Source organism: Ekhidna sp. (assembly GCF_040223195.1).
Lineage (GTDB): Bacteria > Bacteroidota > Bacteroidia > Cytophagales > Cyclobacteriaceae > Ekhidna.
In genome coordinates, this window is record NZ_JAVKDX010000022.1 from 403,701 (window position 1) to 461,371 (window position 57,671).

The 57,671-nt window shown below is 43.9% G+C and carries 58 protein-coding genes and 2 tRNA genes (2 of these 60 cut by a window edge); 17 read left to right on the forward strand and 43 right to left on the reverse strand.

The features are described from left to right. On the reverse strand, positions 1–191 hold the start of the coding sequence (locus tag RLN88_RS15485) for a lamin tail domain-containing protein (protein ID WP_350222323.1). The gene continues 3,202 nt to the left of window position 1, outside the view; only the first 191 of its 3,393 coding nucleotides appear in the window; it begins with the start codon at positions 189–191; its stop codon lies off the left edge, out of view. 65 nt (positions 192–256) lie between these two features. On the opposite strand from RLN88_RS15485, the gene RLN88_RS15490 reads away from it, so the two are divergent. Both RLN88_RS15490 and RLN88_RS15495 read left to right on the forward strand, forming a co-directional pair. After that, on the forward strand, positions 257–1,249 hold the full coding sequence (locus tag RLN88_RS15490) for an aspartate-semialdehyde dehydrogenase (protein ID WP_350222324.1): 993 nt from the start codon (positions 257–259) through the stop codon (positions 1,247–1,249). Between the two features lie 8 nt (positions 1,250–1,257). After that, positions 1,258–2,457 (forward strand): class I SAM-dependent methyltransferase, encoded by a 1,200-nt coding sequence (locus RLN88_RS15495; protein ID WP_350222325.1) that lies wholly within the window; start codon positions 1,258–1,260, stop codon positions 2,455–2,457. Here the strand turns inward: RLN88_RS15495 and RLN88_RS15500 are convergent. The 18 genes from RLN88_RS15500 to RLN88_RS15585 all read right to left on the reverse strand — a co-directional run bounded on the left by RLN88_RS15500 (position 2,426) and on the right by RLN88_RS15585 (position 15,775). Further along, on the reverse strand, positions 2,426–4,249 hold the full coding sequence (locus RLN88_RS15500) for a tetratricopeptide repeat-containing sensor histidine kinase (protein WP_350222326.1): 1,824 nt from the start codon (positions 4,247–4,249) through the stop codon (positions 2,426–2,428). The two genes, RLN88_RS15495 and RLN88_RS15500, sit on opposite strands and share 32 nt — an antisense overlap. Before the next feature lie 46 nt (positions 4,250–4,295). Beyond that, a complete protein-coding gene (locus tag RLN88_RS15505) occupies positions 4,296–4,946 on the reverse strand; it encodes a hypothetical protein (protein WP_350222327.1) in 651 nt (216 codons plus the stop codon). A gap of 3 nt (positions 4,947–4,949) precedes the next feature. Further along, positions 4,950–5,459 (reverse strand): hypothetical protein, encoded by a 510-nt coding sequence (locus tag RLN88_RS15510; protein WP_350222328.1) that lies wholly within the window; start codon positions 5,457–5,459, stop codon positions 4,950–4,952. A 23-nt stretch (positions 5,460–5,482) separates the two neighbouring features. Beyond that, on the reverse strand, positions 5,483–6,586 hold the full coding sequence (locus RLN88_RS15515; protein ID WP_350222329.1) for a DUF4097 family beta strand repeat-containing protein: 1,104 nt from the start codon (positions 6,584–6,586) through the stop codon (positions 5,483–5,485). Then, positions 6,570–7,046, reverse strand: a complete 477-nt coding sequence (locus tag RLN88_RS15520) for a hypothetical protein (RefSeq protein ID WP_350222330.1) — start codon at positions 7,044–7,046, stop codon at positions 6,570–6,572. Before RLN88_RS15520 ends, RLN88_RS15515 begins: the two co-directional genes overlap by 17 nt. Further along, positions 7,036–7,623 carry an RNA polymerase sigma factor gene (locus RLN88_RS15525; protein WP_350222331.1) on the reverse strand — a complete coding sequence of 196 codons (588 nt, stop codon included), beginning with the start codon at positions 7,621–7,623 and terminating at the stop codon, positions 7,036–7,038. The genes RLN88_RS15520 and RLN88_RS15525 overlap by 11 nt, the downstream gene beginning before the upstream one ends. After that, positions 7,620–8,222, reverse strand: a complete 603-nt coding sequence (locus RLN88_RS15530; RefSeq protein ID WP_350222332.1) for a class I SAM-dependent methyltransferase — start codon at positions 8,220–8,222, stop codon at positions 7,620–7,622. Before RLN88_RS15530 ends, RLN88_RS15525 begins: the two co-directional genes overlap by 4 nt. Further along, positions 8,213–9,001, reverse strand: a complete 789-nt coding sequence (locus RLN88_RS15535; protein WP_350222333.1) for a UbiA prenyltransferase family protein — start codon at positions 8,999–9,001, stop codon at positions 8,213–8,215. Before RLN88_RS15535 ends, RLN88_RS15530 begins: the two co-directional genes overlap by 10 nt. Further along, positions 9,001–9,885 (reverse strand): ATP synthase F1 subunit gamma, encoded by an 885-nt coding sequence (atpG, locus tag RLN88_RS15540; protein ID WP_350222334.1) that lies wholly within the window; start codon positions 9,883–9,885, stop codon positions 9,001–9,003. The genes RLN88_RS15535 and atpG overlap by 1 nt, the downstream gene beginning before the upstream one ends. A gap of 8 nt (positions 9,886–9,893) precedes the next feature. After that, entirely contained in the window at positions 9,894–11,474 is a 1,581-nt protein-coding gene (gene atpA, locus RLN88_RS15545; protein ID WP_350222335.1) for a F0F1 ATP synthase subunit alpha, read from the reverse strand. Positions 11,475–11,512: 38 nt separating this feature from the next. Further along, positions 11,513–12,055 (reverse strand): ATP synthase F1 subunit delta, encoded by a 543-nt coding sequence (atpH, locus tag RLN88_RS15550; protein ID WP_350222336.1) that lies wholly within the window; start codon positions 12,053–12,055, stop codon positions 11,513–11,515. Between the two features lie 2 nt (positions 12,056–12,057). Further along, complete coding sequence (atpF, locus tag RLN88_RS15555; protein WP_350222337.1) at positions 12,058–12,552, reverse strand: F0F1 ATP synthase subunit B; 495 nt, start codon at positions 12,550–12,552, stop codon at positions 12,058–12,060. Positions 12,553–12,634: 82 nt separating this feature from the next. Continuing rightward, entirely contained in the window at positions 12,635–12,838 is a 204-nt protein-coding gene (atpE, locus tag RLN88_RS15560; protein WP_350222338.1) for an ATP synthase F0 subunit C, read from the reverse strand. Positions 12,839–12,874: 36 nt separating this feature from the next. Beyond that, positions 12,875–13,921 (reverse strand): F0F1 ATP synthase subunit A, encoded by a 1,047-nt coding sequence (gene atpB / locus RLN88_RS15565; RefSeq protein WP_350222339.1) that lies wholly within the window; start codon positions 13,919–13,921, stop codon positions 12,875–12,877. 18 nt (positions 13,922–13,939) lie between these two features. Further along, a complete protein-coding gene (locus RLN88_RS15570) occupies positions 13,940–14,287 on the reverse strand; it encodes a hypothetical protein (RefSeq protein WP_350222340.1) in 348 nt (115 codons plus the stop codon). Further along, positions 14,284–14,526: an AtpZ/AtpI family protein gene (locus RLN88_RS15575; RefSeq protein WP_350222517.1), complete on the reverse strand. Its 243-nt coding sequence runs from the start codon at positions 14,524–14,526 to the stop codon at positions 14,284–14,286. Before RLN88_RS15575 ends, RLN88_RS15570 begins: the two co-directional genes overlap by 4 nt. Next, entirely contained in the window at positions 14,486–14,896 is a 411-nt protein-coding gene (locus RLN88_RS15580) for a bactofilin family protein (RefSeq protein ID WP_350222341.1), read from the reverse strand. Before RLN88_RS15580 ends, RLN88_RS15575 begins: the two co-directional genes overlap by 41 nt. Positions 14,897–14,905: 9 nt before the next feature. Beyond that, positions 14,906–15,775 (reverse strand): M23 family metallopeptidase, encoded by an 870-nt coding sequence (locus tag RLN88_RS15585; RefSeq protein WP_350222342.1) that lies wholly within the window; start codon positions 15,773–15,775, stop codon positions 14,906–14,908. A gap of 103 nt (positions 15,776–15,878) precedes the next feature. Between RLN88_RS15585 and porW the strand changes: the two genes are divergently transcribed. From porW to uvrC, 3 genes are read left to right on the forward strand one after another with little or no spacing between them, the layout of a single operon-like run. Beyond that, a complete protein-coding gene (porW, locus tag RLN88_RS15590; RefSeq protein ID WP_350222343.1) occupies positions 15,879–18,428 on the forward strand; it encodes a type IX secretion system periplasmic lipoprotein PorW/SprE in 2,550 nt (849 codons plus the stop codon). Continuing rightward, a complete protein-coding gene (locus RLN88_RS15595; protein ID WP_350222344.1) occupies positions 18,425–20,692 on the forward strand; it encodes a penicillin-binding protein 1A in 2,268 nt (755 codons plus the stop codon). The genes porW and RLN88_RS15595 overlap by 4 nt, the downstream gene beginning before the upstream one ends. Continuing rightward, complete coding sequence (gene uvrC / locus RLN88_RS15600; protein WP_350222345.1) at positions 20,692–22,491, forward strand: excinuclease ABC subunit UvrC; 1,800 nt, start codon at positions 20,692–20,694, stop codon at positions 22,489–22,491. Before RLN88_RS15595 ends, uvrC begins: the two co-directional genes overlap by 1 nt. 17 nt (positions 22,492–22,508) lie before the next feature. On the opposite strand, the gene RLN88_RS15605 is transcribed toward uvrC, so the two are convergent. From RLN88_RS15605 to RLN88_RS15645, 9 genes are all read right to left on the reverse strand, one after another. After that, entirely contained in the window at positions 22,509–23,096 is a 588-nt protein-coding gene (locus RLN88_RS15605; protein ID WP_350222346.1) for an FISUMP domain-containing protein, read from the reverse strand. A gap of 34 nt (positions 23,097–23,130) precedes the next feature. Then, a complete protein-coding gene (gene porN / locus RLN88_RS15610; protein WP_350222347.1) occupies positions 23,131–23,994 on the reverse strand; it encodes a type IX secretion system ring subunit PorN/GldN in 864 nt (287 codons plus the stop codon). 21 nt (positions 23,995–24,015) lie between these two features. Then, a complete protein-coding gene (porM, locus tag RLN88_RS15615) occupies positions 24,016–25,647 on the reverse strand; it encodes a type IX secretion system motor protein PorM/GldM (protein ID WP_350222348.1) in 1,632 nt (543 codons plus the stop codon). Between the two features lie 21 nt (positions 25,648–25,668). Continuing rightward, positions 25,669–26,481 (reverse strand): type IX secretion system motor protein PorL/GldL, encoded by an 813-nt coding sequence (gene porL, locus RLN88_RS15620; protein WP_350222349.1) that lies wholly within the window; start codon positions 26,479–26,481, stop codon positions 25,669–25,671. A gap of 41 nt (positions 26,482–26,522) precedes the next feature. Beyond that, positions 26,523–27,557 carry a T9SS ring complex lipoprotein PorK/GldK gene (porK, locus tag RLN88_RS15625; RefSeq protein WP_350222350.1) on the reverse strand — a complete coding sequence of 345 codons (1,035 nt, stop codon included), beginning with the start codon at positions 27,555–27,557 and terminating at the stop codon, positions 26,523–26,525. Between the two features lie 144 nt (positions 27,558–27,701). Next, positions 27,702–28,655, reverse strand: coding sequence for a PorP/SprF family type IX secretion system membrane protein (locus RLN88_RS15630; RefSeq protein ID WP_350222351.1), 954 nt, complete (start codon positions 28,653–28,655; stop codon positions 27,702–27,704). Between the two features lie 43 nt (positions 28,656–28,698). Beyond that, entirely contained in the window at positions 28,699–29,490 is a 792-nt protein-coding gene (locus RLN88_RS15635) for a uroporphyrinogen-III synthase (protein WP_350222352.1), read from the reverse strand. Between the two features lie 21 nt (positions 29,491–29,511). Next, on the reverse strand, positions 29,512–30,594 hold the full coding sequence (locus tag RLN88_RS15640; protein ID WP_350222353.1) for a DUF4271 domain-containing protein: 1,083 nt from the start codon (positions 30,592–30,594) through the stop codon (positions 29,512–29,514). Continuing rightward, positions 30,595–32,208, reverse strand: coding sequence for a BamA/TamA family outer membrane protein (locus RLN88_RS15645; protein ID WP_350222354.1), 1,614 nt, complete (start codon positions 32,206–32,208; stop codon positions 30,595–30,597). A gap of 25 nt (positions 32,209–32,233) precedes the next feature. Here RLN88_RS15645 and hemW point away from each other — a divergent pair, with 25 nt between their 5' ends. Next, positions 32,234–33,361, forward strand: coding sequence for a radical SAM family heme chaperone HemW (gene hemW, locus RLN88_RS15650; protein WP_350222355.1), 1,128 nt, complete (start codon positions 32,234–32,236; stop codon positions 33,359–33,361). A gap of 112 nt (positions 33,362–33,473) precedes the next feature. Further along, entirely contained in the window at positions 33,474–33,839 is a 366-nt protein-coding gene (locus RLN88_RS15655) for a hypothetical protein (RefSeq protein ID WP_350222356.1), read from the forward strand. Here RLN88_RS15655 and RLN88_RS15660 read toward each other — a convergent pair. Together RLN88_RS15660 and RLN88_RS15665 are read right to left on the reverse strand one after the other, a co-directional pair. Then, on the reverse strand, positions 33,836–34,546 hold the full coding sequence (locus RLN88_RS15660) for a LytR/AlgR family response regulator transcription factor (protein ID WP_350222357.1): 711 nt from the start codon (positions 34,544–34,546) through the stop codon (positions 33,836–33,838). The genes RLN88_RS15655 and RLN88_RS15660 overlap by 4 nt on opposite strands. Before the next feature lie 50 nt (positions 34,547–34,596). Next, complete coding sequence (locus tag RLN88_RS15665; RefSeq protein ID WP_350222358.1) at positions 34,597–35,586, reverse strand: sensor histidine kinase; 990 nt, start codon at positions 35,584–35,586, stop codon at positions 34,597–34,599. Between the two features lie 229 nt (positions 35,587–35,815). Between RLN88_RS15665 and RLN88_RS15670 the strand changes: the two genes are divergently transcribed. After that, positions 35,816–36,121 carry a hypothetical protein gene (locus RLN88_RS15670; protein WP_350222359.1) on the forward strand — a complete coding sequence of 102 codons (306 nt, stop codon included), beginning with the start codon at positions 35,816–35,818 and terminating at the stop codon, positions 36,119–36,121. On the opposite strand, the gene uvrA is transcribed toward RLN88_RS15670, so the two are convergent. The 3 genes from uvrA to RLN88_RS15685 are packed head-to-tail and all read right to left on the reverse strand — an operon-like array spanning position 36,114 to position 40,598. Next, on the reverse strand, positions 36,114–38,945 hold the full coding sequence (gene uvrA, locus RLN88_RS15675) for an excinuclease ABC subunit UvrA (RefSeq protein ID WP_350222360.1): 2,832 nt from the start codon (positions 38,943–38,945) through the stop codon (positions 36,114–36,116). The genes RLN88_RS15670 and uvrA overlap by 8 nt on opposite strands. Then, positions 38,946–39,668, reverse strand: coding sequence for an LOG family protein (locus tag RLN88_RS15680; RefSeq protein WP_350222361.1), 723 nt, complete (start codon positions 39,666–39,668; stop codon positions 38,946–38,948). A gap of 3 nt (positions 39,669–39,671) precedes the next feature. Further along, positions 39,672–40,598: a TIGR01777 family oxidoreductase gene (locus RLN88_RS15685; RefSeq protein WP_350222362.1), complete on the reverse strand. Its 927-nt coding sequence runs from the start codon at positions 40,596–40,598 to the stop codon at positions 39,672–39,674. Here RLN88_RS15685 and RLN88_RS15690 point away from each other — a divergent pair. Next, the gene (locus tag RLN88_RS15690; protein ID WP_350222363.1) at positions 40,597–41,175 is read left to right on the forward strand and encodes a hypothetical protein; all 579 of its coding nucleotides are present in this window, start codon (positions 40,597–40,599) and stop codon (positions 41,173–41,175) included. The genes RLN88_RS15685 and RLN88_RS15690 overlap by 2 nt on opposite strands. 77 nt (positions 41,176–41,252) lie before the next feature. Beyond that, positions 41,253–41,645, forward strand: coding sequence for a lysozyme inhibitor LprI family protein (locus tag RLN88_RS15695; protein WP_350222364.1), 393 nt, complete (start codon positions 41,253–41,255; stop codon positions 41,643–41,645). A 50-nt stretch (positions 41,646–41,695) separates the two neighbouring features. On the opposite strand, the gene RLN88_RS15700 is transcribed toward RLN88_RS15695, so the two are convergent. The 9 genes from RLN88_RS15700 to arsB form a co-directional block, all read right to left on the reverse strand. After that, a complete protein-coding gene (locus RLN88_RS15700; protein ID WP_350222365.1) occupies positions 41,696–44,569 on the reverse strand; it encodes a TonB-dependent receptor in 2,874 nt (957 codons plus the stop codon). A gap of 87 nt (positions 44,570–44,656) precedes the next feature. Beyond that, entirely contained in the window at positions 44,657–45,886 is a 1,230-nt protein-coding gene (locus RLN88_RS15705) for a beta-helix domain-containing protein (protein ID WP_350222366.1), read from the reverse strand. A 187-nt stretch (positions 45,887–46,073) separates the two neighbouring features. Then, entirely contained in the window at positions 46,074–47,066 is a 993-nt protein-coding gene (locus tag RLN88_RS15710; protein ID WP_350222367.1) for an AAA family ATPase, read from the reverse strand. A gap of 94 nt (positions 47,067–47,160) precedes the next feature. Then, positions 47,161–48,486, reverse strand: coding sequence for an NAD(P)/FAD-dependent oxidoreductase (locus RLN88_RS15715; RefSeq protein ID WP_350222368.1), 1,326 nt, complete (start codon positions 48,484–48,486; stop codon positions 47,161–47,163). Positions 48,487–48,532: 46 nt separating this feature from the next. Beyond that, positions 48,533–49,126 carry an arsenate-mycothiol transferase ArsC gene (locus tag RLN88_RS15720; RefSeq protein WP_350222369.1) on the reverse strand — a complete coding sequence of 198 codons (594 nt, stop codon included), beginning with the start codon at positions 49,124–49,126 and terminating at the stop codon, positions 48,533–48,535. An 89-nt stretch (positions 49,127–49,215) separates the two neighbouring features. Beyond that, positions 49,216–49,647, reverse strand: a complete 432-nt coding sequence (locus RLN88_RS15725; protein ID WP_350222370.1) for an ArsI/CadI family heavy metal resistance metalloenzyme — start codon at positions 49,645–49,647, stop codon at positions 49,216–49,218. A gap of 10 nt (positions 49,648–49,657) precedes the next feature. Further along, positions 49,658–50,026: a VOC family protein gene (locus RLN88_RS15730; RefSeq protein WP_350222371.1), complete on the reverse strand. Its 369-nt coding sequence runs from the start codon at positions 50,024–50,026 to the stop codon at positions 49,658–49,660. Positions 50,027–50,066: 40 nt separating this feature from the next. Next, complete coding sequence (locus tag RLN88_RS15735) at positions 50,067–50,393, reverse strand: ArsR/SmtB family transcription factor (RefSeq protein WP_350222372.1); 327 nt, start codon at positions 50,391–50,393, stop codon at positions 50,067–50,069. Between the two features lie 23 nt (positions 50,394–50,416). Continuing rightward, positions 50,417–51,463, reverse strand: a complete 1,047-nt coding sequence (gene arsB, locus RLN88_RS15740) for an ACR3 family arsenite efflux transporter (protein ID WP_350222373.1) — start codon at positions 51,461–51,463, stop codon at positions 50,417–50,419. 58 nt (positions 51,464–51,521) lie between these two features. Between arsB and RLN88_RS15745 the strand changes: the two genes are divergently transcribed. The 7 genes from RLN88_RS15745 to RLN88_RS15775 all read left to right on the forward strand — a co-directional run bounded on the left by RLN88_RS15745 (position 51,522) and on the right by RLN88_RS15775 (position 55,089). Continuing rightward, the gene (locus RLN88_RS15745; protein ID WP_350222374.1) at positions 51,522–52,175 is read left to right on the forward strand and encodes a DUF4230 domain-containing protein; all 654 of its coding nucleotides are present in this window, start codon (positions 51,522–51,524) and stop codon (positions 52,173–52,175) included. Next, on the forward strand, positions 52,144–53,037 hold the full coding sequence (gene glsA / locus RLN88_RS15750; protein ID WP_350222375.1) for a 1-acyl-sn-glycerol-3-phosphate acyltransferase: 894 nt from the start codon (positions 52,144–52,146) through the stop codon (positions 53,035–53,037). Before RLN88_RS15745 ends, glsA begins: the two co-directional genes overlap by 32 nt. Next, positions 53,034–53,966 carry a glycine N(alpha)-acyltransferase GlsB gene (glsB, locus tag RLN88_RS15755; protein WP_350222376.1) on the forward strand — a complete coding sequence of 311 codons (933 nt, stop codon included), beginning with the start codon at positions 53,034–53,036 and terminating at the stop codon, positions 53,964–53,966. The genes glsA and glsB overlap by 4 nt, the downstream gene beginning before the upstream one ends. A 79-nt stretch (positions 53,967–54,045) precedes the next feature. Continuing rightward, positions 54,046–54,118, forward strand: a tRNA-Gly gene (locus tag RLN88_RS15760). Positions 54,119–54,299: 181 nt separating this feature from the next. Then, positions 54,300–54,533, forward strand: coding sequence for a GIY-YIG nuclease family protein (locus RLN88_RS15765; protein ID WP_350222377.1), 234 nt, complete (start codon positions 54,300–54,302; stop codon positions 54,531–54,533). Between the two features lie 3 nt (positions 54,534–54,536). Beyond that, positions 54,537–54,621 (forward strand) — tRNA-Leu (locus tag RLN88_RS15770). A gap of 255 nt (positions 54,622–54,876) precedes the next feature. Continuing rightward, entirely contained in the window at positions 54,877–55,089 is a 213-nt protein-coding gene (locus tag RLN88_RS15775; RefSeq protein ID WP_350222378.1) for a hypothetical protein, read from the forward strand. Here the strand turns inward: RLN88_RS15775 and mutS are convergent. Then, positions 55,086–57,671: the 3' portion of a DNA mismatch repair protein MutS gene (mutS, locus tag RLN88_RS15780; protein WP_350222379.1), read on the reverse strand. It continues 18 nt past the right edge of the window; only the last 2,586 of its 2,604 coding nucleotides appear in the window; its start codon lies beyond the right edge, outside the window — the gene reads right to left on this strand; the stop codon is at positions 55,086–55,088. The two genes, RLN88_RS15775 and mutS, sit on opposite strands and share 4 nt — an antisense overlap.

The window sequence follows — 57,671 nt, forward strand, 5'->3', positions numbered from 1 at the left end:
GCAGGGCCACTATTCTGTAGCTCGCCTGCTGATATGACAAAATCAGCACCACCTGAAAGCTGAGAAGGTATCCAGGTAAATGGCATACCATCGCTAAAATCCCCATCGCTAAAATCATCAGTGACCTGGCATATGGAAAGGGTATGTATTAAAATACCTACTGCAAAAAGTAGGCTTCTTAAGGTTAGCATTCGACTCACAGGTTAAATGTAGTAGTTTTGTTATAGAAAGTTTTAACTATTGATTTTAAGGTAATATGAAGGTTGCAGTAGTAGGAGCCAGTGGGCTTGTGGGCCAAAAGATGCTCCAGATCATGTCAGAAAGAAATTTTCCGGTAGAGGAGCTCCTACCGGTAGCATCAGAGCGCTCCATTGGTAAAACGATCACTTACAATGGAAAGGATTATGCCATCATTTCCATGGAAGATGCGATTGCCGCCAAACCTGACATTGCCCTTTTTTCTGCGGGCGGTTCTGTTTCATTGGAGTTTGCACCAAAATTTGCCGAAGTGGGCACAGTGGTCATAGACAACTCTTCAGCCTGGAGAATGGACCCCACAAAAAAACTGGTGGTACCGGAAGTTAACGGCCATGTCCTCAGAATCGACGATCGGATCATCGCTAACCCAAATTGCTCCACCATCCAGATGGTGATAGCGCTGAAGCCACTCCATGATGAATTCAAAATCCAGCGAATAGTCGTCTCAACCTATCAATCAGTGACCGGATCGGGCAAGGGTGCAGTAGATCAACTGGAGGGCGAGCGATCGGGCAAAGACATCCAAAAAGTATATCCTCACAAAATAGACATGAATGCGCTTCCTCACATTGATGTATTTCTGGAAAATGGATACACCAAAGAGGAGATGAAAATGGTGAACGAAACCAAAAAAATCATGGGAGATGATTCCATTAAAGTGACTTCTACCTGTGTAAGAATTCCCACAATGGGCGGTCACTCAGAAGCAATCAATGTCGAGTTTGAAAAGGAATATACCCTGGAGCAGATCTATTCTATCCTCGATAAAGCACATGGTGTGACTGTGGTAGACAATCCGGACAATAATGAATACCCAATGCCGCTGATAGCACATGATAAAGATGATGTATTTGTGGGCAGGATCAGAAGGGATGAGACCCAGCCGAAGACCCTGAATATGTGGGTGGTGTCTGACAACCTGCGCAAGGGTGCGGCGACCAACGCAATCCAGATTGCGGAGTACATGTTGCAGCACAGTTTGGTATACTAAATTCTAGTATGGATGATCGATTGGATTTTCTTTCTCAGGATGCGGTCAAGGCATTCATCAAAGAAAATCAGAACGCTGATCCCAGCCAACTAATCCTGAACCCACCCTCCGGATTTAAGGAACATATCAAAGAAATTTCCAGTCAGATCCTGGCCAGACAAAAAGCAAAAGGTAAGTTGGATAGCTGGTCGGGAAATTTTGACTTGATCATGCCTCCGCCATTATCCATTGAGCAGGCCTCATCAGAAGCTACCTGCGCCTACAAGCAGCAACTTGTCTCCGGCAAGACCCTGATTGATCTGACAGGCGGCATGGGGGTTGACTGTCTGGCTTTGAGCCAAAGTTTCAATCACACCATCTATGTGGAGCAGCAAAAGAATTTGTGTGACCTTTTTGCGCAAAATTCAAACGTACTAGGAAGGGAAATTGATATTGTCCATAACTCTGCGGAAGCCTTTCTAAATGACTACCATGGGGAGCTGGAGGAGACGTTTATCTATCTGGATCCGGCACGAAGGGATGATCATAAAAACAAGGTATTCCGAATCGAAGATTGCTCCCCTGATGTGGCGGAGCTACTTCCGAAATTGGCTGAAAAGGCCAGTAAAGTCCTCATCAAATTTTCCCCGATCCTTGACATAACTTCTATCGTGGAAGCAATTTCTCAGACCAGCGAGGTTCATATCGTTTCCGTGAAAAATGACTGCAAGGAAATTCTGGTTTATATCGATTTTTCGGTGGTGAAAAACCCATCCATCCGTTGTGTGAACCTGGAGTCCAACCAGCCAGATTATCGATTTGATTTTGAAAGCGAGAAGAAGCAGGTAAGCTCATACTCCAACCCAAAAACGTACATCTACGAGCCGAACAGCTCAGTCATGAAGGCTGGCGCATTTAAAAAAGTTGGTGTTGAATTTGGTCTTGAGAAGCTGGAAGAAAACACACACCTGTACACCTCAGACGATGCAATCAGCAGCTTCCCCGGTCGTACTTTCAGGGTGGTGAGCGCGGATGTCAAAAAGGAAATAAGTAAATACGCCCCTGGCGGTAAAATCAATGTCATCACCAGGAATTATCCATTGAGCGCACCTGAGCTTAAGAAAAAGTGGAAACTGAAGGATGGAGGTGATTATTTTCTAATTGCCTTTCGGAACCTCCATAGCAAGCCTCAAATGGTTATCGCTGAGCGGGTTGGTCATTCAAAATAATCCGAAAGGCGGATCCTTTCCCTTTTTCACTATCGGCTTCTATGCGTCCTCCCAGCCGTTTTACAAAATCACTGCATAAAGCCAGACCCAACCCATTCCCTTTCTCGCCGGATGTTCCATTGGTACTTACCAGACCTCCGGTAAAAAGGTTCTCCAAAATCTGCTGACTCATACCAACACCCTGATCCACCACTTCTATCATTTTTACCTTACTCCCTTTAATTGCTTTGATCTTTACCACAGATCCTTTGTGAGAAAATTTTATCGCATTAACGATCAGGTTACGGAGAAGAATCCGGACGATTCCAGGATTAGAGTGTAGCTCAAAATTGTCTCCGATGCTTACCTCCAGTGAAATGTCTTTCTCATCAAGCCGTTCTTTCAATTCATTTTCCAAATCACTTACCACATTCTTGAGTAAAAAATTCTCCTTCACCAGTTCATGCTCCTCCATTTGCCCCTCTGCCCAAAGGAAGATGTTGTTCAAAAGGCTCATCAAGTTGGTGGTCTTCTCTTTTACCTCAGGTAGCAAAGGCTCTATTTCTTCCTTACTGATGAGCTTTTCATTGAACATTTCAATGACCGATGAAACCGACTGAATTGGGGATTTTAAATCATGGGAAACAATCGCAAAAATCTTTGATTTGAATTTATTCAGGTTTTCCAGCTTCCGCTTGCGTATGCCCAACTCACGCACAACCATCACAATGATTGCAATTAAAATTGCAGCAATCACCAGTGCCACTACCAGCCCTTGAATGATCAACTGCCTCTGCTCAGCCAGCTGCTCATTCAACTCACTTTTTGACTCCAGAACCCGCATTTTGAACAGCCGCTGGTAGTAGGCCAGAAGCTCCAGTTCATTGATAGTGGTCACGCTCTGCACACTATCCAGGTACATCTCATGTATTTGTTGCTTTTTATAAGCTTCCCTGTAATTTCCGATCGCTCCGTAGCACTTCGACAGGGTTTTGCTGGTGATGTAAATGAGTTCTTTCACTCCACTCTCCGCGGACATTTCGAAGGCCTGATTGGCAGAGATTAACGCTTGGCCTTTGTCCCCTTTAAACAGTTGGATCTCCGCATTGAGCTGGTTTGCCCGGATAATACCTCGGCGACTATCGAATTTCCTTGCATTTTCAAAAGTCAATTCTAGCAGGGAATCTGCCTCTTCAATATCTCCCTCTTTGAAACTTAGCTCGGCCAGATTAAAGAAATAAATGGAGTGAAGATGCTCAAACCGGGGATCCAGGTATTCTGAAGCACTCTTTAAGTACCGATGTGCAGAATCGTAATAATTAAGATCTAAAAAGGCCTTCCCAATATTATTATTTATGGCAAAGAGTCGGAAAGTATCGCCCTTGGATTTCTTTTGAAGTTCAAGCTCAGACTTATAGTATCCAATAGCATCCAGGTCCAAACCAGAGGCCGCATACACATTCCCAATATTTCCAAGATTCTTGGCCATGATCGACTCAAAATTGTTGAGCTCGGAGAGTTGGAGTGAGGCCTGAATTTTCTGAAGCGCTTCCATCTGATTGCCCAAAGACCAATGGGCGCTCCCAATTCTGTTGAGCGAAAGTGCGATAAGTGAATCATTCTTGAGGTCGGAGGCAATCGTGTGGGCTTCAGTTGCATATTGCAAACTCTGCTGCGGCTGATCGTATAATAGCGAATCACACGAATGGATGAGATCGGTGAAAGCAGCTAATCTACTGCCCTGCTGTTGTGCAACAATGTACTGGACGATGCACAACGACGCTATCGTAAGGGTGAGCCGGGTGAGTTTCACGATGAGAAGTTAGGCCGTTTTTGCCTTTTACAAAAGTAAGCAGCAATTAGAATCGGCCAAAGCGGAAGCTGATCATGGCGGTAGCGCCAGAAACGTCATCATCGGAAACGTTTTCCAGCTCCGTCCCAGAGATATAGCGATAGGTGGCACCTGCACCTAACCTGAAGTATTTTGTAATGTTGAATTCCACCTCCAGCCCCGGTTCAGCAACAAAAAACACCGAATTTTCTACCGTGAATTCTGAGTCTGCAGGATTGTTTACAAAAAAGTCCTTATCCACCACCTCCATAGATCCGGCTCCCAGGATTATGGGAATACTGATATGGATCAACTCTCGGGGAGCGATAGTCCCGCCGATTATAATCCCTCCATATCCTCCGTGCAAATGAAGCTTTTTCGGTGTGGTTTGTCCGGGCACCAGCCCATCAAATTCCACCTGCGTTACCAGTCCATACCCTGCCAATCCAAACAGATATCTTCTGTTGATAATGAAGCCGCCATATGCTCCTACCAGCAGCCCTCTTTCACCTTTCAGGTCACCGATTTTCAAATCCGCTGCGCCGAAGGCATTCAGGTCATTCTTTTTACTCAAAAGGGACTTTACCTCCTCATCCTTGGGATCGTTGGTATCCATGTACCGCTGACTGTAGCTTGAAAGCATACACAAAATGAGCATGATATGAAGTGAAAATTTCATTGGCTAGAAAACATATTTGAATGAAATGGCTGCATCCCAGAACCGTGCTTTGGTATGCCTCATGCCAATAAAATTGAAATACGGTTTGATATCAAATCCCAGGGTAATCGGGACCTCCAGCCACCTATATTCTATCCCCAGGCTGGCATCTACTCCCATGATAAAGAAGCTCTTCTCCTGATAGATAAATGCATCACCGGCCGCATTGGAAAGGGTCTTTGCTATGTCGTCAAATTTTTCATATCCGATGTGCCCGCCAATACCATAGTGAAGATAGAACCGATCGTTGAAGGAAAACTCCATGGGTTCATGAAAAAGGTATTGAACGGTAACATGCATCCCTTCATTTCGGCCACTCAAAATGAGCTCAACTGCCTCATCTTCGGTAACAAACTTTTTAAAAGTGATGCCAGACGTGTGTCCCAGCCGGATACCGGAAGATTTTTCGTACAGTTGCTGACTAGTCGCAGTGATGGAAATCAGCAGAAAAAACAAGGATAAAATTCGTTTCATTCGGGTCCGGTGGTGACGGTACATTAGTCTCTGTCTACGAAAATAGGTGTTTCCTTTATGGCCACAATCAGCTCTCCACCATCAGCCTCTACCATAAGCTGACTGTGACGCGTGTTAGTATTTCCCACAAAACCAGAAAGTGAAATTTTACCTTCATTTTCAAACAACTCGCGCTGCATGGTCAGCATGCTGTTGGGCAAAATCATTCGATCTTCCGGTCCTTTGATGTAAGTTTTAATGTATGAGGCCTGATTCAAAATAAGGTTGATGTCAGTTGATTTTCCTGTGATATCAATGCTATTGAAATCTTTGGATATTCTGCTTAGGTAGATATCTCCATAGCTGAAATCCAGCCTGGCAGATCCTCTTAATAAGTCGGATGTCAGGTTGGTGAAAGACCCCTCACACATAATTTCATTGGCATCCAGAATATGGATTTTGTCGTTTCGTGAGTTTAGCTGGATACGCTCGATTTTATCTACTCGAATCTCAGAGCTTCCACTCTCTACATTCAAGTTTCTAGCCTGATCTACTCTCACTTCTGCTCCGCGAAGTGTGAAAGTTCCATCCTGCAATTTTCCAAATGATGATTTCCCAAATGAGTGTTTCAGGTTGAGTGATTTAGTAAAATCATTTGCTTTGATATCTCCGTGAGAAATATCCAAATCGACCTTCCCATCAAGGCTGGTCAGATACACATCACCAAATTTATTTTCTACGCTTAGCATCACATCCTGTGGCAACCAAACCTGATAATCTACCTGAAGCTTATTGCTACCCACCACTCCTTCCACCTCACTAAGTACATTTCCGAGAATACCACCACTGCTTCCGATTTCTGTAACCGCAGATATCACGCTTCCTACTTTTCGGAATCTCACATCCACACGAGACATTGATTTATTTACTGCTGCAGAGTTCTTCCCTTCGGCTCTTACGAGCACTTCAAAACGCACTGAATCCATCTCCCAGGTACGAATGATCACTTCACCATACTTGCTGATTACTTCCACTTTTGCATTTTCGGGCACGGCAAACGAGCGCTTAAAATCACGCTCCTGACGAACCTGGGCCAGCAGTGGCATGGTCAGCATAAAAGCCATCAATATGTTAAAGCACTTCTTCACTTTTCTCTTTTTCCAGCTCGCTTAATATCTCTTCAAGTATTTTTAATTTGAGGCGGTAGTTTTCCATCATGGCGGTCACTACCTCCTCATTATCTACATTGTCTTTCAGGTCTGTTCTTAACTCAGCAAATGCGGCATCCATTGCTTCCAAATCTTTCAAGATACTATCATCACCAAGTTGACTTTTGATCAAGGTGACTTTCTGATTTATCTCCGCATTGTAATACTGCTCCATCTCCGCCATTTCATTTTCCGGCCCTGTCGCATTCATAAAGAAAATGGTGCATCCAATAATGCAGGCAAAGCAGGCAGCTATTCCAAAAGTCCTCCACGGGTCTTTCTTCTCTGTCTGCGGCTTTATTTTTCCGGAGATTTTAACCCACTCCTGATCACTGTTAAACGGGTAGAGTTCGAAATCCTCCCGTGTATTTTCGATATGGTCCTTTAAATTATCCCGCATGTTGACTCCTTTCTTCTTCCAGCATTTTTCTAATTCGGGCCTTGGCCTTGCAATACTGCGCTTTTGATGCCGACTCTGTAACTCCCAATATCTCCCCGATCTCTTTGTGATCATAACCCTCGAACAGATACAGGTTCAATACCGTCTTGCAGCCCTCCGGCAATAAATCAATTACCTGCATGATTTGAGAAGCCTGAAACTGTGCGTACTCAAAATCATCTTCTTCCTCTTCTACAAAATCTGCGTTCTCCTCTAATTCTGTTGTGTCCAGCTTCCTTTTCCTGATCGCATTGATGCAATTATTTACCACAATGCGCTTGATCCAGGAGCTGAAGGTGTTCACCTCTCTCAGCGTTGGCAGTTTTTGAAATGCATCAATAAATGACTCCTGAAGCAAATCCTTGGCCTCCTCTTCGTCACCCATCATCCTGCGGCAGATGTTGTACATAGCCTTAGAGTAAAGACCATACAGCGACGACATGGCCGCCTGGTCTCCCTGCTGACTTTGCACAATCAGGTGCTTGTGGATGGTGTGTGTGGTGCTCACGTTCTTGATAATGACAGTACCCTTTTTCAAAGGTTTCTATAAAGACGAGAAAAAATCATGTTTTGATTAAAAAATTCTTCCTCAATCATCGAAAATCCACCAGCAATTACTTCTGAGTGTATCGCTCCCAATTGCTTTGATTGAAGATTTGAAATTACCCTGAAAAACAAATGCATGAAACAGGACAGGGTTTTCCCGGTTCCTTTTTGATCAAAATCAGAAACGATCAGTTTACCTTCTTCGGAAAGCAGGCTTTTTGTTTTGTGAAGGGCTTTGTACAGGCTCTCTGGGTTAAAACAATCCAAAAAAAAGGGACAGATGATCATATCATACTTCTGATTGGTCTCAAATTCGAAAAAGTCTTTATGAATAAAGTTTATAGCCTGATCTGACTTTCGGGACTTGGCCCTGGTAATCATTTTAGAAGATTTCTCTACAAAGTCCACCTCTTTGCACTTTGGTAAATGCTCCAGCAACTGGCCAGTGCCACCGCCTAAAATCAATACACGATCAGAGGACTTTACTTGATCAAGAAACCGAAGCTGACTTTTCAATACATCACCTCCAAACACCAACCTGGCTAGTCGGTCGTAAACCGGAGCTATATGATCAAAATCATTTACATCCATTCAAAAAGAATTGGCAATAAAAATACCCCATCGCCTATAGCTCTGTAGCGATGGCTGAGCCGAAACCAATCGGGGAAAATGATCATCAATGCATAAATGACAAACCCTGCTATAAAATAACTTGCGATAAGGTTGATGGAAAGAAGGGCAATTGCAAGGCCCAACGAGATCAGCAGTAAAATGATTTTTTCCAGTTTCTTACCATTAAGTTCGGTGGCTATAGATTGAAATTTGTCTCTAATATCCTCGTCCTTTTCATACCAGCTAAAAAGACTAAGGTTGATGAAGGTCAGCAAAACCAGCAACAAAAAAACATCCCATCGATACGTTTGACTAAGCAGAAAAGGTACCATCAAAATACCGGCTGAATAGACCAACGCAACATAGAGTTCCTTCGAAAGAAATCGTGATAATCGATGCTGCATTATCAAGTAGATAAAAGAGAATACTGCGAGTGCCAATCCCCCCAGGAAAATCACCAGCGGAATGAAAAAGACTAGTATGGACAGTACCAACAAAACAATACCAGCAACCACCACTAAGGGCTTTCGATGCTCCTTATGAAACAGATACCGTTCCCTGGATGATCTAATCTTGTGCTCTGCATCACGAAGGTGATCCGCTGTGTAGATAAGCCAGACAACCCCACCTAACAGGACAAAAACTTCCCATCTGGGAGCCACACCGAATTGGACACAAAAAAATCGGAGCAGAATGACTGCCCCGATTACAATGTCTAATGATAAAATTTGAGCGGTACGATATACCCGGCCGATCATTATCCCTTAGCTAGCGCCTCAGCACCACCTACGATCTCCAGAATCTCCTTAGTGATAGCTGCCTGACGAGTTCTGTTGTAGGTCAACCTCAGCTCCTTCAATAGGTCATCCGCATTTTCAGTTGCCTTATCCATGGCTGTCATCCTCGCTCCATGCTCGGAAGCATTGGACTCCAGCAACGTCTTGTAGAACTGTATTTTCAAAGATTTAGGGATAAGCTCCTCAAAAATGAAATCTTTGGATGGTTCATAGATATAGTCCACATTCGTGTCCGCGACCTCATCAAGCTCCAGTTCTTTTATAGGCAGGAATTGCTCCTTTCGAACGATCTGAGTAGCAACATTTTTAAACTCATTGTAAATGATATCCACCCGATCATACTCGCCACCTACAAACTCAGCCATTACCATCTCAGCTGCTTCTTTTGCATCCGCAAAGTTCAATTTCTCCATCAGTTGAGAATATTCAGAAATCACATTGTACTTCCTCTTTGCAAAATGCTCAAACGCCTTCTTTCCGATCGGCAGAATTACCAAATTCCCTGATGACTCGACGTGACTATATTGCTCAGCAATCAACGCTTTGGTAGCCTTGAAAATACTACTATTGAAAGCGCCGCATAAACCTCTGTCTGAAGAAACTACCACCAATAATACTCGCTCAATAGTTCTTTCTTCAGCGAATGGGTTATCCGCACCGTCTGTCTCTCCAGCAGAAACATTCTGAATAATCTCAGAAAGTTTCTGGGAATATGGCCTCATTTGAATGATACGATCCTGGGCTCTTCTCAATTTTGCAGCTGCCACCATTTTCATGGCTTTGGTGATCTGCTGTGTAGAAACAACCGACTGAATCCTACCTTTTACTTCTTTAAGATTGGCCATCTATCGTCTTATTTTTTGTATCTCGATGCAATGTCTTTGGCGATTTCCTCTGTTTTGGCAACAGCCGCATCGCTTAAATTTCCAGCTTTGAAGTCCGCCAAAGCAGCCTTACCTGTGGTTCTCATTGCATTCATAAATTCAGTTTGGAACTCTTTAGCCTTATTCACAGGAACCGGATCAAGGAAACCTTTGGTAGAAGCATATATGATCGCTACTTGCTCCTCTACCGGGATAGGGGAGAACTGCGGTTGCTTCAAAATTTCCTGATTTTTTCTACCTCTGTCAATGGTTCGCTGAGTAGCCGCATCCAAATCAGAGCCGAATTTTGCAAATGCCTCAAGTTCACGGAACTGCGCCTGATCCAGCTTCAATGTACCTGCAACTTTCTTCATGGATTTGATCTGAGCAGAACCTCCCACACGGGATACCGAGATACCTACGTTAATCGCTGGCCTGATACCAGAGTTAAACAAGTTTGTCTCAAGGAAGATCTGGCCATCCGTAATCGAAATTACGTTGGTAGGAATATAGGCAGATACGTCACCTGCTTGTGTTTCAATGATCGGAAGTGCAGTTAATGATCCACCCCCTTTTACTTTTCCTTTCAATGAAGGGGGAAGGTCATTCATTTGTCTGGCCACAGTATCGTCGTTAATGATTTTGGCCGCTCTTTCCAAAAGTCTTGAGTGAAGATAGAATACGTCACCAGGATAAGCTTCACGTCCAGGAGGTCTTCTTAGCAAAAGAGACACCTCACGGTAAGAAACTGCTTGCTTGGATAGGTCATCATAAACCACCAAGGCAGGACGTCCTGTATCTCTAAAGAACTCGCCGATAGCCGCACCAGTAAATGGCGCAAAGAACTGCATTGGAGCAGGGTCAGCCGCAGAGGCATTAACTATAACTGTGTAGTCCATAGCTCCGGCTTTCTCCAGCTGTGCTACGATTCCCGCCACCGTAGAGGCTTTCTGTCCGATTGCTACATATATACAGTATACCGGCTCTCCCTTGTCATAAAATTCTTTCTGATTGATGATCGTATCAATAACCACAGCAGTTTTACCTGTCTGGCGGTCACCAATCACTAGCTCTCGCTGACCTCTACCAATCGGAATCATAGAGTCAATTGACACAATACCTGTCTGAAGTGGCTCACTAACGGGCTGTCTGTAGATTACCCCTGGTGCTTTTCTTTCCAGTGGCATTTCGAAAGTTTCTCCCTGTATTGCCCCTTTTCCGTCAATAGGGTTGCCTAGGGTATCCACTACTCTTCCGCACATGCCATCACCTACCTGAATTGATCCGATCTTTCCAGTTCTCTTTACGGTATCGCCTTCGTTTACGTCTGCCGAGTCTCCAAGAAGTACAGCTCCTACATTATCTTCTTCAAGGTTAAGTACAAGGGCATTCAAGCCATTTTCAAACTCCAGAAGTTCTCCAGCTTGAGCATTGGACAAACCGTAGATTCTGGCTACCCCATCACCTACCTGGAGTACGGTACCTACTTCTTCGAGTTCAGCTACTGTTTTGTGTCCGGATAGCTGCTCCCTTAAAATTGCTGAAACCTCATCAGGTCTTACTTGTGCCATAGTTTTATCTGTTTAGCCCCGATCAATCGGGACTGATGTTATTTATTCTTTGAAAACTTCAGTTTTAATTCTTTCAATTGTCCGCTCACGCTATCGTCTATTTGACGATCTCCCACTTTTAGGATGTACCCCCCCACTAGCTCAGCGTCCACCTTTTCATTCAATATTGGCTCCTTGCCCGTAATGTCCCTTGCCAGCTTTTCAAATGCCTTCCTCATATCAGCATCCATCTTGATGCTCGTTGTGACGGATACTTCTGCCAATCCTTTCTTGGCATTATACAGGTGGATGAATTCCTGAGCCACACCTTCAAGCATACTCTCACGTTTCTTGCGAGTGAGTAGGTCAAATGCCTGGAGCGTGAGTTCATTTACTTTTCCGGTAAATATTTTCTTCAGAATCTCAGCCTTTTTGAGATGAGGAATGATGGGGCTCCTTAGCATCAATGCAAAATCCTTGCTCTCATCACATACCTTGATAAAGGATTCCATATCTGCTTTCACACTATCAAGCACTTTTTTTTCCTCTGCCAATTGCAAAATTGGTGTGGCATATCGAACCGCTATTCTGCCTGCAGACATGCTTAGTTAACTTTTACGTCTTTAATGAATTTCTCAACAAGTGCCTTTTGGGACTTGTCGTCAGAAAGTTTCTCACGAAGGATTTTTTCTGCTACTTCAAGCGATAATGAAGCGACCAAATCCTTCACTTCATTTAGCGCTGCTTTCTTCTCTACTTGGATAGCCTCACGAGCATCCTGTATCATTTTTGAAGTGATGTCGGACGTCTCTGCCTTTGCGTGCTCTATGATGTGAACTGCCTCGTTCTTAGCTTCCTTAAGAATGGCATCTCGCTCAATTCGTGCCTCCTGAAGCAAATATTCGTTATCAGCCTTGATCTGCTGCATCTCTTCTTTTGCATTTTCAGCTGCACGAAGGGAATCTTCAATTTGGTACTCGCGTGCTTTTAGCGCACTTAATATTGGCCTCCATACAAATGCACGTAGGATGAATAGTACTATCAGAAATACTATCAGCTGCCAAATAATCAGTCCAATGTCCGGGGTAACTAGTGCCACGATATATTTTATTTAGTGTAAATGTCTTAAGTAAAACCTGGCCATGCCACCTAATGTGGTCATAGCCAAGCTTGTTTAGGAATTAATTTCCTGATCCAGCCAATAGACCAACTACAACACCGAATAGCGCCGCACCCTCAATAAGGGCCGCTGCGATAATCATTGCCGTCTGGATTTTACCAGCTGCTTCTGGTTGTCTAGCAATACTTTCAGTAGCTCCTTTACCGATCAAACCGATACCAAGACCTGCTCCAATTACTGCCAAACCTGCTCCAATAGCTCCCATAATTATATATTTATTTGTTAAAAATTGGTTTAAAATTTAGTGATGCTCCTCTACTGCCTGTCCAAAATACAAGGCAGATAAAAGCGTAAAAACATAAGCCTGCAACACTGCTACAAACAGCTCCAACATGTTCATCACTGTAGCGAACAATGCCCCAACCACACCAATGGACAAGCTCTCAAAAATGAACGCCAAACTGATGATACTCAAAATCAAAATGTGCCCTGCTGTGATGTTGGCAAAAAGTCGAATCATCAATGAAAAAGGCTTAGTGAAAATTCCAATGATTTCCACCGGCCATAAGATCAGGTACAGCATAAGCTTACCGGCCCATGGCATGGACTTGCCCAATGGATCCACAATGTGGAGCCAGTAAGTTTTCCTACCTGAAAAAAGTGTCGTTACCAAAGTAAGTACCGCCAAGGTCAAAGTCACGGAGATATTCCCAGTCATATTTGCCGCACCGGGAAGAAGTCCCAGCATATTGCCAAACCAGATAAAAAAGAAAACCGTAAGCAGGTATGGCATGAATCGCTCATACTTGTGGCCAATGTTCTCCTTTGCAATATCATCCCTAATGAAAATAATGATCGGCTCGAAAAATGATTGAATTCCTCTTGGTGCTCTCCCCACATTCTTTTTGTAACCCCTAGCCACTGCTAAAAACACCAAGATCAAAAGAAATGCATCAATAAACAGGAATAATACATTCTTGGTGATAGAAAGGTCATAGACATGAGCCCCGCTTTCCAGCGTAATGTGATCGTGATCCATCACGTATCCATTATATGGTACCGTTTCGTGATGTTCGTTGTAGAAATTCGATGAAGAAAAAATATCCAATCCCTTCTCCTCCGAATATATGATCACGGGAAGGTGAACTGTCAATCCATGGTAGATTTCCCATACGTGAGAATCGGAGATGTGATGGTTGATCAATGGGGTAGGATCGAACCGCTCATCCTCTCCTTCTTTTGAACCACCGCCGGCAAACACTACCCCAGGAAAAGCCAGCAATAAAACTGCAAAAAACTTATTGATTTTCAGGAGGTTAAATTGCTTGAAGGTTGAGCCTGTTTTCATCGGATATTCGTTCGTTCCTCAATTTCGGCGCAAGTTAGTCAAAGCCATAACTATTTCAAAGATCATGAATATCAAATAGAGGATAATAAACTGGATTACTAGCGTGAAATGATCGGTTTGTGTGTAGATCAAAACCAGGATGAATATGAGCGATGAAAGTAGCCGGATCACGATTTTTACCAGGGCGATCTGAGCAGACCATTCTCTGGAAGTCCAATAGTCGATTCTAAAAAGCACAAAGGCTTGCGCTGTAAAAAAAAATACCATCGTCTGAAAAGTCTGGTGGAGCTTCAATTCTTGACTGAACGCAAAATTGATCACCAAAAGAATGGATGTGATCGCTATGAGGATGATCCACTTTTTCATTTAAGGGATTTTAAGAGCAGCCAAATGGTGCCGCCCATTGACAAAAAAGTAGCAATAAGTATGATCACCGGGCTGGATGATAGGAAGTCATCCAGGAAATAGCCCCCTACAATAAGAGCGAGGTTCATGACTACCAGCTCAAAAGCAAGGGCATAGTACCTCATGTATTGCTTTTCATCCTGGGAGGTGTCTTTACCCTCAGGCCTTGAGGGCTTGCTGTTCTTCTTCGGGCTTTCCAATTTTGATTTCCTTGCTCTTTACGCCCATTTTACATTTACCGTTGAATGTCGCCCCTGATTCCACCAATAACTTGTTAGTGATGATGTCCCCATCAATGGTAGCAGTAGCCTTCAATACGAGCTGTTCGGTTACCTCTATCGTGCCTGTGATGTGGCCAGCAACCTCGGCATTCTGAGCGAGCACACTTCCATCTACCTGGGAGGAATGGCCAAATGCAGCCTTTGATTTTGTTTTAATATCGCCCACAACCTTACCCTCTACACGAATGTTTCCGAAAGTTTCAATGCTGCCATTGACAATTGTACCTTTCCCAATGATATTACTTGAGTTGCTCAGTTCCTCTACTTCTTTGTGATTCTTATTCAACATAGCATGATTTTATAGTGCAATATACTCTTGCGGATTTACAGGGTTACCATTGTGCCACAATTCCAGATGCAAGTGAGGCCCGGATGTTAGTTCGCCCGTATTTCCAATGGTTGCCACCACTTCTCCAGCGGCCACAAAATTACCAACGTTTTTAAATAATTCCGAATTGTGCTTGTATACGGAAATTAAGTTTCCTGGATGCTGGATGGCCAAGATATACCCTCCATCCAGCGTCCAGGAAGACATTATTACTACTCCATCAGCGACCGATCGGACTGGCTCATTCTCCTGAGCTACGATATCAACCCCATAGTGATCTTCCTTAGGGTTAAATCCGTCGGTAATTATGCCATCGAACAAAGGGCTGAAAAGGTAAACATCCCTCAGTTCATACACATTTGATGAAACTGCGATCGGCAATGCGGTTATTTCGGCAAGCTCAGAACCCTCAAATTCGGCCCTAAACTGAGAATCGACAGGCTGGATGCTCTCGGTGAGCTCCGCCGGTTGCAGATTGGATTCCGGGCTGGCTTCTACATTTTGATCGATTTCCTCGCCGGCTATTATCCTTCTGATATTTTCAATATAAACATTCTTATTGTTCACCTGCTGCTCCAGTGAATCAATGGTCATAGTAAGCTCCAAAACCTGACGGTTGGCTTCCATCTGTGCATGCCTGGGGTCAAGCCACTGCTCCAAGGCCACAGTCACGAGGTACACTGCAAGGGAAAGCAAAAGAAAGCCCACGCCTGCCATCAGTAGAAATAATCTGGCATAATTGAAGCTGAATGTGGTCTTTTCCGCAAAATTCTCCTCATTGCGAATAATGAGAAGGTATTTATTCGTTAGCCAATTACTTAATGTTTTTCTTGCAGCCATAAATTGCAATTTAGGTGGACAAAGGTATGCAATCAGCCCTTGTTTTATCTTTACACCAATTTGAACTTGAGATCGTTATTTATTGCATCAGTTTAAGCTCATTTTGAAGAAACTCATCTCCGTAAGTTTTGTGGCGCTTGCCATCGGTTGTTCTCCATACAAGAATAATCCGTTGAGCAATTCCTTTCACGATCTCACCGCACATTACAATGCTTATTTTATTGCCAACGAACGAATCAATGAAATTGAGCAATCCATCTTTGAAGATCAGGAATGGAATTACAATAAAGTACTCCCAATCTATGCCCAGTTTGATTCTACCAAATCAGCATCCCTGAAAACGCAAATTGAGGATTGCATTCAAAAAGCTTCGATAGCTATCCAGCGACACCCTAACAGTAAGTGGGAGGACGACAGCTACATTTTAGTAGGGAAGGCCAGATATTATGCAGGTGAATTTCCTGATGCGATTGAAACTTTTAAATATGTAAACACGCACAGCGAGGATAACAATGCCAGGCATTATGCATTGACCGAACTGATCAGGAGCTTCACCGAATTTGAAGAATACAAGAATGCGGTGGCGGTTACCGATTACCTGGCTAAAGAGGAGTTGAGCAGAGAAAATCAGCGGAGACTTCACCTCAATACTGCCTATCTCTATCAGAAAAAAGGGGATCAGAATAAGATGGTGGGGAGTCTCGTGAAAGCTGAGGAGCTTCTGAATTCGGCTGATAAAGCCCGAATCAATTTTATCATTGGGCAAACCTATCATGAGCTCGATTTTGAAGGTGAAGCCTTCAGATATTACCGAAATGTACTTAGGAGCAATCCAAGCTATGAAATGGAGTTTTACACAAAACTCTATATGGCTCAGGTAACAGAGCTAGCGGATGAGAGCGATATAAAAAAAATAGACCGGTACTTTAAGAATCTACTCAAGGATCCGAAAAACAAGGAATATCGAGACAAAATCTATTATGAGCTAGCCGGTTTTGAATTAAAGAACGGAGACATCAAGCAGGCTATTGAGAGCTACAAGCTGTCAGTCAAATACAGTGAAACCAACAAACGACAGAAGGGTCTTTCCTATCTAAGTCTTGGGCAGATTTACTATGACTCCCTCAAAGATTATGTGGTGGCCAAAAGCTATTATGACAGTACAGTTAGCACCCTGCCGCAGGATGAGGAAAACTATGCGGCTATCAAGGAGCGGCAAGAAATACTGGTTGATTTTGTGAAGCAAATTGTGGTCATCCAGGAAAATGACAGTCTCCTGAACCTTGCGAAGCTGCCTGAAGATTCAGTTTTATCCATGTTTACTGCAAAAATTGAAAAAGAAAGAGCAGAAGAAGCAGAGCGAAAAAAGAAAGAAAAACAAGCAGCTATAAATCGGGCAAGAAATATCACTCAAAGCTCAGGTGAGAACCTGATAACCACGGCATCTGCTGGAGCAGTCTGGTATTTCAACAACACCGCGGCGTTGAGCAAAGGAAGAAGCGATTTTTTACGAAAGTGGGGAGACAGACCATTGGAGGATAATTGGCGAAGAAGAAATAAAGCAGCCAGCAATATCCCTGAAGAAGAAACCATCGTAACAAATAACATATCAGAGTCTACAGGGGAGGAAGAAGCCGAAACCCCGGTAGCGGATGAGGCACGAGAGATGATGGCAAACATCCCAAGAACACCGGAACAAAAGGCCGTACTTCTGGGGCAAATTGAGGTGGCGCTTTACAACCTCGGCAATATCTACAACCTACGATTAAATGAAGATGCCAATGCAGCTGAAACTTTTGAAAGTCTACTAGACAGATTTCCACAAACAGTATACGAAGCAGAGGTTTTGTATCAACTATATCTTATCTACAAAAATGAACACCCAGAAAAGTCTACAGAAAAGGCAAATATTCTAAAAAGAAAATACCCTGATACGGTCTATGCAAAACTTGTAGACAATCCAAACTATCGAGAGGAGAGTTTCGCAATCAGTGAGCAACTAAAAAGACTATACAAAAAACTCTATGAAAAATACAAAGAGGGATCCAATGAGGAGGTTTTGTACGCTGCAGACAGTGCTCTTGCCATGCATCCTGAGAATGAATTTAGCGACAATGTAGCCCTGCTACGAGTATTGGCAATCGGTAAAATGGATGAAGACCATAAATATCAGTTCGAATTAGGGGAATTCATTAAGCTATACCCAGAGAGCGAGCTGAACGACTATGCCAAATCGCTCCTCACCGCCTCAGAAAATTTTCAGCAAAAAAGGTACAATAGTGCCCGAGCCAGGTTCATTGAGGATTTCAACCAAAAGCATCTTTTTGTTATCGTTTATGACCTGAAATCTGACATGACTGATAAGCTACCTCCTGTTGTCGACGATTATCTGAAAAAGAAAAACCTATCGAATCTACGAACAGGCAACCTCATTCTGAGTGATCAAAAATCCATGCTGCTGATTAATGTTTTTCCCGGTAGAGGAACTGCCGTAAATTTTATGAAATCGTTCAATGAGGAGGTCAATTTGAGTGAGACATTTAAAGGTCAAAAGTTTGATGTATTTGTGATAACTGAAGATAACTTTGATATCTTCTACCAAACCAAAGACGTATCGGCCTATCTAACCTTTTTTGATAAGCATTATAAATGAAGCAAAAGCTGATAAAATACATCCTCCGGGCACTCTGGATTTTTTTCATTTTGGGACTTATTGGTATCCCAAGCATCTTCCTTATGGTCAAAAACGATGCGTTTGGGTGGTTTGGTGGACTACCCAGCCTGCAAGCCTTAGAGAGGCCAGATCCTGATCTCTCCTCCGAGCTAATCAGTGCAGATGGCGTCTCACTCGGCAAATACTTCCGAAAAAACAGAACACCGGTGACCTATGAGGAGCTTTCCCCGGAATTAGTGAATACCCTTCTTGTTACCGAAGATATTAGATTCAAAAACCATTCAGGGATTGACCTGAGAGCATTGGTTAGAGCCGTAGTGGGTAAGCTCACACTTTCCTTTCAGGGAGGTGGCAGTACGCTTACCATGCAGCTGGCAGAAAATCTTTACAGCACCAATAGCGACAAAAAAGGCTCACTTTACAAGTATCCCTCCATTGGCCAACTGGTTACTAAAGTCAAAGAATGGATCATTGCCGTGCAACTGGAAAAATCCTATACAAAAGAAGAAATCCTTGCGATGTATCTAAATACGATCGAGTATGGTAGTAATTCCTACGGGATCAAGGTAGCCGCACAGACTTTTTTCAACAAGCTTCCATCTCAACTTGACTATCAGGAGTCTGCGAGTTTAGTCGGCTCCATCAATAAACCTACAGCCTATAATCCGGTATTCAATCCGGAGCGGGCAAAGCGGAAAAGAACGGAAGTGCTATGGAATGTCCATAAATATGGATTGATTGACAGGGAATTGTACGACTCCCTCAATAATAGAGAACTGGAACTCAACTATCTTATCGAAAGCCAAAATGAAGGATTGGCCACATACTTCCGGACAGTGGCAAAAAACTACCTCGTAAGCTGGGCTATTGAAAATGGATACGACCTCTTTGAGGATGGCCTAAAAATCTATACCACGATAGATAGCCGTATGCAGCAATATGCAGAAGAAGCAGTGGCGGAGCACATGGACACCCTTCAACAGGTATTTGGTGAGCATTGGAAAGGCGAAAACCCTTGGATTGATGATGACAACAATGAAATCCCGGAGTTTCTGGATAATGCCATGAAACGAACGGATGCTTATAGAAACCTAAAGGCACAATTCGGTGAAAATTCAGATTCTATCGAATTCTATCTTAACCAGAAGAAAAGCATGACAGTATTCTCCTGGGAGGGGGAAATTGATACGGTTTTCAGTTCTTATGATTCGCTCAATTACTATAAACGATTTCTTCAGGCTGGCTTTATGTCTATGGATCCACGTACTGGCTACATCAAAGCATGGGTGGGTGGAATCAACCACAAATATTTCAAGTTTGATCATGTAAAGCAGGGTAGAAGACAGCCCGGATCTACCTTCAAACCGATCGTGTACACTGCAGCTATTGACAATGGATATTCTCCCTGTTTTCCGGTAGTAGATGCACCTGTTTCCTTTAGTCTTCCTGGCCAAGATCCTCCAACATGGGTTCCCCAAAATTCCAATGGCAAATTCACTGGTGAAGTCATGACCATTCGTGAGGCCATGGCACGATCAGTCAATAGCATCACTGCATTTATGATGAATCGAATAGGCCCTTCCACAGTGGTGGATTATGCGAAGAGATTGGGAGTAGAAAGCCCCTTAGATGCCGTTCCATCTCTATGCCTGGGTGCTGGCGGGGACGTCTCAATCTATGAAATGGTGGGGGCATATTCCACATTCGTGAATAAAGGCACCTTTATTAAACCATTTTTTATCGCTCGTATTGAAGACAAAAATGGTAATGTAATTCAGCAATTCGTGCCCGATGAACAGGAAGCGATCAATGAAGAAACAGCTTATCTCATGCTACACATGCTCAAAGGCGTGGTAGAGCTTGGTACCGGAAGATCTCTAGATTATTCACTTAAGGTTGACAATGAAATTGGTGCGAAAACCGGTACCACACAAAATGCATCAGATGGATGGTTCATTGGAGTAACAAAAGATTTAGTTTCAGGAGCGTGGGTAGGCGGAGATGATAGAAGTATTCGCTTTAGGGAGTGGTATCTGGGACAGGGCGGTAGAACAGCTTTGCCAATTTGGGAGAGATATATGGAAAAGATCTATGCAGATGAAACCTTGGGCTATGAAAAGGGATTCTTCGAAAAACCTACCAAACCAATAAGGACAGTGATAGATTGTGAGCTTTACGAAGAAAACTCAAATCCATCAGATACTGTTGATTATGATGTTGTTGATGAAGACGACTTCATGTAATGCAATTCCAACGATATTCGAGAGAAGAATACCTTCAGCTCCCTGGCAAGCCTGGGGTTTACAAATTTCTGGATGAAAGTGAAACCATTGTCTATGTTGGTAAGGCGAAGGATTTAAAGAAAAGGGTATCCAGCTACTTTACCAAAGCTAACCTCGACAACAGGAAGACCTACCGTCTCGTTTCGGAAATAAAACAGGTTGAATTTGTCATTGTCTCGTCAGAATTTGATGCGCTACTTCTGGAAAACAACCTCATCAAGGAGCATCAGCCGAGATACAATATCCTCCTAAAAGATGACAAGAGTTTTCCGAGTATTTGCATAACCAATGAGCGATTTCCACGCATCTATTCCACACGGAGAATAGATCATTCAAAAGGTGAATACTTTGGCCCATATACCAGTGTGAAAGCCATGAATGGGGTACTTGATCTCATTAGAAAAATCCATAAGATCAGGACTTGCAAATTCAATCTATCCGAAGAAAATATTCGCAAAAAGAAGTTTAGGGTTTGCCTGGAATACCATATTGGAAATTGCCTTGGGCCATGTGAGGGCTTTCAGTCGGAGAAAGATTATTTGCTAGATATTGAAGAAGCCAAGAGAATCCTGAAAGGCAAAGTAGGGGTGGTGAGCAGGTCATATAAGGAAAGAATGCAAAAAGCTTCTGAAGAACTCAAATTTGAACTTGCACACTCGTATAAGGTAAAGCTGGATCTGCTGGAAAAATTTCAGTCTAAATCGCTGATTGTAAATCAAAAAATCACAAACACAGACGTGTTTTCCATGACAGAGTCAGAAAAGGGCAATTCCCTTTTCATCAATTATATGAGAATCGAAAACGGGGCTATCGTCAATTCTGAAACCATTGAAGCTAGAAAGAAAATTGAAGAGGATAACATAGAAGTCTTCAGATTTTCCATTTTTGATTTGAGAAAGAAATATGGAAGTTCCAATCCTTACATTCTCTCAAATGCTCCCGTAGAACCATGGGAGGGAGTAGAAGTGGTCATTCCAAAAATAGGTGACAAAAAGAAGTTGGTTGATCTCTCTTTCAAAAACGCACTTTATTTCAAAAAAGAAAAATTTTCCAAACAAAGCATCCAGCCAAATGAGGCCATTCTGAGAAAACTACAGGAAGATTTGAAATTATCGGATTTACCGGTTCATATCGAATGCTTTGACAACTCCAACATTCAAGGTTCCAATCCAGTGGCGTCCATGGTGTGTTTCAAAGATGGAAAACCATCCAAATCCAACTATCGAAAATTCAACATTAAAACAGTGGTGGGTCCGGACGATTTTGCCTCCATGAGAGAAGTGGTAGGTCGCCGATATTCCCACTTAAAAAAAGAAGGTCTCCCATTTCCTAATCTCATTGTGATTGACGGAGGAAAAGGACAACTAAGTGCAGCTTGTGATTCCCTGAAGGAACTTAACATTTACGGTCAGATCCCGATCGTTGGCATAGCTAAGAAACTTGAGGAAATTTTCTATCCCGAAGATAACATTCCGGTTCACATCAGCAAAAAATCACCGTCCCTCAAGTTGATTCAGCATCTAAGGGACGAAGCTCACAGATTTGCAATCACCTTCCACAGGCAAAAAAGAAGCAAAGCTTCGATCGAATCAGGATTAGATAAAATAAAAGGATTGGGCCCAAAAACACGAGACAAACTGATGCGTGAATTTGGGAGCATCACTCGTCTAAAACAAAGTTCTGAAAAAGACCTTATCGACCTGATAGGTCAAGCAAAAACCGATATAATACGGGAAGCCATAAAAAAAGGGGATCTTTGATCCCCTTCCTATTTTTCCTACTCATAGTCCTTGACGCATCGGCAACTGTTTCTATGCCAATCGCCAATTACACTATGGTATATTTCTTTGGAGCCCTTCTGAACAGAAATCAGTCCTGAAGTATTATCAGATTTCTTTTCTGCATCCCAGTAGTTTCCACTGATTCCGACATTTTTAAACACCCTTCCCGGATCACCAAATCCTCCTAAGGTTAAATCAAGACCACTCTCACCACCTTTTTGCAAAGCAACGCCAGCATCATGAATACCTCCAAAAGTCTGAAATAGTAAATTCCACTCTGCTATTGTAGGCACATGCCATCCATCAGGACATGCCTCTCTAGCAGCTTTAAATGTATAAAGCCTTCCAAAAGCCTCACAATAGGCAGACTCGTTCTTGTAACAAAATGACTCAGGAACCTCATACGCCAAATTTTCAGCCATCCAGGTTCTCTTCACGGTCACACCCCCCTCTAGCACAATGTCAATTGTCACAGTTTTGTAACTTTTTCCATCACGTGAGTCGGTCAACTCACCAAACTCTTGGGCTGAAGCAATTAAACAAACGGTTATCAAAAGTGCGGAGAGTAAATATTTAGCGTTCATCTTCGGTGAATTAGGGTTAGGTTAGATTTTAAAATTAGTATTCCCAAAGTTCCGACTCATACTCCATTAAGTCGTACTCATATTTTTGTTGAATAACTATTACACTCAAAGGATCTATAGCCATTTTATCCGCATATAGCTGACGAATGTCCAAATCCTGAGCGTTAGAAACTTTAATAATTGGCGCATTAAACAATCTTAACTCAAAAGCATCACTCATATTGATGTGCTGCCCCGGATTATTATTGTTATAATAAACTGCCTTATCAGCATAAGGTCCTCTAAATAAAGCAACCACATCATCATATCTGAAATGGGCTACCTTCTTCTCAAATCCCGCTGGATTCCATAATGATCCCGCACTCCTTGGCAAAGCAATACTTAGTGATCTGATGTAATTGTACATTCTTGATCTATTCCGATCAAAAATGACGTCTTCTTTAATGTACAAAACAGAGAACTCATTTTCAGGAATTGCTTCCTGACGAGCCTCTTCCCCTTCTGGCTCTGCAGCAGCATCTCCTGCACTGGCGTCATCGCCAAAAGAGTCGAATCCCCCAGAATTGAAGCCCCCACCTACAAATGGATTCTGCTCTCTCTCTACCGAGATATTCGATACAAATATGATATCAGGCATAAAGTTTAAACAAGAGTCTGATCGATAAGGAGTCAATAATCCCTCATCCACTGCGTCTATCAAGAGTCTGGATACCTCTCCATTTAAAGAAAAGAAGGGCCGGTTTTGCTTCTCCTTCATATCCATCCTTCTCCAGACGGTCTTTTTAAACATGACCTGAGTCTCATCTACTTCTGGTTTCACCAAAGGTGCAAGCTCCTCCTGTGCATACCCAAAGGAGAGCGAGAGACCAAACACAATTACATAACCTAATTTTTTCATAACACTTTTTATCTGACAAGTTTATTTCAACGATATATTGATATAGCGCTGGAATTTCTTAAAATCTTCAACTTGTTTTCTGAAGTTCTGTCTTTGAACCTTCTTAATTTCAATCACAATCTGATCTCCCTTTCTTCCGGACATTCCTCTTAAATTAATTTGCTCGCCAGCTCGAACTGAACCTCTGCCAAGTCCGCCACTAACTAAAGTTACCTCTGCTTCGGCAACTCGAAATTTAGCATCATCAGGAAGGAACTGTGCGAAACTCTCATCAGGAATAGCTCTCAAAAAAAGCTCTGGTGTTCCAGCGGGAATACCGTCCTTAAGGTTCACTTCTCCAGCACTTGTAAAAACTTTAATATCTGGAGCTGGTATCCCTCTAACACCAAATTCTCTCGATCCAATGACATTTCCGTTTGAAGAAACAGTTAAGGTCACCTTCTGGGCTCTGGGAACTACCGTTACCTGACCAGTTTGTGATCCTTTGATTGCATCACCGCCAGAAGCAGTGAACGATGGATTATATGAAGTACCTAAAGCCGGCACTTGCACATCCAAAGCATTCCCACAGTTATAGTAAAGTGCATTAACAGATTGAGACTGAATCTGAATTACAGGCTTTACGACATAATACTCTATAGTATCTGTAAATGTAGTATCAGAACCACCACCTTGAGGAACAGTAATAGATGCTACAATAGTCTTTCTGGCGTTTCCATTTTTGTCATAATTTCCAGGTGTTGCTGTAAATTCAACTTTACCCACACCATCAATTACAGGAGCTTCCTCACCATTATATGTCATCACCAACTTGTCATTTAAGCCAGATGCTGATGCAGCAATGAACATGTCTGCCTTATACTTAGTGCCAGCCGCAACATATTGCGACTCTGGCATTACCACTGGCTTGATTTGATCGAAAGTAATATCTTTTAGACCTACACGATCTACGAGAAAGTCGAGAGCTGCAGTCTCAAATCCTAAGATATTAGCTTGAAACTCACTCACTGTTGCTAAAGCAGCGTGAGTTGGAGAACCTTCAAATGCCAACTGAGACCATTTCTTACCTTTTTGGTTCTCATCTTTACTGTAGTATTCATCCTCATCAGCATCCTTTGCAATCTTGTGGTATTGCTTTAGGGTATTCTCATCTGCACCATTCTTGGCCAAAACGTCTTTGATATAATCAGCATAGCCATTAAGAAGATCTTTCATTGCTGCCCCGTGTCCTTCGCCCCCTTCTTCTTTTGGCATCATATAGTGCCCTACTTTATCGTAATCAGTTTTACCATTGATGAATCGAGCATCTTTCTTTTGAGGATCTTCATATCCACCGGTTATATCGATGAATTTTTTCTTGTACTCCTCCATCTCAGCAAGAACTTTCTGAGTTTCCGCTCGTAGAGCTTCCGCATCTTTTACCACTTTTACATCATCCGGACGGTTTCCTTTGTCCTCAACCGCTTGTTCCATGCCATCAATGGTTCTTCCGTTCCTCTCGGATGTCTCGGCATTCGCTCGCTCCAAACTTTCATTTATAAAGGCGAATTTATCTAAGACTGTGGAGCTAACGTTTAGTGCCAACAATGCAGTCAGCACCAAATACATCATGCCGATCATTTTCTGCCGTGGTGTTTCTTTTCCTCCTGCCATAATTCGTGTGTTTTTAAGGGTTTATTGTTGACTACCTCTCATTGCGGTAAGCATGTTACCGTATACTTTATTCAGAGCAGAAATATTAGAAGTAAGCTTATTGAGCTCAGCCTGGAATGCAGATGTTTCTTTACCTGCTTCAGCCATGCTTTCAAGCGCACCACTAATGTTGGAATAGAATTTATTTAGGGCCTTTGTGTGACTTTGAGCATCCTTCAATTCCATTTCGTACACAGCATTAAGAGCCCCAAGACTCTTAGTGACATTTTGTACCTGGCTATGATACTCTTTCGTGTCTTTCGTAGCATCAGCCATACCAGACATTGCTTCCATGGCACTGGCATATGACTTGTTCATTTCCGAAAGAGACTTAGATGCTGATTTCACATTAGTGGCATATTCATTTGTAGCCACAGCAGCATCACTAAGATTTGACATTTTCTTTGCAGACTCTGCCATGTTTCGCATACCATCACCCAGACTCTTGATGAGTTCAGGCCCTACCTTCGCTTCAGCTAACATTTTGTCCATTTGTGCAGATGCACCAGTTGCCTGAGGTACAGCTTTTCTTGGAGCTGCTGCAGGTCCATCGTAATCATCCGCTAGCTCAGGATAAACTTTTGCCCAATCCGGCTCAGCGTGTTTCGGTTCGAATGCACTTAAGAAAAAGATAACTGCCTCAGTGGTTAGACCAACCCCTAGCATTACTGCTGCACCCGGCATGTGTAGAATTTTAAACATTGCCCCTACAATAACTACTGCCGCTCCAATCCCATAGATTTTTGGCATTATAGTAGAATAGAGCAATTCAGAAAATCCGCCTTTTTTACTCATTGTAATAATATTTAGGTTAGTAATTTATTCGTTTGGTTTAATTAAAATTCGTATCCGGATGATCTTCCAAGATAAGTCATTGCACATCTAAATCCTATAGAAGCACGAGTGGTATCCTGATGTTCGAATGATCGAGTACCGGTTTCAAGGTAATATGCAATGTCCTTCCAAGACCCTCCTCTAATCACCTTGAATGGAATATTTTCATCAAAATAAGTAGGGTTCAAATCCCAGGTAAGTGGCATTGCAGAAGCATTATACGCATCTTCACACCATTCTGCCACGTTTCCAGCCATGTCATACAAGCCGTACTCATTTGCAAAGTAAGTTCCTATGGGAGACGTATAAGCATAGCCATCATCAAAGTAATTACCTCTTCCTGGCTTAAAGTTTGCCAGAAGGCAACCCTTGGCATTTCTAATGTATGGGTTACCCCAAGGATATTTTGCCATATCCCTTCCTCCTCTTGAGGCATACTCCCATTCTGCTTCAGAAGGCAACCTAAAGTTTGGCATCAATGGAAGGCCAACGCTTCTTCTGTACTCATTCATGTAGTTAGTTCTCCACTCACAGAAGTATTTGGCAGCATTCCAATCTACACCCACGACAGGATAATCATCAAATGCCGGGTGAGACCAGTAATATACCACCAAAGGATCTCCCATGTGGTGAGTGTAATCCCTCGTCCATACGGTTGTATCTGGCATCAGGTCTGCAATTGAGTATCCTGTAGGCAGATCAATCTCTGAACTCTCCTGAAGATTTTGAGTAAACTGTCGGTATTCATTATTGGTGATTTCTGTATCATCCATAAAGAATGCCCCGATGGTAACCTGTTTGTTAAAATTTATCTGAGTAGCGGCTACATCTTCATCCGCCTGCCCCATGTGAAAAGTACCGGATGGAACAGACACCATTCCGAATGGCCTGGTCATCTCCCACCCTAGTCTGTCTGGAGCTCCAATCAGCTCTCCTCTGTCACCTTGATCTCCGCCAAAAAGACCACAACCTGAAAGAATTATGGCGCAGCAAAGGACAATACAATTTGAGATTGTAAAAACACGCATTTTATTCATAACACCTTTATTGAACATGCAAGTATGTAAAATAAACAAACTTTAGCAAGAATTATTGCACGATATTGAGCCTAAATATATAATCATAAATCTATTTAGGGCAAGTTTTACTTTAAAATTGGATAAAGGGTTTTATCTGTAAGATTAAAAAGTGAAGCGTGGGGTTTTCACTGCCTTTCTTCCACCAAACACCAAATCAGGCAAATCGTAACGAATAAAAACCTCATGGGAGGTTGGCTGCTTTGCATCTTTATCCTTCACCACATAGTCAAAAGAGTAGCCTGCTTTTAATTTATTATTCTCTAGAAAGGAGTATCCAAGAAGAAGGCTAATAGACTCGGCTCTCCTAAAAGCCAGCCCTCCCCACATGCGTTCCTGATATACCGCCACTGCGCTGATGTCATAGGTATATGAGTTTAAATCGGAGCGAACCATGATGGTAGGATTGAGTACCAACTCGCGCATAAGGCCAAATGATGTACCCCCCATCAATATATAATTGATTGGAATTTCATTGACAGCATCCGTACCGAAGTTAAATCCTGGCTTTAAGATATTTTCGATGGAAACACCTGCGAAGTAATCTTTCCGTGACTGAAAGAAGACTCCTGCATGAAGGTTTGGCCGAATCTGTGATTCTTTTCCGCTTGGAATGAAGGGGTCGGGATTATCCACCGCCCGATAATTAGGATTTATGGATTGGGTATTTAATGCCGGCATTATTCCCAAGGAAAGATCTCCAAAGCGGAAGGACTTCTTTACAGAGACTGACAGTCTTGCCTGAATGGAGTTGATCGGACCAACTTTATCATTGGATATAGACATTCCTACGCCAGAAAAAATAGACTTCACCGGAACAACCAACGATAACAACTGAGTAGTGGGCGCACCTTCAGGATCGAATGTAGCATCATAGCCTGCCCATTGGCTTCTGTGGTGGGCGGCTACAAAGGCCTGATCTTCTGTGCCAACCCAACCCGGATTATAGTAGGATGGATTGAACATATAGTGATTGAAGAAAAAATCATTCTGGGCCTGGCTCGTTTGAGCCAGGCCCAGTGTGATAATCAGTAAAGAAACCTTGAGGCTACTCTTCATATTGTAAGTATAACTCTTACAATTTATATACCCTTATTTCTGACTAAATGTTATTTGCTTCCTTTATATACACTTCGATGGCTCCAGTCATTGACGGAGCATTTGGAAGTGGCGCCTGAATATCCAAAATCAACCCTGCATCCTTCACTGCTTTGGAAGTAGTGGGCCCAAAGGCTGCAATCCTGGTATTGTTCTGCTTGAAATCAGGGAAGTTTTGGAATAGTGATTCTATCCCTGAAGGACTAAAGAAAGCGATGATATCGTAAGTGACATCATCCAAATCTGATAAATCTGAAGCTACTGTTCTATATATGGTTGCTTCAGACCACTCGTACCCATTTTCACTGAGAAAATCAGGGATATGCTCGGTGCGAATATTGGAGCATGGGAAAATAAATTTTTCGCCCTTGTGCTTCTTGATGACATTCAGCAGGTCTTCCGCAGTTCGTTCACCAGTAAAGATTTTTCGCTTTCTGATCACGATGTATTTCTGCAGGTAGTTTGCTGTTGTTTCAGAAATACAGAAGTATTTCATATCCGTAGGAATCTCAATCTTGCTTTCGGCAGCAAGTCTGAAAAAGTGGTCAACAGCATTTCTGCTGGTGAAGATCACGGCGGTGTGATCCAGAATGTTCACCTTTTGCTTTCTAAACTCTTTTATATCGACCGGGTCAATTTCAATGAACTGACGGAAGTCGATTTTCAAATTGTACTTTTCGGCTAATTTGTGATACGGTGAGTTTGGATCAGAAGGCTCTGGCTGTGATACTAAAATACTCTTTACACTCTTCAAACGCTCTTTATCCGTTACTAAAAGATCATCAGTCGCACTCATGTAGGTTTCTACGTTTTATGATTATTTGTAGAAAAATCCCAGTATAATTATAACAGGGATGATTTCTGTGGCACAAAGGTAGGAAATTATAATAAGTTTTTTATGCGGTGAATTATTAACAAATTTAAAAGTGAACCACACAATGAAGAGAATGAGCATGACGGGAAAAAGGACTAAAAATCCGTGTGATACCCACGACTGAGCCGGTAGGTTGATGATGAAATCTACTACCAAAAAAATGATTATGGGCGCAAGAAGGACAAGGTTGAAATTAAGGAAATCAAATAATTGGAAATTCCTTAGTCCCCTGAAGTGAAAGAGTTTAGCAATGACAGAAATCAGGGTCCACTTGGCGATAAATAAGGAAAATACAAGCACAGAAAGTCTGACCCATAACCAGAGATACTCTAATGTGCTATTCAGTTCACCAAAGAACTCGGTGCTGAGCATCTCATCCATATACAACCCTACAAATGAAAGCGAGAGCGCATAGAATGAAACCAGATACATGCTGGCAGTACTAAAAAAACTCGTATTGACAAATTCATAAGCACTGATCTTGAATGTAAAGGCTCGTTCCAGGATATAGGAAACCCGGGTGTTGTACCTGGAGAGTATAACACCCAGTGTAAAAGCCAAAATCACAAGACAAATAATGGTAAACTCTGAAAATGAATCCCGAATCTCTCTGGAAACCGGAACTTCATCTTTTACAACAACAAGCTCTTCATAAATCAACAGGTCGCAGGTCAGGTCTGCAAGCGTACCCTCGGTGCTTAGGGACAGATAAATGGTGTCTGATTTTACGTAATCAAACAGCTCAGATGGCTTGTAGAATTTACATCCCTCCACGTGATCAAACAGCTGGCCATCGATCCAGATGAACAACTTCTCTGGATTACAAATTCGAATTTCTCCGTTCGGAAGTGAGTTTAAAAACAAACCCGCCTGACTAGTTCCCTCCAAGGAAGTGATTGGATAAATTGCCCCATCACTATCCGTGCCAACCATTACTTTGGTGTAATCGGCAATCACAATCGTGTCCTGCTGTGCTGAAACGCTCGTGAGAACAAAAAAAAGAAAAATGGTTAGTAGCTGCCTCATTTAAAATCTGGAAATGTAACCGAAGTGGGCTTTCATGGTAGAAAAGGAAATCTCCTGATCCTTTGATTTGCCCATTGCCAAAGCAAAACTAAATTGACCAGCCGAAGTAGCAAGCGCAAACCCCAAACCCAGTCCAAAAGGCTGATCCGAAAAATTTTCCCGATCATAAATTAACTGGTCATAAAAAACGTAGGCATAGCTCCTGCTTTCAAAGAATGACCGAAACTCCATCCGGCTCATCAGGAAGTTTCTGGCAAAAAAAGATTTTTCATTAAACCCTCTAAGACTACTCAGTCCACCGATTCGATAGAGTTCATTGCGAAGGAGCTCATCATTCTCAAGGATGCCTCCACTAACCTGGTGAAAAAAAGCCTGGCGTTTTAGTGCTTTTAATTGATAGGTGATGTCCGCCTCAAAGCGGTAAAAATTGGACTGTGCCTGAATGGTGTCGTAATAAGCATCAGGGATACTCAGGTTTCTATCCACCTCCTTTCTCCCCGCAGAAATGGACGTGCTCCAGACTAATCCCTGCCTCAGTTGATTTAGCGAATTCCTTACTCCCCGGGTGACCCTTGCCTGATAGACGTTTCGGGAAAAGTCTGCTATGCCTGACTCTGAAATCGTTTCCAGATCGGTGGTGAGCAGGGTGCCAACTGTCCGTTCATACTCCAGAAACAATTCCGAGCGTGGGGCAATGTACGTGTGAACCCCCATTCCGACACGCCTTGTCAGAAAAGTAGTGTCCTGTTTTAAGAGGTCAAACCGGAAGGATGGGGCCAGCCTGGAATCCAGAAAGAAGGGATGCTTGTAAAACAGGTCCAGCCGCTGTGACTCTTCTGAAAACCGCTCCCAGGAAAATGTCAATTGCTTGCCTGACCGGAATAGATTCTGGATGTCCAACTCGATACTGCCCACGGCAGTAGTCTTTCCAGCCTGCGCCTGCTGCAAGCCCAGCACCCCTTGAAAAGTACTCGAAGCATCCTCTGCCAAATCCAGATAAACGGTGGCCTCCCGGTCGCTAAAGGATAGATCAGTCGGTCTTTGGATGCTTAGAAAAGAGGATCGTTGTACTTTCTCAGGGATGAGACGGTAATCTTTCTCACTAAAAGCTGTCCCCGGCACAATATCCAGTAGCTGGAAAATATATGATGAATTGGTTTTGGGCTTCTGAAAAAAGGAAGCAGAATCGTACCTGATTTCAGGCCCTGGATTGATCATTAGCGCCCCTGCCAAATCCTGATTTTCAAGGCTCAGCGAGTCTAGCTGAAGGGAAGCAAACGGATAGCCATGGTTGGCATACTCACTGAGTTTTTTCTCAAGCCTTTGCCTCAGTCTTTTGCCTTCCAGCCCCTCAATGTCTGAGCTGAATTTCTCTCCCTTATGAAAATAAATGTTTGTTTGTACCGAATCCTTTTCAACCGAATCAATCCCGGAAAAAAAGTACCCGTCATTCAGCCAATCGAGCTGGGTCTTTCTCAGGTGATTGGATAACCTGACAGAATCAGCAAAGACGCGATCACTAACTAGTTCACCATCCACGAAAAACCGGGAGCTGATCTGCGCCCCGGCAGAATGAGCGAATAGAAAAACCAGCAGAATCAGTGTTCTTTGCATCGGTCTTTGCAATTTAGCCCAAATCATGGCTGGCATCTACATTCACATCCCTTTTTGCCGACAGGCGTGTCACTATTGTGATTTTCACTTCAGCACCAACCTGAAAACCAAGGATGAAATGGTGCAGGCGATTGCCGCGGAGTTATCCCACAGAAAGGACTACCTGAAGGAGCCGGCTAGTACGGTCTATTTTGGTGGGGGTACGCCTTCCTTGCTTTCTCCAGATCAGCTTCACTTTTTACTCGATACAGTAAAGGAACATTTTAAACTGGAGCAAAATGTAGAGCTAACCATGGAGGCCAACCCAGAGGATCTGACTCCTTCGTATTCCAAAGAGCTTTTCAATTTGGGTGTGAATCGGCTGAGCCTGGGAATCCAGACATTTCATGAAGAAAAGTTGATCTGGATGAATCGGGCACATAATGCCAATCAAGCAAGGGAGGCTTTTGAAAATGCGCGGGCAGCCGGCTTTCAAAACATCTCACTCGACCTGATCTACGCAATACCGGATCACGATGAAAAAGCCTGGGAAAAGGACCTGCGAGCGCTGACTGAACTGAACCCGGAGCACATCTCCCTCTACGGATTGACCATCGAGGAAAAGACGGTATTTGGGAAATGGGAGCGGGAAAGCAAACTGATCCAGGTGCCGGAAGATGAGGCTGCCGCTCAGTACCTCTTTGCCATCGGCTTTCTGAACGACAAAGGGTACATCCAGTATGAGGTATCCAACTTTGGCAGGGAAGGCTTTCACTCCAGGCACAACAATGCCTATTGGTCTGGGGTGCCCTACCTGGGCGTGGGGCCTGGGGCGCATTCATTCGATGGAGCATCCCGCAGCTTCAACATACGGAATAATCCAAAATATATTCAAGCCATTCAGCAGAATGAGTCCTTTTCAGAAACGGAAACTTTGTCCAAAATCCAGCTGATCAATGAGCAAATCCTGACACAGCTCAGGACGAGAAACGGCTTGAACCTGGCAAAGATCAGTGAAACGAGTGGAGCGGATTTCCCAGAGGTCCATCGGGCACTTATCAACGAAATGAGTGGTCTCGACCTGATTGAGTTGGAAGATGGTTTTATGCGATTGAGACCCAAAGGATTTTTGGTAGCAGATGAAATTGCCCTAAGACTATTTTTTCCAGAATAACCCAAAAATTAGGACTTCTTATTTAAGTGCATTCAGCTCCTTTATCTCCAATCATCCCAACCGAATAATTGCTTAGGGATAATCCTAAATAACCAATACTTTTGAGGCCGGTATGGACGCAACAACGAAAAAGGCTCTTTTACTCCTAAAATCCCTGATCTTTCACTACCACGGCCTAGACGATGAGGAACGTGAAATGCTGGAGGATACCGCCAGCAAAATGCAGGCGCAGGAGGAGATGGAGTGGGCCAATAAGTTTATAGCCGAAGACTACCTGTCTGCCTTTGAGCGCTCGCGGGAGTTCCTTTCCAAAATCTTTTCCAAGATGAGCGAGTCTGACCGCATCAGGTACCTGATGGAGGTGTGGGAAGAAACGCACAAAAAAGGCTATGTGACGGAGATGGAAACCACTGCGATCCTGACCTTATCCAAAGACTGGCATGTGGAGAAGCAGTTTTTGGAGATTGTGAAGGGTTAAAGACTCATCATCTCCCTAAACCGTGCCGATTGCCTTCTGCTCACTTCGATTTTTTCGCCCCCTTTTAGCTGTACCAGGAGGCCACCGTTAAACCAAGTGTCGATGGACTCTACCCAACCCAGGTTGATGATGTGCTTTCGGCTGGCACGGAAGAAATGGCGGTCGTCCAGTCGCTCGTCCAGAGCATTTAGTGACTTATGGATCATCGGTTTGAACTTGTCAAAATACACTTTGATGTAGTTGCCATCTGACTCGAACAGACGCACATCCTCCAGCTTCACAAACCAGCACTTGTCCCCATCCTTGACAAAGACCTGATCATGACTGCTCAGCTTTTTGTCCTTCGCCGGCTTCTGGGCTGCTTTGATGGATACTTTATTCAGGCTCTCCGTCAGGCGTTCGGGCTGTATCGGTTTCAGCAGATAATCCAGCGCATTATAGTCGAAAGCTTTCAGGGCAAACTCATCGTAAGCCGTAGTGAAGATGACCTGTGGCACGCGCTCCATCTCTTCCAGCATTTCAAAGCCGGTCTTGCCCGGCATCTGGATGTCGAGAAATACCACATCCGGATCATGCTTTTCAATCTTCTCCATTGCCTCGTCCGGGTTGGCTGCCTCATCCACCACCTCTATTTCCGGATGATTGCTCAAAAGGGAAATGAGTTCCTTTCGTGCTAATCGTTCATCGTCTACTATAATCGCTTTCATGTGGTGTAAGTTAATTTTTCAATGGCACATGGAGTTTAGGTTTCTTACCATTATTGATTCATCAGTGGAATCCAGATGGAGGTCAATACCGTATTCTTATTTTCATTCTTGATTTCAAACCTGGCTGCTTCACCGTAGATCAGCTCCAACCGTTTGCTCGTGTTAGCCAGCCCAAAACCCTTTTCTAAATTTACTTCTTTTGGAAGTTGTCCCGTATTACGGATTTGAAGATGCAGTAGTTTTCTCTTTACACTAGTGGTAATATTTATCTCCCCACCGTGCTTCAGGTTAGATATACCGTGCTTGATGCCGTTTTCCACGAGTGTTTGCAGCATCAATGGAGGGATGGAATACCGCCCTGAATTTCGATCAATGTTGAACTTGGTGGTGAGGCGCTCTTCGTACCTGATGGACTCTAAGGCCAGGTAATCCATCACTGTTTTCAGCTCCTCCATGAAAGGAATGAGCATCTTCCGGTCGCTAATCAGGGAATTTCTCAAAATATGAGAAAGCTGCGTGATCGATTCCTTCGATTTCCGAGGATTTTCATCCACCAGTGCGCGGATGCTGTTCAGTGCGTTAAAAATGAAGTGTGGATTGAGTTGGGCTTTCAAATTGTTTAGCTCTACCTCTCGTGCTGCCGTCTCTGCTTTCAGGGATTTGTTGTATCGCTCCACATAGTGAAAAGCGAAATAGAAGATGGTCCAAATGAAATAGATGACCCAGTAAAACACGGTATTTACCAACGCTGTGATGACCATGAGTTCCGTGCGTGAGATGGTATGTGTCAGCAGTTCGATGATGTACAGATAAACGTAGTTTAATCCACTGAGCGCAAGGGTGACGATCAGCAGTCGTGGGATCAGCAATCTCAATCGAAGGTTGAGCCAGCCGCGATTGATAATCAGCCCCCTTAGTATGTGTGTAGTAGTGATGAAATAGACCACCTGATACAGGACCCCCAGAGCCTGGATGGTGTCAAACCTTTCGGCTACCGTATAAAGGAACACCTGGATGAACCCGTAGAGGCCCCAGCCCAAAATTTGACAAAGCCAATATATCCGCGTTTTGTTCATGAACGGCTAAAAGTACGCAAGGCGCTGATTTTAAACGAACTGAATTCGATGGAAGCGTGCATCCGCTGATGAGTGGTTTTTAACAAATCATTACCGTTTTTAACCGCACAATTAATGATAATTAACAAACTCACCGTCTCATTCGTCGTATGGAAGGACAGGACTAAAACTCAAACTCAAAACAAGGACAAAAATGAAATCACTACTTTTTCTAATGACACTTTCGGCTTCACTCTTCATTGGAATTGCTGAAGCTCCCATTCAAACTCACCAAGATTTGAATATGCAACTGGAAAGCGATATGGTATTCCAGAAGATGGTAAAAATCTATGACTATCAGGGATCGCTGGTGCGGGAAATTCCTTTGGATGATGTGGCCAACAACAAGATCAGTGTGATGGATCACATGATTCTGGAAGAAAGCGATTTTGCCTTCGACTATCACGGGGATTATTACTATTTCGGGGATTCCGAGAATATTCAGGCGGTGGTTAATTGAGCTCTGCCTGGAGAAATTTGCCAGTGTAGCTTTCTTTTACCTTAGCGATCTCCTCCGGGGTTCCCTGGGCGATAATTTCGCCTCCGGCAAAACCTCCCTCCGGACCAAGATCAATGATATAATCCGCCACCTTGATCACATCCATGTTGTGCTCAATGATGAGGACGGTGTTTCCCTTATTGACCAGCCGCTGTAGCACATCGAGCAGGTGCTCAATGTCCTGAAAATGCAGGCCGGTGGTAGGCTCATCCAGAATGTAAAAAGTCTTTCCGGTATCCTTTTTCGATAGCTCGGTCGCCAGCTTCACACGCTGGGCTTCTCCTCCGGAAAGTGTAGTGGCGTGCTGCCCAAGGGAGATGTATCCAAGGCCTACCTCGTCCAGTGTTTGCAGCTTTCGGACAATCCGTGGCTGATTCTCAAAGAAATCCACCGACTGGGATACGGTCATGTCCAGCACATCTGAGATTGATTTTCCTTTGAACCGAACTTCCAATGTTTCACGGTTGTACCTTTTTCCCTTGCAGGTTTCGCATGGCACATGTACATCCGGCAGGAAATCCATTTCAATGAGGCGCATCCCTCCACCACCACAGGTTTCACACCTTCCTCCCTTCACATTGAAGGAAAAGCGACCCGGCTTGTATCCACGGATCTTTGCCTCAGGCAGCTGCGAAAACAAGCTCCTGATATCGGAAAAAACCCCGGTGTAGGTGGCCGGGTTGGATCGAGGTGTTCGCCCGATTGGAGACTGATCCACCTCAATGATCTTATCCAACTCATCTACGCCTTTGATCACTTTATACGGCAATGGCTCCTGCCTGCTTCGATATAGCTGCTTCCTAAGTAGCGGATAAAGGGTCTCGTGGATCAGGGTGGACTTGCCGCTACCGGAAACCCCTGTGACCAGAATGAGATTGCCTAACGGCAACTTGAGATCAACGCCTTTTAGATTGTGCCCGGAGGCTCCATGCAGTTCCAGCCACTTTCCATTTGGTTTCCTGCGCTCCTTAGGAATTTCAATTTTTCGTTTCCCATTGAGGTAGTCGGCCGTAGAACTCCCCAGCTTTAAAAATTCCTGCGGATTGCCCTGTGCCACGATCTGCCCACCATGCCTGCCGGCCCCAGGACCGATATCCACCACCTCATCAGACTCCATCATCATGTCTTTGTCGTGCTCCACCACAATGACCGTATTTCCCAAATCCCTAAGGTCTTTCAGTGCCTGAATCAGCTTCACATTATCCCGCTGGTGCAATCCAATACTAGGCTCGTCCAGAATATAAAGCACATTGACCAGCTGAGTACCAATCTGCGTTGCGAGTCGAATTCGCTGTGCTTCACCTCCCGAAAGTGTCTTTAGCGGCCGGTTCAGGCTCAAATAATCGAGCCCCACATCCAACAAAAACCCAATTCGTTTCCTCAATTCTTTGAGTATCTCAGTAGCGATCACCAGCTGTCTTTCGGTGAGTCGCTCTTCCAGATTTTCCATCCACTTGCCCAGCGCATTTACATCCATTTCTGCAAGCTCTCCAATGTGCTTGTCGTCAATTTTGTAATGAAGGGCTTCCTTTTTCAGTCGATAGCCATCACAGCTGGGGCACACCCGAGTATCTGTAAACTCCTTGACCCAAGCCTGGATTTTTTCCGAGCCTCCATCTTTCTGTTTTTCCAGGAAGTTGATGATCCCCTCAAATTTTGTGTGCCAGTCTGTGCCCGGGTACTTGACTGAACTCACCGCCACCGGCACGCTATCCCCATAGAGCAACACGTTAATGATCTCTTCCGGTATTTTCTTAATCGGTGTGGAGAGGTTGACTTTGTTCCTCTTCAGAATCGCATCAATTTTTTTGAAAATCCAGATGTCGCGAAACTCCCCCAGTGGGGCTATCCCGCCACGGCTGATACTCAGGGAAGGGTCAGGGATTACGGACTCTTTCGAAATTTCTTCAATAACCCCAAGCCCGTTGCACTCCTGACAAGCCCCATATGGAGAATTGAAAGAGAAGGTGTTGGGGGCAGGGTCATCATAAGCGAGCCCGGTTTCCGGATCCATCAGGCTTTTTGAAAAGTGGGAAATGGTGCCGTCTTCTTTTTGGATCATCATCACTCCATCGCCATGGCGAAGGGAAGTATTGACAGATTCCCTGATTCGCTTCTTATCCTTTTCCGATACCTTAATCCGGTCAGTTACGATCTCGATATCGTGGGTCTTGTATCGGTCTACCTGCATCTTGGGGGCAAGATCCTGCACCTCACCATCTACCCGCACCTTGGTAAACCCAAGTTTCCTGATCTGAACAAATAGCTCACGGTAATGTCCCTTTCTTCCTTTGACCACTGGAGCCAGCAATACCAGCTTCTGCCCGTCATAGGTTTTCAGGATCATGTCGATAATCTGATCTTCGGACTGACGGGTCATTTTCTTGCCAGTCAGATAGGAGTAAGCTTCTCCTGCACGGGCATACAACAGTCGGAAAAAGTCGTAGATTTCTGTGACCGTGCCCACCGTGGAGCGGGGGTTTCTGGAGGTTGTTTTTTGTTCGATGGAAATCACCGGACTGAGCCCATCGATCTTGTCCACATCCGGCCGCTCCATATCCCCAATGAAAGAACGGGCGTAGGCGCTGAAGCTCTCCATGTATCTGCGCTGACCCTCCGCATAGATCGTATCAAAGGCAAGGGAAGACTTACCACTACCGCTGATTCCAGTGATGGTTATCAGTTTGTTGCGTGGCAGGGTCACATCAATGTTCTTGAGGTTGTGCTCCCGCGCACCAATGATTTCGATGACTTCCTCTCGCTTCTTCAACTTTCGGAAAGCCAATTAGAAGTTTGGACTGAGGTTGTACTTGTTGTAGAAATCATCTATCACATCCACGGCCTCAGTGGCGGTATCTACGATGTGAAAGAGATCCAGGTCCGGATTGCTGATATTTCCTACTTTTAGCATAGTTCCTTTCAGCCAGTCTACCAATCCCGACCAAAACTCCCGGCCCACTAAAACAATTGGAAACTGACCGATTTTTTTTGTCTGGATCAGGGTGAGTGCCTCGAACAATTCATCCATGGTGCCAAACCCTCCGGGCAATACAATGAATCCCTGGGAGTATTTTACAAACATCACTTTGCGCACAAAGAAGTAGTCAAAGTCAATGCTCTTGTCCCGATCGATATAAATGTTATTGTTTTGCTCGAAAGGAAGGTCAATGTTCAACCCCACGGATTTACCCCCTTGGGCATTTGCTCCTTTGTTACCAGCCTCCATGATGCCTGGTCCACCACCTGTAATAACCCCATAGCCGTGCCTTACCACCTTGGCGGCAATCTCCTCTGCGATCTTGTAGTATTTATCGTCTGGTTTGGTTCGGGCGGAACCGAAGATGGAAACACATGGCCCGATTTTGGCCATTTTTTCAAGGCCCTGTACAAACTCGCCCATTACCTTAAAGATCATCCAGGAGTCGGCACTTTTTATTTCATTCCAATCCCTTTCCTTGAAGGCCTGCAATATGCGTGCTTCCTCCTCTTTGCTAATGTTTTTTGCCATTTTCTATTTAAGTAAATCCTGCAGCGCATGGTCTAACGCCACAAACTGAAAATTAAATCCCGTGCCTTCTATTTTCTTGCTGGACACGCGATTGCCCCCGACTAATATATCGGACATTTCCCCCACAATCAATCGGAGCGCAAATTTAGGAACATTCGGCAGCCAGAGGGGTCTTCGGAGCTGAGATGCTAAAGATTTTGTGAAATCCTTGTTAGTGGCAGGCGATGAAGCCACTCCATTGTAAGTGCCTTCCAACCCCATTTTCAAAAGGTGAGCAAAAATCCCACAAAGGTCAGTAATGTGTATCCAGCTCATATACTGCCTCCCAGAACCGAGCGGAGCACCTATCCCATATTTAACAGGTCTGGCCATTTCCACCAGTGCACCACCTTTTTCACTCAGGACAATGCCGATGCGAACTTTGGAAACTTTTATTTTCAGGGATTTGAATTGATCGGTTTCGCTTTCCCAGTCGTCTACTACATCTGCAAGAAATCCATCTCCCTTCACGGATTCCTCACCCACAAGCTCTCCCCCGGAATCCCAACCGTAGTATCCAATGGCAGACGCTGAGATGAAATGCTTGAGTTTGGGATTTAATGCTTGGACTTTTTCCTTTAGCAATCTGGTGGAGTTGATGCGGCTATTGTAGATTTCTTCTTTCCAGCTTTCTGACCATCGCTTGTCCGACACCCCGGCTCCAGCCAGATGAATGATTGCGTCCGCAGAGGTGATGGCTTCCTCATCTATTTCTCCTTTTTTCACATCCCAGTAGAATGTCTGGTAGCGTTTTTGCGTTGGGTTTCGTGACAGGTGGGTGACCTTATAGCCTTTGGTGGTGAGAAGTTGGCTAAGTTCGCTCCCCACCAGGCCGGTTCCTCCTGTGATAAGTACCGTTTTGATTTGGTCGTTTAGATTTGTTGAAGACATGGAAAAAATCGTTTATAAACATACTCTCGGATACCTGCTTTTGTTCACTGCCTTGGTGACTTTCTCTCAAAACAACTATGGCACCAAAACAGAGTCTACTCAATTGTCCCTGGAAGGTAAGACACTTAGGGGGTACCGTACAAATTTTGACTATGGATGGGAAGAGGTGAGAAGAGGCTGGTGGGAGTATGCCCGCAAATTTGGCAGCCCGCTCAACATGAAAACCTACTATAAGGTGACCATCCCATCGGAAACCACAGACGGAAATGTGGACCTGGAGATTTTTACCCAGACCACCGAATGCAAGGGAGGGACTGATTTTTTTCTGGGGCTGGAGAATGAGACCTACAAGGAGCAGGCACTGGCCCTGCTGATTGACTTCAAGAAAAGCTTTTACATCAATGACCTGGTGGAAGAAATTGAAGAAAAACAGAAACTGGCAGATGACCTGGGAGACGAGTATCGTGAGATGGTGCTTGAGAGCAGGAAGCAGAAATTGCTTCAGAAAATCAATCAACTGGAAAAAGAGGTGGAAGCCTTAAAGGAGAGGATAAAGGAGGTTGAGCGGGCAGGTTAATTCATAATTTTTTAATCCAGAATTACCAAAAATCCTATTTGGGTAGTCTACTTTCACCATTTCTTACCTATTTGAATATGAAAAAAATATGGCTTGTGTTCCTCATTGGCATTTCCCTCTCATGCTCGGAATCGGGATCTGATCCGTGTGTTGAATTTGATAAAGTGGATCGGGAAATGCTAGACCTGATTGAGCAGGTCCGGGCGAAGTATCAGACAAATCAGAGGTTCCTCCGAAATTTCAACATGGAGCAGGTCTATTGGATTCAGTATCGCGATACTCACCTAAAGGCCATTTATCCGGAAGATTGGTCGAGACACTACAGAAAAGAATTTGGAAAGGAGGTCTTCAATCCTTGCAAATGCAAAGAAATGACACGGTATACTAAGGAACGAATCAAAGAACTGAAACTGTGGATGAGTGGTGGGCCGGCAGAGCAAGATAACTGCCCCAGCTTATGGAACGAATAAAAAAAGGGAGACTCAAAAATGAGTCTCCCTTTTCCTCTTTGAATGGCAACTTAAAATTCATACCTAAAGCCTAAACTTACCCTTGTTCCAGGAGACCTGGCTTCAAAGGTTTCATTAGGCAGTCCAAGGCTTTCGTACTCCCATTCTCTTTTATCATTAAGAACGTTATCGACTTTTAGAGTCAATCTCATATTATCGTCTTGTCCAAAACTCTTGATAGCACTAAAGTTTAGACTATTGAATGGAACACTGTAGACATCAGCAAAGCCGTTGACTCCTCCAGTATAGGTAAGTGTTTTGCCTTGAACATTGTAATATAACCCAACTTCAAGGCCCTTTTCGAAGTTGTCATAAGACAGTCCTGCGTTTATAATGTATGGGGATTGTCCTTGAAGTTCTCGTCTATTATCAATTTCTTGCCCTGGTCGCGCAACCGCTTGTCTCGCCTCAAATTCTTGTCTGGTCATAGTTATCTCTGACACAGACAATGTTGTATTTCCATTGATAAAGAAATTCTCTAATGATTGAGATATGAAGTTTAAACTCTTCTTAAACTCTATCTCGGTACCATATACTGTGGCATCACCCACATTTTGAGGCTGGAAAGTTTTGCTTGAAGCAGCTGATCGCAATTGAACAATTTCTATTGGATCACTCATGGTCTTGTAAAATGCAGAAACGGATAGTGTCTCTCCACGTTTTCCAAACACCTCCCATCTCAAATCAAAATTATCAATAAGGGTGGATCTAATATTACCATCCCAAAGTGTATCACCCTGATTAATTATTGGACTTAAGGCACCTAAAAATGTTCTATCAGTAAGTGGATCGAAGTATTCAATAAATGAGGCTTCCTTGAATGAGTATCTAGCAATTGTGCGAGTATAGGCAAGTCTCAAATTTTGATTCTCCTTTAAACTGTAAATGAAATTCCCGGTTGGGAACAAGTTGAATTCATCAACCACCTTTTCATTATTGAGTTCAATATTTCTTTGATTTATCCCCGTGTATCTTTGGGTATAATCCTCACCCCTGATGCCCAAAATTGCCTTCAATTTATTAACAGGACTCAATTCAGTGGAAACGTAGAAAGAATATATTGATGATGTGGCATCATATTGATTCACATTTCCACCAATAAACTGAGCGATATAGAAGTTCCCCTCCTCGTTTGGAAAAAGATTCTCCTCATCAGTGATCTCATTATAGTTTCCAGTAAAGTCTTGTTGCTGAATATTCCAATCAAAACCTCGAATAATAAAATTCCTTTCTTTATAAGTTGAGCCGACACCAAAACTGATTTTTGCATCATTTTCAAATGCTACAAAATTTTTGATTGCGTCAAGTTTTCCTGCATAATTAACCTCATCTAATTCCCTCCAAATCCTGATTGGGAAATTGGTGTTACCGGCAGATATTTCAACTTCTCCAGTGAATTGCTGATTTCCATCTCTTAACCTTTCATACAGCGTGTTTCTAACATCCGGATCGGTTATTTTGGAAATCGTCGGAGACAAACCCCACTCAAATTTCCATGTATCTAGAAAGTGTTCACCTGAAAGATAAAAATTGGTTAAGGATTTCTGTGAATACTCCAGGTTATTGGAAACACCTATCAAATCCGTCCCAACTTCAATAGTCCGTTCCAGATCAAACGAACCTGCTTTAGTTTCTCCACTTTGAAGTCTAAGGATGTTCAGCTTATATTTCGCATTATCTCTTTTCAATGCTACACCAGCTAATCCACCAATTAAGACGTTATTTACTCCAAACTCACCAACTCGCTGGTCAGCTAACGATAACTCATCTCTATCAGATCTAACCAAATAAGTATTGTAAACAGCATCATCATAGTATTCAGTACTGTTTTTATAGGAAATGGCAAAGCTGTAACCTAAAGTTCCCAATGAGATGGGCTTCTGATTGCCATAAGAAAAACCAAAATTATAATCCATAAAGCTTCTTTCTCTAAGTGCCCCCATTTGAGGATTAAATCCTCTCAATTGAGCACTGTATACTTGCTGATCTGCTGGCGAGAGAAGCGTAGGATTATTTACATTCTGAAATAATTCTCCATCTGAAATATGCAGTTCACGAGTGCCATCATCAAATCCTAGCCAATCCGTTTTTCCTCCTTCGTAGGTCAAATAGTCACTATTGAAGTGCATGGATGGATTATAACCAAAGCCAAATGAGGCAGTCATGCTTTTAACATCCGGCACGTCTTTCGTCTCTATGTTTACAAGACCTCCAGTAAAATCTGCTGGGAGATTTGCAGTAAAAGTTTTTGAAACTATTACGTTATCCAAGACATTCGTTGGAAAAATATCCATCTGAAGGCTATTTCTATCTGGATCTAGCCCTGGAATATCCATTCCATTTAGGAGGGTCTTGGTGTATCTATCACCTAAGCCCCTAACATAGACATATTTGCCTCCTTCAATAGAAACACCCGTAATTCGTTTAGCTGCAGATGCGGCATCACTATCGCCTATTTTTCTGAAGCTGGCCGCAGAAATACCATCTATTAAGTTGGCTGATTTTCTTTTTACTGTCAACAATGCCGCTTCAGTTGTTTTTACCACTTCAGCAGTCACAACTACTTCGTCCAAGAGAGCGACATCTTCTTTTAGGTTAATCTGATCAATTAACGTTACTTCATTGGCTTCAACAATCAACCCACTAATTGTGATTGTTTGAAACGAAACAAAAGATGCCTGTAAATCATAAGTACCAGGACTCGTTTTAATTTCAAACTTTCCATCAAAGTCTGTAATAGCACCATTGGTGGTGCCTTTAATTTGTACTGTTACTCCGAAGAGTGGTTCTCCATTGGAATCTTCGATTACTGTTCCTCGAATAATCCCTTGTTGCCCAAATGCATTAATTGAAACTATCAAAAAGGCGAATAAAAAATATTTCATAAAAACGAATTAATTACACTTTAATCTGTATGAATAAAAGCCCGACGATCGCTCATCGGGCTTTCAAACTCTTTACATTATGGATTCTTAGAATGCTCCTCTAGCATCAGCTACAGTCCATCCCGTGAATTGTGCTTCATTAGCTCCAGCATTGGTTGGAGAAGAAACAATTGTAGATTTAGCTGCATCCAAGAAATCTCCAGGTGCAGTTGTAACAGGCTCATCATCATCATCAGTCCAAGTATCGATAATTTCGATATTTGTGAAAGTGTTTGTGATACCAGTTTTACCATCAGTCATGTCGTAAGAATCTCCTGTGTCTTCAGTCATTCCGTAGAAATAAATTCCAGAAAGTGTAACGTTGGTATCATCGTCTACGTCGATAGCACCTGCAGAACCACCCAGTTCAACAGAGAAGTTTGAGATAGTGTGAACGCTAGTCTGAGTATCATCAGAACCTTCGCCACCATCAAGTTCGAAAGCTTTATCGCCAGGGTTGATGATGATTCCATTGTCGATAGTACCTGCATATCCTTGGTCAGTATCAACTGCATCGTCACCATTGTTCCACACGAGAACATGAGAAACGTTAACTGTTCCACCGAAGAACTCAACTCCATCATCTTGGTTAGCAATTACTTCAATGTGATTTACGGTAGTTCCAGAACCAACACCACCGAAAGTGATACCGTTGATTTCGTTTCCTTCACCAATGTTAGATCCACCGTGTCTTACAGAAACATAAGTAATTGTTCCTGAATTGTCCGCAGCAGTAGATCCACCATAGATTCCATTATCGTCAGATGGTGGAATTCCTTCGATGTTAGCAGTAGCTGCATCTCCTGATACGAAGATAGGAGCATTTCCAAGTACTATTAGACCTCCCCAAAGACCGTCAACATCATCAGATAGGTTAGGGCTTGCAAAATTTCCAGCAGCCACATCAGAAACAGTAATTTCGTCTGCTCTTGAAGTGAAGATGATAGGTGCGCTAGCCGTACCTGCAGCATTAAGAGTAGCTCCTTGAGCAATGATTAAAGCAGTTGCATTAGCACCAGTTCCTGCATTTCCTTTGATGATAGTTCCAGCCTCGATTGTCAATGTTGCGCCTGATTCAACAGCAATTCTGTCGTCAAGCACATAAATTGAATCCGCTGACCAAGTTACATCTGAAGTAATGTTTGAAGTAACAAGTACACCAAGACCACCTTCAATAACTTCTACTTCTTCAATGATGGTTGTGGAGTCATCATCACCGCAAGAAACCATAACAAGGGTTCCTGCGATTAGCGTTGCGATAGCAAATAATTTTTTCATTTCGTTTTTGCGATTTTAAATATTTCGATAGATCAATTTGTACTCGCAAAATTGACTGCCTAATGTTAACTGCTATCGGATGCGCTGTTACGATATCATTAAACTAATGTGATGTTTGTTAGGCCACTGTTACAATTGTTAAGGAATTGTAAAGAGACAACCATAAAATAATCTTTTGTGTCTATCGCTATTTTGCGATGTTAACCTTAGATAATATGGATTTAATGATGTCGTGGGTGGTTACTTCATCTGCTTCCGCCTCGTAGTTCAGCAAAATGCGGTGGTTGAGCACATCATCCGCTATTTCCTTCACGTCTTCAGGCAACACATAGTCCCGCTCATTGAAGAACGCCATCGCCTTGGCGGCCAGGTTCAGGTTAATGGATGCCCTTGGCGAAGCTCCAAACTGGATGTACTGAGCCTCCTCGGTGAGTTTGTACTCTTGTGGATTTCGTGTGGCAAATACCAACTCGATAATGTATTTCTCAATCGACTCTGAAACCGTCACGTTGTTGATCTCATTTCTGATGGAGAAGATGTCTTCTTTCGTAAGGACCGTTTCCAGTTGGGGATTGAAGCTCATGTTGGAGATTCTTCGCATCACCTGTAGCTCATCGTCCTTACTCAAATAGCCCACCTTTACTTTCAGCATGAATCGATCCACCTGGGCTTCCGGTAGCGGATAGGTTCCTTCCTGATCGATCGGGTTTTGAGTGGCCAGCACCAGGAAGGGCCGGTCCAGTTTGTAGGTGGTCTCCCCAATAGATACGGTTTTTTCCTGCATCGCCTCCAGCAGTGCAGACTGCACTTTAGCCGGAGACCGGTTTACCTCGTCCGCCAGGATCAGGTTGGCAAAGATGGGGCCCTTTTTTACCTCAAACTCAGCTTTCTGCTGATTGTAAATCATGGTTCCCACCAAATCGGCCGGGAGCAAATCGGGCGTAAACTGGATACGTTGAAAGTCAAGCTTCAACACATCTGCCAGTGCATTCACGGTAAGCGTCTTGGCCAGGCCGGGTACGCCCTCAAGCAAAATATGGCCCTGCGTAAAGAGTCCGACCAGCAGCCTGTTGACCATATACTCCTGCCCGATCACCACTTTACCCACCTCAGAAATAACCTTGTGGATTTTCTCCTGATGTTCTTTTTGAAGGTCCTTATCGATCACTTGCTCTTCCATGCTTACTTATTTGAATTTGGCTTGCAAAAATATTAGATACTTCAAATTTGAAAAGAAGGATTTGAAGTGTGGGTTAATGCAAGGATTTTCGGCGTTAAATCTTGTTAATTGCAGCCGGTCGTCTTAAGAATTTCCTGTTGAATGTCCGAATGATCAGTCGGGTACCCTTGTCATAAGTGAAATAACTCCATATCCAGTTGTTCAAAGTAATCAGCTTGTTTCTGAAGCCAATGAGGTACATGATGTGAACAAACATCCAAATGATCCAGGCCATGAAGCCCCTGAAGTGCATCCCGTTGGGCATATCTACCACCGCCTTATTTTTTCCGATGGTGGCCATGGATCCTTTATCAAAATATTTGAAAGGAATAAATTCTGATCCCGAAATCTTCCTTCGTAAGTTGTTTGCCAGATGTCTCCCTTGCTGAATGGCCACCGGAGCAACCATTGGGTGTCCACTAGGGAATTTATCGCTTTGCATCATGGCCACATCCCCGATGGCAAAAATATTTTCTGTCCCTTTCACTCTGTTAAACTCATCCACCAAAATTCTGCTTCGCTCAACAGAACGGGCATCAAGGCCATCTACAACATTTCCCCTGACCCCCGCAGACCAGATTACTGTTGCCGATTCGATGTATCCTGAATTTAACTTTACACTATCTCCATCATAGTCCTCAACAAAGGTGTTTAACTGAACATTGATCCCCATCTTTCCAATGTACCGAAGGGCTTCCTTCCCGGCAAAATCACTCATGCCATTCAGTAATCTATCCGAACCTTCTATTAGGTGAATTTTCATCTGGGAGAAGTCCAGATCCGGGTAGTCCTTAGGTAAAATATGCTTCTTCAACTCTGCCAGCGCGCCGCTTACTTCCACGCCCGTTGGGCCGCCCCCCACTACCACGATATTCATCATTTTCTCAAGCTCCTTCTCATCCTTTGTCATCACGGCCTGTTCAAAGTTTTGGAGGATATGACTTCTCAAGTCTAAGGCATGCACGATCCGCTTTAGGGGCAAGACCTTTGGACGAAAATCTTTCTTGTTGAAGTAATTGGTGACCGAGCCATTGGCCATAACCAAATAATCATATGACAAGCTGCCCACAGTGGTTTCAATTTCATTTTTAGACGGGTGCACCCCTGTCACTTTTACCATCCTAAAGAGATAATTGGCCTGGCCATCGAAGGCTTTGCGAAGTGGGCCGGCAATGGAATCGGGCTCCAGGCCTGCTGTGGCTACCTGGTATAAAAGTGGCTGGAACGTATGAAAATTATTCTTGTCAAGGAGAACCACCTGAGCCTTCGTTTTCCTTAATCCTTTAGCCAGATTCAAGCCGCCAAATCCCCCTCCAACGATAACTATCCTTGGAAGGCTGGATTCAGGAATGGCAAGTGAGAGGTGTTGGGGTATTGGCATACTTTTTTTGATGAAAACAGCCTCCTCCCTCAAATAATTTCCAAAGTCAGGTTTTTATTTGACTGAATACAAAATACATCTCAGCGGCAATCTGTCGGCACCTTTCATCGTAGGTTTTCGTCTCTCCGGGAGTGCCGTCCGAAACCTTGGGATCTTCATAAAATAGCTTGATCCTGGCATCCGCCCCCAGTACTAGCGGACAGTCTGCGTCTGCCTCCGAGCAGGTCATGATGGCCGCAAAACCGGAGGCAGGATTTGCCGGGTCATCAAAGGTTTTTGAGTAGCATATTATAGGCTCTATTGACGCGTCAAATTGAACCTTGTATTGGGGGTTTTTACCATCACCTCCTTTTATCGTAAATCCTGCACGTTCTAAAGATGCCACTGCATTTGGGTGGAAAGCGGTAGCTTCCGTACCCCCTGAAAATGTCTCAACCTTGACTCCAAAATAGGCTGCCATCGTTTGTGCCCATACCTGGCTCAGGTGGCTCCTCCGGGAATTGTGCGTACAGATAAAGTTGAGTTTTGCACCGGAGCGTCCCTGAATATAATTAATCAAATCAGCCAGGATGGCTTTTCGTGGCTCATCCAGCTCGGTATGCCCGAGTGAAGAAATGTATTGCTTTAATTTTTTATTCATAATGAAAAAAGGGTGGCTCAAAGGGTCTAGATTCTTCCTTCGTCAGAATGACAGTTTCAGTAGGAAAGACCTTTTGAGCCACAACTAAATTAACAACATCCTGCCAGTTCCTTTTTACTTTCTCCGACAGATTGTCTGCCGCCCATTTTATCGTCATCCTTGAGAAAATGATACACTTCCCACTCGTACCCGTCCGGATCTCTCACCCAAAACTTATCCTGCACAGCATAGCAGCAAGATGTGTTTTTCTCTTCCAATTCGATTTTCATCAAAGCCTCCAGCTCCCCTTTCTTTGCTACCAGTTCTTCCTGGGAATTCACCCGGATCCCCATATGGCCAAAACGCGGCTGGGCTTCCCTGGATTCAATAAAAGAGATCACCAGTCCGGGATTTTCCAGCTCAAACTTGCTGTATCCTTTTTCTACCTTGACCGGCTTTTGGCCAAAGAGTTTTTCGTAAAAAATGGTTGTTTGCTCAATGTCAGACACATTTAGTCCTACATGAAATTTGAATTGTTCCATAATATTTGATTTAGTTTGTTACATAGCATTTTTCGAAGCGAACTTCCGCTTCCGGATTTCCTACTACCCAGCGATAGCCATCCGGGTCGATCAAGCCAATCGACTGATCAATCACCTCACAATCACTGTTCAGTTTCTCCACAGATTTGAACCTACTCATGCGCGCTCCAATTTTTTCAAGCTTGTCTTTGTCCGAAATCCTCAGTTCAAAATCAGCGTCCTGTTCCGTTGCTTTTCCCTCTATCACTTCCAGTTGAAAATCATTTATGGTGAATTGCATTCGGTCAACCCCCATCCGGTCCGGCATCCGGTCAAACAGTGCCCGATAGAAGACGAGGCTGTTGTTTAGATTTTCACTTTTAACAAAGTATTTTTTCATCGTTATATCGTATTATTACGATTAAAAAGATCAAATTTTTTTAACAGCACTCTGCAGGGTTATAGCTATCCATTAAGCCCTGCAGCCGCTCTTTCACGCCATTCCAAACCTCCGCATTGATGCAGTAGCACATAGAGGTGCCTTCCACTGTCCCCTTGATCAGCCCTACACTTTTCAATTCTTTCAAATGCTGAGAGATAGTTGCCTGGGCCAGGCCCAGTTCCTCCACCAGATCGCTGTTGATGCATTGATTGGCTTTAATCAAATGCTCGAGAATTGCTACCCGCGCAGGATGAGCAAATGCTTTGGCCACTAGTGCCAGTTCATTTTGCTCAGAAGTAAATAAGTCGGTTTTGCTAATTCCCATATCGTAATATTACGATGAATAGATTATTTGGTTGTGAAATAATATTTTTTTCTTAACCAGAATGCCACACGCACCAGTAAAATTAATGCAGGAACTTCTACCAAAGGTCCTATCACCCCTGCAAAAGCCTGCCCTGAATTAAGTCCAAACACAGCAATTGCAACGGCAATGGCTAATTCGAAATTATTGCCAGCAGCCGTAAAGGCTACCGAAGCATTTTTGTCATATTCCGCTCCCATGGCCTTGCTTATAAAAAACCCGATCAGGAACATGAGCACAAAATAAATCAACAGAGGTAAGGCTATTCTGAGCACATCCAGGGGAATTTCAACGATCAGCTGACCTTTCAGGGAAAACATCACCATAATGGTAAATAGGAGAGCAATCAAGGTCATCGGAGATATGGTAGGAATAAAGACATTTTTGTACCAATCCTCACCTTTCATCTTTACCAGGATCAGCCTACTGAAAATTCCGGCCACAAAAGGAATCCCCAGGTAAATGGCCACACTCTCAGCAATGGTGACAATGGAAATATCCACGATTGCGCCATCAAAACCGAAGTAGGGAGGCAGCTTGGTGATAAACAGCCAGGCATAAAAACTGTATCCAAACACCTGAAAAATACTATTGAGTGCCACCAGCCCTGCCCCATATTCACTGCTGCCTTCCGCCAGATCATTCCACACCAGTACCATGGCTATGCATCGGGCCAGGCCAATCAAAATCAACCCGATCATATACTCAGGGTAGTCCTGAAGAAATGTTATGGCCAAAATGAACATCAGCAATGGACCCACAATCCAGTTGAGAAATAAAGACAGGCTGAGAATCTTTACATTTCGAAATACTTTGGGCAATAGGGAATAATTCACTTTGGCAAGTGGCGGATACATCATTAGGATCAATCCAATGGCTATGGGCACGTTGGTGCTACCCGAACTCATCGCATTGACCGTGTCTGCCACAAAAGGAAAAAAATATCCAATACCAACCCCCAGTGCCATTGCTGTAAAAATCCAAAGTGTAAGGTTTCTATCCAGAAAGCTTAGTTTCTTCATACCATTCATTTATTTATCGCAATATTACAATGAATAGATAAGAATCAAAAGTTTGTATCTTTTGCCTATGATCAATTTGGCTAAGCTCATTCTGAAAATTCTACCCTGGCTGCTGACCGTCGGTTTGCTGTCGTGGATGCTCCTGCAGGAAAAAATGAATTTCTCTAAAGAACGTGTGACGAAAATAGAGACGAATACCATTCTTACCCGAGTGGAGCAAATGGGCAAAATGGAACTGGTGAAATACAACTTCCAGGAAGTGACTGAGGTGAAAAAAATCGCCAATGAGATTGATTTGAAGATCTTCAAATACAAACCCATACCTGACTCCAAAGCTGTACTTATCAGCCAGGGTAGTGCTGTCGGGTGCATCGATTTTGCTAAAATCAAACCGGAAGATATCAGCATCGAAAATGACACAGTGTACCTTTCGCTCCCTGCTCCAGAGATCTGCTACTTCAAAATTGACCTGGAAAAATCCCGGTTGTACGACCTACAGATTGACTACATGCGGCAGGATGAACGCAAGAATTTCATTCAGGAATTGTACAAGGTGGCCGAGCAGGAGATAAAAAATTCTTCCATACAATCCGGCATCCTGGAGCAGACCCGTGAAAATGCACACGCTGTGCTCCGACCCATGTTGGAGGGTATCTCCGGCCGGGTGGTAATCCTGAGCTTTCGCATGGATGAACCGATTATTAAGGAGCCAGGGTTATAAGGGACTTGCCCAAACCCACAAACCGCTTTATCATTGCTTTCACCCCATGGAGAAATTTGTAGAGGTACGAAAACTGATCGCCGACAAAAACCCAAAGCTGCTGAAATGGCTGCCTGGTTTTGTTATCCGATGGATCGAAAAGATTATCCATCAGGATAGGATCAACGCCTTCATGTGGGCAAACAAAGATGCAGACGCATTCGAATTTTGTGAAGCAGCTGTGAAAGAATTAAACCTGAAGCTCAGTATCAAAGGCATGGAGCATGTGCCACAACCTCCGCAAAGCTGCATCTTTGTGAGCAACCACCCTTTCGGAGGGATGGATGCGATTACCATTATTCACCTGCTGAGAGACGTTCGTCCAGATATCACCTTCATTGTGAATGACTTGCTGATGGCGGTGAAGAACCTGAAAGAGAAATTTGTGGGAGTAAATAAAGTAGGACGAAGTGCGGCAGAATCCCTGCAAAAAGTAGAAGAGCAGTTTGCTTCCAATACCGCCACCTTTCTCTTCCCTTCAGGATTGGTAAGCCGAAAGGTCCATGGTGAGATCATGGACCTGGAGTGGAAAAAGACATTTGTGACCAAAGCCAAAAAATACGGCAAGCCAGTAGTGCCGGTGCACATAGACGGACGGCTGACCAACCGGTTTTATCGAATGGCCAGGATCAGAAAATTTTTAGGCATTAAATTGAATATCGAAATGTTCTTCCTGGTGGATGAGCTTTTCAAGCAGGAAAACAAAACGGTGAACATTGTGATTGGTGAGCCGGTTTTACCAAATACCTTCACCATTGAAAAAAACGACTTTGAATGGGCGCAGTGGATGAAGGGAGAAGTTTATAAATTGAAAGAAGCGTGAGCAAAAGCCAACAGGACATAATACCCCCGGTTGATAGAGACCTGATAGAGCAGGAGCTCAATGACGAGCGCTTTGTGCGGGACACCAACAAGGGCGGCAATAAAATCTACATCATCAATCACCACAATTCCCCTCACACCATGCAGGAGGTGGGGCGTCTGCGGGAAGTTTCGTTCCGATATGCCGGAGGGGGTACTGGTGAGGCCTTGGATATCGATGAGGCAGATACCAGCGAGCGGTGCTACGAGCAGCTGGTGGTATATAGTCCTGAGGATCGGGAAATCATTGGTGGATACAGATTCATCACCGGAGAGCGAGCCCAAAATCCGGAGACAGGAGAGTTTGACCTGTCCACTGCACATTACTTCGATTTCTCTGATCAGATGAAAAAAGAATTTCTGCCTTACTCGATTGAGCTGGGCAGGTCGTGGGTGCAGCCCAACTACCAGCCGGGGATCAACCCACGCAAAGGGTTATTTGCCTTAATGAATATCTGGGACGGGCTGGGTTGCCTGGTGACCAGCTACCCGGACATCAAATACTTCTTTGGGAAGGTGACGATGTACACCAGCTACAACAAAGAAGCACGCGACATCCTACTTTCGTTCATGGCGCATTACTTCCCCAACCGACTGAGCCTATGCGAGCCGAAACCGGAACTAAAAGCCGGATTCGATGATCGTCTTTTTAAGGAACACTTCACCACCGATCTGGACTATCAGGAAGGTTTCAAGCTACTGCACAAGCTCCTGAAAGAACGAGGCGAGTTTGTTCCTCCACTGATCAATATTTACATGAGCCTGTCATCCACCATGATGACGTTTGGTACCGCCCAGAATCCTGATTTCGGAGATGTGGAAGAAACGGCTATTCTGGTAACCATTGCAGACATCCACCAGGAGGTGATTGATCGGCATGTGAATTATTGATTAAAAGACCCAAATTAATCTATTGCAATTTTCAATGGTTCATATAAATTTGCAGTCCTTTTCAAAGGAAGAAGGATAAGCGAGAGTAGCTCAGCTGGTAGAGCACAACCTTGCCAAGGTTGGGGTCGCGGGTTCGAATCCCGTCTCCCGCTCAAACAGATTGTAGATTTGAAAAATTTACGATTTTAGATTTTGGCCCTCAGGGGCCATTTTTGTTAGCACATGTTTAGTGCCAGTTCAATCTAAGATCAAAAATCTACAATAGTAATTTGCCTCGGTGGTGGAACCTGCCTGCGGTAGGCAGGTTTTTAGATACGCAGGACTTAAAACAAAATGTTTTACGTTTATGCAATAAGAAGTGACAGTAGAAACTACATATATGTAGGGCTTACAGATAATCTTGAAAGAAGATTATCCGAACATAATGGAGGGAAAAACAAGACAACCAGGCCATATCGACCCTTTGTCCTGATTCATTCAGAAATGTTCGAAACTAGATTTAAAGCCAGAGAAAGAGAAAAGTATCTTAAATCTGGCATTGGTAAGGACTTCCTAAGGAGTCTTTAATATGCCTCGGTGGTGGAATTGGTAGACACGCAGGACTTAAAATCCTGTGACCATTGCGGTCGTATGGGTTCAAGTCCCATCCGAGGTACTCTTAAAGCCCGATCATGGTCGGGCTTTTTTATTTTCAAGGGAATCTCTTCATCCAATTTCTCACTAGAGACGCTACTCCAAATCCCAACCAACCACAACTTCTTTCGACTTAAACCATCACAACCATCGATGAAATACTCCCTTTAATCGAGGGCTCAAATGCCGCAAAAATCGACTAGTAATTTTACGTAGTTGAATATCCAGATTTTCACAGGAAGTTAGCCTCCGAGTATTCATCATCTTTGTATCGTCTATGAAGGCAAAAAATACAAACCACTCTAAAAACAAGAAGAAAATGTTCAACGAAGAGATCGAAATGACGCTAGAATGTGCTGTTAAAATCAGAAAGCACTTGGTAAGACTTTTGGAAGGAAGAAGCAGTGATGAGCTGGAATCTCAACTTCAGTACGTGAACAGCCTGATCATGGAAGCTAACTCCATGCAAAACGAAATGCTGGCGGCTTAAGCCCCCTTCAGCACCTCCTTCAATTCATTTAACTTAAGCAGCGCCTCCACCGGAGAGGTCGCATTAATATCCACATTCCGCAGGATGTCGAGCATGCGCTCCATCCGCGGATCAGCCTCAAACAAATTCATTTGAAATTGCTTGGTAGGTAGTTCCTCCAACTTTTTTCGCTCTGATTCCGGCAGCTTTTCCTTTTCGAGATGTTTCAAAATCTCGTTCGCCCGAATCACGATTTCATTTGGCATCCCGGCCATCTGCGCCACATGTATGCCGAAGCTGTGCTCACTTCCACCCTCCACCAGCTTCCGCATAAAGATCACTTTATTCTCCAGCTCCTTCACCGATACGTTGAAATTTTTCACGCGTGGAAGATCCTTGGCCAGCTCGTTCAGCTCATGATAGTGCGTGGCAAACAAGGTCTTCGCTTTCGCTTTCGGATGGTTGTGTAGGTGCTCCACAATCGACCATGCAATTGATATCCCGTCGTAGGTACTTGTCCCTCGTCCGATCTCATCCATCAGCACCAGTGAACGGTCGCTGAGGTTGTTGAGGATACTGGCGGTCTCCGTCATCTCCACCATGAAGGTAGACTCTCCACGCGACAGGTTGTCCGACGCGCCCACCCGTGTAAATACCTTGTCCACCAAACCAATCTTGGCATAACCTGCTGGAACAAACGATCCCATCTGGGCCATCAGTGTGATGAGTGCGGTCTGTCTCAGCAGTGCCGACTTACCAGCCATGTTTGGTCCGGTGATGATTATCACCTGCTGGGATTCATTGTCGAGGTAGAGATCATTAGAAATGTATTCTTCTCCTTGCACCAGATTCCGCTCGATGACCGGATGTCGCCCTTCCTTTATATCGATGACAGTTTCTTCCGAGATATTCGGACGGCAGTAATTGTATGATTGGGCCTGCTGCGCAAAACAGGAGAGGCAATCGAGTTGCGCAATCACTTTTGCGTTTTGCTGGATCGCATCAATGTACGTGTGAGCAAAAGCTACCAGCTCAGAATAGAGCTTCTGCTCCAGCACCTGGATCTTGGATTCCGCACCGAGAATCTTTTCCTCGTATTGCTTCAGCTCTTCGGTGATGTATCGCTCGGCATTGACCAGTGTCTGTTTTCTAATCCACTCTTGGGGCACCTTGTCTCTGTGTGCGTTGGAAACCTCCAGGTAATAGCCAAACACCTTGTTGTAAGCAATCTTCAGGGAACTGATCCCTGTCTGCTCCACTTCCCTATCCCGTATACCGGAAAGAAAATCTTTACCTGATGTGGAGATTGCTCGGAGCTCATCAAGCTCTGCATTTACACCTGTCTGGATCACATTCCCCTGATGCAATTGCAGCGGGGCATCATCTTTCAATTCTGTGGTAAGCTTTTCGATCAGCTTTTCACACGGATTCAATAAATCATGAAACGCATTGAATGCTTTTCCCTCTTTTAGAAGGTCACGAATAGGTTGAATTTGCGAAAGGCTCTTTTTCAGTTGCAGCAGTTCTCGTGGGTTGACCCGGCTGGTGGCCACTTTACCGACCAGTCGCTCCAGGTCTCCGATTCTTTCTAAGTACTCCCGTAAGGATGATTGAAGCTCATCTTCCTGAGTAAGCGTCTCCACAATATCCAGCCGCTGATCAATCTCCGGTTTGCTCTTCAATGGCAGCACCATCCATTTCCTCAACAATCTGCCTCCCATGGCCGTAAGGGTCTGGTTGATCGTGTCGATTAGGGATATACCATCCGGCTGGGCAGGCTGGATCAGCTCCAGGTTTCGGATGGTGAAGCGATCAAGCCATACGTATTTATTCTCATCAATCCGCGAGATCGACTTGATGTGATTGGTCTCTTTATGCTCGGTCTCATCGAGGTAATACAGGATCGCTCCGGCTGCAAGGATTCCTTCCGTCAGTTCTTCAATGCCGTACCCCTTGAGGTTTGGTACATTGAAGTGCGTGGTGAGCTTTTCATAGCCATAGTCCTTGCTGAAAATCCATTCTTCCAAGGCATAGGAGGAGAAATGCTCTCCATACTTTGCACCATACCAGTCGCGGTTGGCTTTGGGATAAATAATCTCTGAGGGCTGAAATCCACGGATCAGCTTGTCGGTATAGTCTTCTGTGCCGGCAGATACCATGAACTCCCCGGTGGACAAGTCGAGAAAAGCTACTCCGCATCGGTCTTTGTGATAATAGACGGAAGCCAGAAAGTTGTTCTTTCGCTGATCAAGCACATTGTCATTCAAAGAGAGTCCGGGAGTCACCAGCTCGGTCACTCCTCGCTTCACAATGCCTTTTACCGATTTTGGATCTTCCAACTGATCACAGATGGCCACACGATATCCCGCACGCACCAGCTTGGGCAGGTAGGTGTCCATGGCGTGATGGGGAAAGCCTGCCAGCTCCATTTCTTTCTGTGATCCATTCGCCCGCTTGGTCAGGACAATATCCAGGGTCTTACTCGCTTTGACAGCATCTTCTCCGAAGGTCTCGTAGAAATCCCCCACGCGAAACAACAACAGAGCTCCAGGGTACCGAGTCTTGATCTGATTGTATTGTTTCATCAGTGGAGTTTCCTTAGC

Excerpts from the sequence above, each read along its gene's own strand:
- RLN88_RS15505 (WP_350222327.1), bottom strand. The coding sequence starts at position 4,946 with ATGAAATTTTCACTTCATATCATGCTCATTTTGTGTATGCTTTCAAGC.
- RLN88_RS15710 (WP_350222367.1), bottom strand. The coding sequence starts at position 47,066 with ATGGAAGAGCAAGTGATCGATAAGGACCTTCAAAAAGAACATCAGGAG.
- RLN88_RS15680 (WP_350222361.1), bottom strand. The coding sequence starts at position 39,668 with ATGGCAAAAAACATTAGCAAAGAGGAGGAAGCACGCATATTGCAGGCC.
- RLN88_RS15700 (WP_350222365.1), bottom strand. The coding sequence starts at position 44,569 with ATGAAATATTTTTTATTCGCCTTTTTGATAGTTTCAATTAATGCATTT.
- RLN88_RS15695 (WP_350222364.1), top strand. The coding sequence starts at position 41,253 with ATGAAAAAAATATGGCTTGTGTTCCTCATTGGCATTTCCCTCTCATGC.
- RLN88_RS15715 (WP_350222368.1), bottom strand. The coding sequence starts at position 48,486 with ATGCCAATACCCCAACACCTCTCACTTGCCATTCCTGAATCCAGCCTT.
- atpA (WP_350222335.1), bottom strand. The coding sequence starts at position 11,474 with ATGGCACAAGTAAGACCTGATGAGGTTTCAGCAATTTTAAGGGAGCAG.
- atpE (WP_350222338.1), bottom strand. The coding sequence starts at position 12,838 with ATGGGAGCTATTGGAGCAGGTTTGGCAGTAATTGGAGCAGGTCTTGGT.
- RLN88_RS15605 (WP_350222346.1), bottom strand. The coding sequence starts at position 23,096 with ATGAACGCTAAATATTTACTCTCCGCACTTTTGATAACCGTTTGTTTA.
- RLN88_RS15745 (WP_350222374.1), top strand. The coding sequence starts at position 51,522 with ATGATCAATTTGGCTAAGCTCATTCTGAAAATTCTACCCTGGCTGCTG.
- atpG (WP_350222334.1), bottom strand. The coding sequence starts at position 9,885 with ATGGCCAATCTTAAAGAAGTAAAAGGTAGGATTCAGTCGGTTGTTTCT.
- RLN88_RS15490 (WP_350222324.1), top strand. The coding sequence starts at position 257 with ATGAAGGTTGCAGTAGTAGGAGCCAGTGGGCTTGTGGGCCAAAAGATG.
- RLN88_RS15725 (WP_350222370.1), bottom strand. The coding sequence starts at position 49,647 with ATGGAACAATTCAAATTTCATGTAGGACTAAATGTGTCTGACATTGAG.
- RLN88_RS15630 (WP_350222351.1), bottom strand. The coding sequence starts at position 28,655 with ATGAAGAGTAGCCTCAAGGTTTCTTTACTGATTATCACACTGGGCCTG.
- RLN88_RS15735 (WP_350222372.1), bottom strand. The coding sequence starts at position 50,393 with ATGGGAATTAGCAAAACCGACTTATTTACTTCTGAGCAAAATGAACTG.
- RLN88_RS15520 (WP_350222330.1), bottom strand. The coding sequence starts at position 7,046 with ATGCGGGATAATTTAAAGGACCATATCGAAAATACACGGGAGGATTTC.
- RLN88_RS15765 (WP_350222377.1), top strand. The coding sequence starts at position 54,300 with ATGTTTTACGTTTATGCAATAAGAAGTGACAGTAGAAACTACATATAT.
- RLN88_RS15585 (WP_350222342.1), bottom strand. The coding sequence starts at position 15,775 with ATGGCTGCAAGAAAAACATTAAGTAATTGGCTAACGAATAAATACCTT.
- RLN88_RS15595 (WP_350222344.1), top strand. The coding sequence starts at position 18,425 with ATGAAGCAAAAGCTGATAAAATACATCCTCCGGGCACTCTGGATTTTT.
- RLN88_RS15635 (WP_350222352.1), bottom strand. The coding sequence starts at position 29,490 with ATGAGTGCGACTGATGATCTTTTAGTAACGGATAAAGAGCGTTTGAAG.
- hemW (WP_350222355.1), top strand. The coding sequence starts at position 32,234 with ATGGCTGGCATCTACATTCACATCCCTTTTTGCCGACAGGCGTGTCAC.
- RLN88_RS15645 (WP_350222354.1), bottom strand. The coding sequence starts at position 32,208 with ATGCAAAGAACACTGATTCTGCTGGTTTTTCTATTCGCTCATTCTGCC.
- RLN88_RS15535 (WP_350222333.1), bottom strand. The coding sequence starts at position 9,001 with ATGATCGGCCGGGTATATCGTACCGCTCAAATTTTATCATTAGACATT.
- RLN88_RS15570 (WP_350222340.1), bottom strand. The coding sequence starts at position 14,287 with ATGAAAAAGTGGATCATCCTCATAGCGATCACATCCATTCTTTTGGTG.
- RLN88_RS15580 (WP_350222341.1), bottom strand. The coding sequence starts at position 14,896 with ATGTTGAATAAGAATCACAAAGAAGTAGAGGAACTGAGCAACTCAAGT.
- arsB (WP_350222373.1), bottom strand. The coding sequence starts at position 51,463 with ATGAATGGTATGAAGAAACTAAGCTTTCTGGATAGAAACCTTACACTT.
- uvrC (WP_350222345.1), top strand. The coding sequence starts at position 20,692 with ATGCAATTCCAACGATATTCGAGAGAAGAATACCTTCAGCTCCCTGGC.
- RLN88_RS15640 (WP_350222353.1), bottom strand. The coding sequence starts at position 30,594 with ATGAGGCAGCTACTAACCATTTTTCTTTTTTTTGTTCTCACGAGCGTT.
- RLN88_RS15775 (WP_350222378.1), top strand. The coding sequence starts at position 54,877 with ATGAAGGCAAAAAATACAAACCACTCTAAAAACAAGAAGAAAATGTTC.
- porN (WP_350222347.1), bottom strand. The coding sequence starts at position 23,994 with ATGAAAAAATTAGGTTATGTAATTGTGTTTGGTCTCTCGCTCTCCTTT.
- RLN88_RS15690 (WP_350222363.1), top strand. The coding sequence starts at position 40,597 with ATGGAAAAAATCGTTTATAAACATACTCTCGGATACCTGCTTTTGTTC.
- atpB (WP_350222339.1), bottom strand. The coding sequence starts at position 13,921 with ATGAAAACAGGCTCAACCTTCAAGCAATTTAACCTCCTGAAAATCAAT.
- glsA (WP_350222375.1), top strand. The coding sequence starts at position 52,144 with ATGAACCGATTATTAAGGAGCCAGGGTTATAAGGGACTTGCCCAAACC.
- RLN88_RS15510 (WP_350222328.1), bottom strand. The coding sequence starts at position 5,459 with ATGAAACGAATTTTATCCTTGTTTTTTCTGCTGATTTCCATCACTGCG.
- RLN88_RS15660 (WP_350222357.1), bottom strand. The coding sequence starts at position 34,546 with ATGAAAGCGATTATAGTAGACGATGAACGATTAGCACGAAAGGAACTC.
- RLN88_RS15530 (WP_350222332.1), bottom strand. The coding sequence starts at position 8,222 with ATGGATGTAAATGATTTTGATCATATAGCTCCGGTTTACGACCGACTA.
- RLN88_RS15685 (WP_350222362.1), bottom strand. The coding sequence starts at position 40,598 with ATGTCTTCAACAAATCTAAACGACCAAATCAAAACGGTACTTATCACA.
- RLN88_RS15705 (WP_350222366.1), bottom strand. The coding sequence starts at position 45,886 with ATGAAAAAATTATTTGCTATCGCAACGCTAATCGCAGGAACCCTTGTT.
- porM (WP_350222348.1), bottom strand. The coding sequence starts at position 25,647 with ATGGCAGGAGGAAAAGAAACACCACGGCAGAAAATGATCGGCATGATG.
- RLN88_RS15670 (WP_350222359.1), top strand. The coding sequence starts at position 35,816 with ATGAAATCACTACTTTTTCTAATGACACTTTCGGCTTCACTCTTCATT.
- porK (WP_350222350.1), bottom strand. The coding sequence starts at position 27,557 with ATGAATAAAATGCGTGTTTTTACAATCTCAAATTGTATTGTCCTTTGC.
- RLN88_RS15655 (WP_350222356.1), top strand. The coding sequence starts at position 33,474 with ATGGACGCAACAACGAAAAAGGCTCTTTTACTCCTAAAATCCCTGATC.
- RLN88_RS15730 (WP_350222371.1), bottom strand. The coding sequence starts at position 50,026 with ATGAAAAAATACTTTGTTAAAAGTGAAAATCTAAACAACAGCCTCGTC.
- RLN88_RS15720 (WP_350222369.1), bottom strand. The coding sequence starts at position 49,126 with ATGAATAAAAAATTAAAGCAATACATTTCTTCACTCGGGCATACCGAG.
- atpH (WP_350222336.1), bottom strand. The coding sequence starts at position 12,055 with ATGTCTGCAGGCAGAATAGCGGTTCGATATGCCACACCAATTTTGCAA.
- porL (WP_350222349.1), bottom strand. The coding sequence starts at position 26,481 with ATGAGTAAAAAAGGCGGATTTTCTGAATTGCTCTATTCTACTATAATG.
- RLN88_RS15495 (WP_350222325.1), top strand. The coding sequence starts at position 1,258 with ATGGATGATCGATTGGATTTTCTTTCTCAGGATGCGGTCAAGGCATTC.